Below are 57671 nucleotides of genomic sequence, written 5' to 3'. Positions count from 1 at the left end.
CGAGGATCAGCAGCTCCGGCCGGCCGGCCAGCGCACGGGCGATCAGGGTGCGCTGCTGCTGACCGCCGGAGAGGGTGGACACCGGGTCGGTGGCCCGGTCGGCGAGCCCGACCGCGCGCAGGGCCGCGTCGACGGCGGCCCGGTCGGCCGCGCCGGGCGGGCGCAGGATCCCCCGGCGGGCCAGTCGGCCGGACGCCACCACCTCGCGGACGGTGGCGGGCACGCCTCCGCCAGCGCCGAGGCGCTGCGGGACGTACCCGATGCGCTGCCACTGGCGGAACTGGCGCAACGGCCGGTCGAAGAGGGTGATCGAGCCGGCGGTGAGCGGCACCAGGCCGAGGATCGCGCGGATCAGCGTGGACTTGCCGGAGCCGTTGGCGCCGAGCACCGCGACCACCTCCCCGGCGGTCACGGTGAGCGAGACGTCCCGGAGCACCGGGCGGCCGTCGTAGCCGACCGCGCCGTGCTCGACGGTGATGACGGGGGTGCTCACGAGCAGCTCAACGCCGTCCGCAGGGTCTGCAGGTTGGTACGCATCACCGAAAGGTAGTCCGAGCCGCTGCCCGCGGCGAGTCCTTCGATCGGGTCGAGCACCGCGGTCTTCGCGCCGACCTGACCGGCGATGGTCTCGGCGACCTTCGGGCTGACCAGCGCCTCGAAGAAGATCGTGGTGGCGTGGTGCGCCTTCGCATCCTCGATGACCCGGGCGAGCCGCTGCGGCGAGGGCTCGACGTCCGGGCTCAGCCCGGTGATGCCGACCTGTTCGAGCCGGTAGCGGTCGGCCAGGTAGCCGAACGCGGTGTGGCTGGTCACGATCTCCCGCCGCTGGCAGGTCGCGAGGCCCTTAGTGAGCTCGCCGTCGAGGGCCGTCAGGTCGGCGCGCAGCGCCGTGGCCCGGGCGGTGTAGTCGACGGCGTGGTCCGCGTCGACCTCGCCGAGCCGCTGGGCGAGCTGGTCGCCGATGGCGGCGAGCCGGGTCGGGTCGAGCCAGACGTGCGGGTCCTTGGCGTGAGCGTGCTGCTCCTCGCCCTGCTCCTCCGCACCCTCGTGGTTGTGGCCGCCGGCGCTCGCGTCCAACAGCGGCTGCACGCCGGCCACGTCGAACACCCGGGCGTCGTCGTCCTGCGCGACCGTCTCGTCCACCGCGGGCTGGAAGCCCTTGAGGTAGACGATGAGCTCGGCCTCGGTGACCTGGCCGACCTGGCGAGGGCTCAGCTCCAGGTCGTGCGGCTCGGCGCCGGGCTTGGCCAGGTTGGTCACGTGGACCGCGTCACCGCCGACGCGCTCGGCGATGAACTGGAGTGGGTAGAACGCGGCGACCACGTCGACCCGTTGGGGATCGGCGCCGGCCGCGCCGCCGGTGGAGCAGCCGGCGACGGCGCCCAGGGCGAGCAGGGCGGTCGCGGCGGCCAGGACGCGGGACGTGGTGCGGTTGGTCATGTCCCCAACTGTCCGTGGTAACGACAATGATTGTCAAAAACGCATGCTTGCATGTCAGAGCAGCTTCGCGAGGCCCACCGTGACCAGCAGGGTCAGCATCAGCAGCCGGATCAGCCGGGTCTGCGGGGCCTGAACCGGCCAGGTGGTCGCCAACAGGGCGATCAGGGCGGCGGCGAGGGCCAGCGTCAGCAGCCCGCCGACCACCCCCGGCGTGAAGAACGCCACCAGCACCACCACCAGGGTGAGCAGGAACACCGACGTTGGGTTCGCCCCGGCCAACCGGGCCAGCAGAGGGCGCTGCGTACGCTGCATCCCACAGACTCTACGAGGAGGAACCCCCGGTGCTGGTGACCAACCGGTTCGTGGTCGACGTCGATGTCGCCGACGGCTTCGCCGAACGGGCGCACGCCGCCCTCACCGCGCTGGCCGCCTGCCCCGGCTACCTGCGCGGCCAACTGGTCCGAGCCCTGGACGACCCCCGGTACTGGTCACTCGTCACCGAGTGGGAGTCGGTCGGCACCTACCGGCGGGCGCTGGGCGCCTTCGAGGTCAAGGTGACCGCGGTGCCGTTGCTCGCCGAGTCGGTCGACGAGCCGTCCGCGTACGAGGCGCTGGCCAGCGCCGCGCCCGGGGGAGCCGTGGTGGTCGCCGAGAGTGATCGGGCTGCTGGTCCTTACCGCTGAGCCGCCGGGCACTACCCTGCTCCTATGACCGCACCCGCCCCGCCGCCCGGTCCCGGTGTGGCTCCGCCGTTCGCCGCGCCGCCCACCGAGGGCCGCCGGACCCGGCTCTGGATCGGCCTCGGCGTCGGCGCCCTCGCCGTGCTGCTCTGCTGTGGCGGAGGAGGCGCGGCCGTCGTCGGCCTGGCCGTGAGCGGCGTGCAGGCGGTACGCGAGCAGGGCCGCACGGTGACCGGCGACTACTACCAGGCGCTCGTCGAGCGAAACTACGGCCGGGCGTACGACCAGCTCTGCGACGACGCGCAGCGGCGCGAGTCCCGCCCCGAGTTCGAGCGGCGGGCGGCCGCCGAGCCGCAGGTCACCGCGTTCCGGGTGGGTGAGGTGGACACCACCAACCTGACCGTCGGAGTCGACGTGACCCTCGACGGCGGCGACCGGGAGCGACAGCAGGTCAGCCTGGGCCAGGACGGTCAGACCGGCGGCATGGAGGTGTGCGGGGTGAGCTGACCCGCCCCCGGTATTCTGCTGGGCTCGGGACGCCGGTGGTCGTACCGTTGTCCCGAACCGACCCGATCCATCCACATCTCGCCCCCGCCGACCGCCAGCCGGCGTAGGAGGAAACATGCCAGTCGACCGTATCGACGCCGTCGTCAGCCTCGCCAAGCGCCGAGGCTTCGTCTTCCCCTCCAGCGAGATCTACGGAGGCACCCGATCGGCGTGGGACTACGGTCCGCTCGGTGTGGAGCTGAAGGAGAACGTCCGCCGGCAGTGGTGGAAGACCATGGTCCAGCAGCGCGACGACGTCGTCGGCCTCGACTCCGCGGTGATCCTGGCCCGCAAGGTGTGGGAGGCGTCCGGCCACATCGCCGAGTTCGTCGACCCGCTCACCGAGTGCCAGTTCTGCCACAAGCGGTTCCGGGCCGACCACCTGGAGGAGGCGTACGAGGCCAAGCACGGCCACCCGCCGGCCTCGCTCGCGGAGATCAACTGCCCCAACTGCGGCAACAAGGGCACCTTCACCGAGCCGAAGATGTTCAACGGCCTGATGAAGACCTACCTCGGCCCGGTGGAGAGCGACGAAGGGCTGCACTACCTGCGCCCGGAGACCGCGCAGGGCATCTTCGTCAACTACAAGAACGTCGAGACGGTCGCCCGCAAGAAGCCGCCGTTCGGCATCGCGCAGACCGGCAAGTCGTTCCGCAACGAGATCACCCCGGGCAACTTCATCTTCCGGACCCGCGAGTTCGAGCAGATGGAGATGGAGTTCTTCGTCGAGCCGGGCACGGACGAAGAGTGGCACGAGTACTGGCTCCAGGAGCGCTGGAACTGGTATCTCGACCTGGGTCTGTCGGCGGACAACCTGCGCCTCTACGAGCACCCTGCCGAGAAGCTCTCGCACTACTCGAAGCGCACTGTCGACATCGAGTACCGCTTCCAGTTCGGCGGGACCGAGTTCGCCGAGCTGGAGGGTGTCGCCAACCGCACCGACTTCGACCTCTCCACGCACAGCAAGCACTCCGGCGTCGACCTGTCGTACTTCGACCAGACCAAGGGCGAGCGCTGGATGCCGTACGTCATCGAGCCGGCCGCCGGTCTGACCCGCGCGGTGCTCGCCTTCCTGCTGGAGGCGTACGACGAGGACGAGGCGCCGAACACCAAGGGCGGCGTCGACAAGCGCACGGTGATGCGGTTCGACCCGCGGCTGGCCCCGGTGAAGGTGGCGGTGCTGCCGCTGTCCCGCAACGAGGCGCTGTCGCCCAAGGCGAAGGACCTCGCCACGCTGCTGCGCAAGCGCTGGGTGGTGGAGTTCGACGACTCGCAGGCGATCGGCCGCCGCTACCGCCGGCAGGACGAGATCGGCACCCCGTTCTGCGTGACCGTCGACTTCGACACGCTGGACGACAACGCCGTGACGGTGCGCAACCGGGACACCATGGGCCAGGAGCGCGTCTCGCTGGACCAGGTCGAGCGTTACCTGATCGAGCGCCTCCCCGGCTGCTGAGACGGTGGGCACGGGGTCCCGGCCGACGCGGAAAGCGCCGGTCGGGGCCCCGTACACTTGTGCGGTGACCGCCTCGACCGTTCCCGCGCTGCGCCCGTTGGCCCTCGGGCCGTACCAGGTGTCGCCGCCGGTGGTGCTCGCGCCGATGGCCGGGATCACGAACGTCGGGTTCCGCCGGCTGTGCCGCGAGCAGGGCGGCGGCATCTACGTCTGCGAGATGATCACGACCCGTGCGCTGGTCGAGCGCAACCCGAAGACGCTCCGCATGATCGCGTTCGGCGACGACGAACAGCCGCGCAGCCTCCAGCTCTACGGCACCGACCCGGAGGTCACCGCCGCCGCCGTGCGGATCGTCGTCGAGCGCAACCTGGCCGACCACATCGACCTCAACTTCGGCTGCCCCGTACCCAAGGTCACCCGGCGCGGCGGCGGCGCGGCGCTCCCGTGGCGACGCCGGCTCTTCGCCCGCCTGGTGCGGGCCGCGGTGGACGCCGCCGCACCCTCCGGGGTGCCGGTCACCGTGAAGATGCGCAAGGGCATCGATGACGACCACCTGACGTACGTCGAAGCGGGGCTCGCCGCCCAGGACGCCGGCGTCGCCGCGGTGGCCCTGCACGGGCGGACGGCCGCCCAGCGCTACTCGGGCACCGCCGACTGGGACGCGATCGCCACCTTGAAGCAGGCCCTCGACGTGCCGGTCCTCGGCAACGGCGACATCTGGGAGGCCGACGACGCGCTGCGGATGGTCGCCCACACCGGGGTCGACGGCGTGGTGGTCGGCCGGGGCTGCCTCGGCCGGCCGTGGCTCTTCGCCGACCTGGAGGCCGCCTTCAACGGTCGGCCCGAACGGCGTCTGCCCACCCTCGGCGAGGTGGCGGTGACCATGCGCCGGCACGCCGAGCTGCTCGTCGACCAGTTCGTGGCCGGCGCCCGCAACCCCGCCCGGGGTGAGCGCGACGGCTGCACCGACTTCCGCAAGCACGTCGCCTGGTACCTGAAGGGCTTCCCCGTGGGCGGCGAGCTGCGCCGTTCGCTGGCGATGATCGAGAGCCTGGCCCAGCTCGACGACCTGCTCGGCAAGCTCGACCCGGCGGAGCCGTTTCCGGTGGCCGCACTGGGTCAGCCGCGCGGGCGTACCAACTCGCCGGGCAAGGTCTTTCTCCCGGACGGCTGGCTGGCCAGCCGGGACGACGACACCGTCCCCGAGGGCGCCGAGATGGACGACTCCGGCGGCTGACCCGCAACCGGCTGTGTGCGCCATGGCGCGCGGTAGCCGCGTCGGACCATGCGCCAGAGCCGCCGGTCGTGTGTGCCAACGCCCACGCCGACGCCGATGTGGCTCGGAGCGGCCAAGGGGCCGCCTCACCCGCCTCTTACCCGTCTCCGACCGCACCGCCGCAGCCTGAACGCACAGATCTTGGACAGTTTCCGTTAGCCGATAACGGAAACTGTCCAAGATCTGCTCATGTCTTGGGCAGGTGGGCTGAGGAACCGGGCCACTCGGCGCGGGGGCGGAGGCCCGCACCGGTAGGGATCGCTGACCCGGGGCATGCCGAAAGGGCCGGGCCCCGTGGTGGGGTCCGGCCCTTGTCGGTGGTGGTGCTGGGGTGGGGTCAGCTGGTGGCGTAGCCGCGGGTGGCGATCCAGTCGGCGAGGTGCTCGACGGTGATGTCGTAGGAGGCGGTGTTCGGGTCGGCGGAGTCGGCGATCCGTACGGTGGTGCCGTTGTCGCGGTAGCCCACGACGCTGATGTAGTGCCCGCCTTCGAACGAGTGGGTGTTGCCGTCGGTGTCGGTGCTGGTGCCGGCGATGTTGGCGACCACGGCGCGGCCGTTGTCGACGGTCTTGACGATGTCGGCGCGTAGCTGGTCGGTCTGCGTGGCGTCGGCGTCGGGCTTGCTGATCTCGACGCTGTGGTAGGCGTCGTTCTTACCGGTCTCCTTGTTGAGTACCGGGGTGATGTCGTTGATGCTGTTGGTGCCGGCCTCGGTGGTGCCCATCTCCTTGGCCATGGCGTCCACGCTGATGTTCTTGCCCTGCACGGACAGGGCGTTACGGGCGGCGGCGGGGCCGCAGTAGTAGAAGTTGGGCTGGGCTTCGTAGCGCACGCCCAGCTGACGCTCACCCGAGGGCTTGCGGTCGGCCTGGGTCTGCGACGCGGGCTTGGCCTCGGACGCGGCGTAGGCGGTGGTGACGGGGCCGGCGATGGCGCCGCCGGTGAAGGCGAGGCCAGCAGCGGTCAGAGCGGTCTTACGAATCAGATCGGTACGCATGATGGCGTGCTCCTCTGCATCGGGGGAAAACGCAACGACACACAAAAACCGGGGGGATGTGTGCCGAGCGGGAAAGTTCACGGCGGGACGTGGCCAGGCGGCCCGGCGGGGGGCCTGCACGGGGTTGTCCCGGAGGGTGGTGCAACGGTCCGGGGCAGCGAGTCATTCCGCATTCCGGACCACGCCGGCCGGTGGTGCTCGGCCGTGTAACCGCGGCGACCGCACGGGTGTTCCCGACGGGCCGCCACACGGGCCGGCCAATCGTGGTGCTCGGCCGTGCGGGGATGTAACGGCGGCGGCCGGGCGGGTGTTCCCGGCGGCTGCCGCGCCACCGAAGCCCGAGGCTCGCGGCGGCATGCCAGGTATAACGACCCCGCCGGGTCCCCGATTCCGCCACCAGGGTGGCACCGACCACGGGACGGCGATGCCGAATCCACCCCAAACCATCCATCGGAAACGGACATCCGCCACCACCCGGTGGTGATCGACTCGACTTCGGCGAAGTCGGGGTATCCGGGCGCGCGGGACACCCCGACATCACCGAACCCGAGTGGATCACCTCCAGGCGGCCCCACCGCCACCGGATGATCGTGCTCGATCCTGGAAACAGGGCCCTCGCCACGCGGGCGAGGCCACTACATCCAGGATCGAGCACGATCATGCGTGCACGGTGTCCGTCGGTGGGGCGGCACGCCGCTGACGGCGACCTCGCGGTGTGCCGCGCCTTCAGGGGGTTGTCGGGTCGTTCTGGGGTGCGCGGTGTTGCCGGGGGACCGTGGGCGTCGCCGGCCAGGGGATCTCGGGGGCGCGGTGGAAGGTGATCCCGGCGGTGGACCAGCGTGGCCCGTGCCCGGCCAGGCGCTCGCGGAATCCGGCCCAGTCGTGCGCGGCCCGGGGTGACCAGCCCAGCTCGGCGATGGCGGGCAACCGGGGAAACAGCATGAACTCGATGTCGGCGAGCGAGGTGACCGACTCGGTCCACAGCGGGGCCTCCACGCCCAGGACGGCCGCGGTGGGCACGCCGGCGACGTGCGTGCCCGGATCCCAGTCGTACGCCCGCCGTACGTCGATGAGGCCGGCCCAGTCGTGCCCGATCGGGGTGTCCGCGGCGTACTTCATGTCCAGGTAGGCGTGGTTGCCGGGGGAGAGGATCAGCCGAGCGCCCCGCCGGACCGCGTCGGCCGTGGTGGGATCGTCGGCGTCGGTGCCCCACCACTGCAGGACCCGCCCGTCGAGGTGTGCGGCCGGGGCGAGCTGGTGCCAGCCCACCACGGTTTTGCCGGTGTCGGCGACGATCCGCTGCGCCCTCTCCACGAAATCGGTGTAGACCGCACCCTTGACCTTGAACGCCTCGTCGCCGCCGATGTGCAGCCACGGCCCGGGGGTGAGGGCGGCCACCTCGCCGAGCACGTCGGCGATGAAGTCGTACGTCTGCTCGTCGGCCGGGTCGACGTAGCTGAAGCCGACCTCGGTGCCGGTGTACGGCGGCGGCGCGACCTTGTCCGGTGCGAGCTGGGGGTAGGCGACGAGCGCCGCGTTGGTGTGGCCGGGCAGGTCGATCTCCGGGACCAGCGTGACGTGCCGGGCGGCCGCGTGGGAGACGATCCGCCGGTAGTCCGCCCTGGTGTAGTGGCCGCCGGGGCCGCCGCCGACCTCGCTCGCCCCGCCGACGGTGGCGAGCTTCGGCCAGGAGTCGACGGCGATGCGCCACCCCTGGTCGTCGGTGAGGTGCAGGTGCAGGTGGTTGAGCTTGTAGCGGGCGAGGTGGTCGATCACCCGTAGGACGTCCTCGACGGCGAAGAAGTGTCGCGCCACGTCGAGCATCGCGCCCCGGTAGGGGAAGCGGGGGCGGTCCAGGATCGTGCCGCCGGGCAGCGACCAGCGCGTGGTCACCGGCGTCGGGTTCTCCACGGCGGCGGGGAGCAGCTGCCGGAGCGTCTGTACGCCGTAGAAGAGACCGGTTGGGGTGTCGGCGACGAGGCGTACCTCGGTGGTGGTCACGTCGAGCCGGTAGCCCTCCGCCCCGAGGTCGGTGGTCGGGCGCTCGACGGCGGGGGCCGGGCTGGCGGGCGTGGCGGCCAGGGTGAGCGTCAGCGGGCCGGTCGGCCCGACCGCACGGGTGTCGGCGACCGGCAGGAGGAACCCGGTTGCCGGTCGGAGCAGCTCGGCGAGGTGGTCCGCCACCGCGCGGGCGCCCGGGTGGGCGCTGACCCGGATGGCCGTGTCCCCGGTGAGCACGAAGGACGCGGTGGGATCCGGTTCGACCCGTTCCGGTGCCGGTACGACGCTGTCGAGGCGTACCGCAGGGGCGAGCAGGTCGTCGCCGGCCGCCCGCGCGGCGAGCACAGCCAGGTCGCCGGCCTCCGGCTGGTGCGCGGGCACTGCGGCCGAGTCGGCGACGGTGGCCGTCGGGGTCGGCTCGGGGGCGGGGGAGGAGAGCGGAAGGGATGACACGACGACGGCTCCGGAGGGGTTATTCGCGTCGGATATGGCAAAAGCGAGTTTCGACAGAACCAGTGCCGTCAAGAATACGAGGACCGGCGGAGATGCGTGATCGTGCGCGTGGAAGCGTTCCCAAAAACCGGTACGAACGCGGATAGTCGTGATGGCTGTGCCTATTGTCACCGAACGGTCCCAGGCCACCCGATCTTCGCTTAACCTTCGCCCTGAACCTTCGTTAAGTGTCAATCCGGCGCGCGTGGGAGGCTCTGGTGGCAGCGCAAGAGACCGACGAACACAAGTACGTCTACGACTTCTCCGAGGGCAACAAGGATCTCAAGGACCTGCTCGGCGGCAAGGGGGCCAACCTCGCCGAGATGACCAACCTCGGTCTGCCCGTCCCGCCCGGCTTCACCATCACGACCGAGGCCTGCCAGGCGTACCTCGCGACCGGGCGGGAGCCGGACGGCCTCGCCGGTCAGATCGAGGCGCACCTGGAGGCGCTGGAACGGGCGATGGGCAAGCGCCTCGGCGACCCGGGGGACCCGCTGCTGGTGTCCGTCCGCTCCGGGGCCAAGTTCTCCATGCCCGGCATGATGGAGACCGTCCTCAACGTCGGCCTCAACGACCAGAGCGTGGTCGGGCTCTCCGCGCAGGCGGGGGGCAACGACAGGTTCGCCTGGGACTCCTACCGCCGGCTGATCCAGATGTTCGGCAAGACCGTCTGCGAGGTGCCGGGCGAGGAGTTCGAGCACGCCCTCGACGAGGCCAAGAGCGCCAAGGGTACGCACAACGACCTGGACCTGGACGCGGACGACCTGCGCGGGCTGGTCGACGCGTACAAGAAGATCTTCGCCAAGCACACCGGCCGGGAGTTCCCGCAGCAGCCGCGGGAACAGCTCGACCTGGCCATCCGGGCGGTCTTCGAGTCGTGGAACGCCGAGCGCGCGGTGCTCTACCGCCGCCAGGAGCGCATCCCGGCCGATCTCGGCACCGCGGTCAACGTGGTGACCATGGTCTTCGGCAACCTCGGCCCCGACTCGGGCACCGGCGTCGCCTTCACCCGCGACCCGGGCAGCGGCGCGCAGGGCATCTACGGCGACTACCTGGCCAACGCGCAGGGCGAGGATGTGGTCGCCGGCATCCGCAACACCGTGCCGTTGCAGGAGTTGGAGCAGCTCGACAAGAAGTCCTACGACGAACTGCTCTCGTTCATGGCCCGGCTGGAGGAGCACTACCGGGATCTGTGCGACATCGAGTTCACCATCGAGCGCGGCAAGCTGTGGATGTTGCAGACCCGGGTCGGCAAGCGCACGGCCGCCGCCGCGTTCGTCATCGCCGGGCAGCTCATCGACGAGGGCCTGATCGACCTGGACGAGGCGCTGCACCGGGTCAACGGCGCACAGCTCGCCCAGCTGATGTTCCCCCGCTTCCAGCTTGACCACGAGTTCGAGGCGGTCGCCACGGGCATCGGCGCCTCACCGGGCGCGGCGTCCGGCACGGTGGTCTTCACCTCCGCGCGGGCCGTCGAGCTGGCCGCCGAGGGCAAGTCGGTGATCCTGGTCCGCCGGGAGACCAACCCGGACGACCTGAACGGCATGATCGCCGCCAAGGGCATTCTCACCTCGCGCGGCGGCAAGACCAGCCACGCCGCCGTGGTGGCCCGGGGAATGGGCAAGACCTGCGTCTCCGGCGCCGACGCGATCGACGTGAACGTGCCGGCGAAGCGCTTCACCGTGGCCGGGCGGACCGTCAACGAGGGCGACGTCGTCTCCATCGACGGCACCACCGGCAAGGTGTACCTCGGTGAGGTGCCGGTCATGCCGTCGGAGGTCGTGCAGTACTTCGAGGGCAGCCTCGACCCCGAGCACATCGACAACGCGCTCGTCCGGGCCGTACACCGGATCATGACGCACGCCGACGGCAGGCGGCGGCTGGCGGTCCGCACGAACGCCGACACCGGCGCGGACGCCGCCCGTGCCCGGCGCTTCGGCGCCGAGGGCATCGGGCTGTGCCGCACCGAGCACATGTTCCTCGGCGACCGGCGGGAGCTGGTCGAGCGGCTGATCCTGGCGCGCGCCGCGGACGAGCGGGAGGCCGCGCTGGAGGCGCTTCTGCCGTTGCAGCGGGCCGACTTCGTGCAGATCTTCCACGAGATGGACGGGCTGCCGGTCACCGTCCGGCTGATCGACCCGCCGCTGCACGAGTTCCTGCCGCCGTTGGAGCAGCTCGCCGTCAACGTCGCGGTCGCGCAGGAACGCGGCGAGGACGTGGCCAAGGAGGAGGCGTTGCTCGCCGCCGTCCGGCGGATGCACGAGGAGAACCCGATGCTCGGGCTGCGCGGCGTCCGCCTCGGCCTGGTCATCCCCGGCCTGTTCGCGATGCAGGTCCGGGCCATCGCGGAGGCGGCGGTGACCTGCGCCCGGGAGGGCCGGGTGGCCAAGCCGGAGATCATGGTGCCGCTCGTCGGAGCCGTGCAGGAGCTGGAGACGGTACGCGCCGAGGCCGAGAAGATCATCGCCGAGGTGGTCGGTGACAGCGGGGTCGAGGTGCTGATCGGCACCATGATCGAGGTGCCCCGGGCGGCGCTGACCGCCGGGCAGATCGCCGAGGCCGCGGAGTTCTTCTCCTTCGGCACCAACGACCTCACCCAGATGGCCTGGGGCTTCTCCCGGGACGACGTCGAGGGCGCGTTCTTCTGGCGCTACCTGGAACTGGGCATCTTCGGCATCTCGCCGTTCGAGTCGATCGACCGGGACGGGGTCGGCCGACTGATCCGGATCGCCGCCGAGGAGGGCCGGGCCGCCCGGCCCGGGCTGAAGCTCGGCATCTGCGGCGAGCACGGCGGGGACCCCGACTCGGTGCACTTCTTCCACGAGGTCGGTCTCGACTACGTGTCCTGCTCGCCGTTCCGGGTGCCGGTGGCCCGCCTGGAGGCCGGCCGGGCAGCCGTGGAGACCGACGGGTCGGACAGCCGCTGACGCGGACGCCGGCGGCGGCCCGGCCGACCGGGCCGCCGCCAGCGTGCCCAGATCGGCGGCGGACCGGGCCGTCGCTGGCGCGCCCAGATCGGCGGCGGGCCGGGCCGTCGTCGGCGCTCAGATCGGCGGGCGACGCCAGGTGGGTCGGGCCGAGCGGCGCAGCTGCGTCGGCAGGGTCGCCATCGGGGTACGCACGGCCAGCGGCGCGTGCGCGTCGGGCATCGCCGTGGCGCCGATCCCGCCGCCCCGGGTGTCCAGCACACGGCCGGCCCGGTGCGCCACCACCCGGGCCTCCTCGTGCAGCCCCTCCAGATCCTTCGCCGCCGACCCGGTGACCAGTGTCAGCAGGGCGCTGCGCCCGGCCGGGTAGGTGATCACGCAGCCGTCGGTGGTGCACACCACCGACTCGCGGAACTCGCCCCGCCGGACCGTGTCGGCGACCCGGTGACCGAGCCCGTAGCTGGCTGCGGCGAGCGCGGCGAGGTGGGTGGCGTCGGTGCTCGGCAGGTCGCTGGAGATGAGCAGCCCGTCGGTGCCGGCCAGCACGGCACCGGCGACCTCGGGCCGGCGTCGACGCAGCCCGAGCAGTTCCGTTCCCACCACCGTGTCTGCATCCACGAGCGTCTCCCTAGCGGTCGGCTCCGCGTCTCGGTCGGTTGGTCACTTTCCGCGCTGGGAACGCTACCGGTGGCCACTTCCGCCCGCGAGCCCGTAACCCAGGGCGATCGGTCCACAACTGGGGACCGATCGGCGGTTGCGCGCGCGCCGGTGCTGCGTCGAGGGCAGGCCGAGCGGCATCGGCGGGCGTAACCTTGGCTCGCTCACACGGCCGACTGTGTCCGCCGTCGACGGGAAAGGTGGTTGTATGACCAGCGTCTGGGAGAACCTGACCATCGATGCCCGCGATCCGGCCCGACTGGCCCGCTGGTGGGCCGAGGCGCTCGGATACCAGGTCGTCACCGAGAGACCGGACGAGGTGGAGATCCGCCAGTCCGCCGACCGCCTTCCCGGGCTGGTCTTCGTGCCGGTGACCGACGGCAAGGAGCGCAAGAACCGGTTGCATCTCGACCTCCGCCCGGCCGACCAGGAGGCCGAGGTCGAGCGTCTGGTCGACATGGGCGCCCGGCACGTCGACATCGGCCAGGGTGACGTCGACTGGACGGTCCTGTCCGACCCGGAGGGCAACGAGTTCTGCGTTCTGCGCCAAAAGTGAACCCCGCGGACGCCCGGCTGGTCCAGGAGCCGCCCAAGGACACCGGCCACCGCCGGTCGCCGTACGAGCGTGACCGGGCCCGGGTGCTGCACTCCGCGGCGTTTCGCCGGCTGGCCACCAAGACCCAGGTGCACACCGCCGGCACCGACGACTTCCTGCGGACCCGGCTGACCCACTCGCTGGAGGTGGCCCAGATCGCCCGGGAGATGGGCGCCCGGCTGGGGTGCGACCCGGACGTGGTGGACGTCGCCGGGCTCGCCCACGACCTCGGGCACCCGCCGTTCGGGCACAACGGCGAGGCGGCGCTGGACCTGCTCGCCGCGCCCTGCGGCGGCTTCGAGGGCAACGCGCAGACGCTGCGGGTGCTGACCCGGCTGGAGGCGAAGGTGCTCGCCCCGGACGGTTCGTCGGCCGGGCTGAACCTCACCCGGGCGTCGCTCGACGCGATCGGCAAGTACCCCTGGCCGCGCCGCGACGGGCAGCGCAAGTTCGGGGTGTACGCCGACGACGCGGCGGTCTTCGGCTGGATCCGGGCCGGTGCGCCCGGCGACCGGCGCTGCCTGGAGGCGCAGGTGATGGACTGGGCCGACGATGTCGCGTACTCGGTGCACGACGTGGAGGACGGCATCCACGGCGGGTACGTCGCGCTGCGCCCGCTGCTCGCGGACGCCGACGAGCGGGCCGCGCTCTGCGCCGACGTGGCCGCCGCCTACTCCGGGGAGTCTCCGGCCGACCTGGCCGAGGTGCTGGTCGAGCTGCTGGCTGACCCGCTGCTCGCCCCCCTCGTCGGCTACGACGGCAGCCACCGCGCCCAGGTCGCGCTGAAGGCCACCACGAGCGGCCTGACCGGTCGGTTCGTGTCGGCGGCGGTGGCGGCCACCGAGGAGCGGTACGGCCCCGGGCCGCACCGCCGCTACGCCGCCGATCTGGTGGTGCCGAGACGGGTCCGGGCCCAGTGCGCGCTGCTCAAGGGCATCGCCCTGCGCTACGTGATGCGGCGCACCGGCTTCCGGGGTCGCTACGAGCGGCAGCGGACGATGCTGGCCGAGTTGGCGGCGGCGCTGGTCGGACGGGCCCCGGACGGGCTCGACCCGGTGTTCGCCCCGCTGTGGCGGGCCGCGCCGGACGACGCCGCCCGGCTGCGCGTGGTGATCGACCAGATCGCCTCGCTCACCGACCCGGCGGCGATGAGCTGGCACACCCGTCTGGTCGGCGGCGGCGCACCGCCGGAGGCGACCACAGCAACTTAGGCTAACCTAAGTGCATGACGGAACGCCCAAGGAACGTCACCTCGGTCCAGGTGCTGCGCACCGAGCGACCCACCCCGCACCTGATCCGGCTCGTCCTCGGTGGGGACGAGCTGACCGGCCTGCCGGTGGGCGAGTTCACCGACCACTACATCAAGCTGGTCTTTCCGGCGCCCGGCGTCGCGTACCCGCAGCCGCTGGACCTCGCCGCGATCCGCCGGGACCTGCCCCGGGAGCAGTGGCCCCGGCTGCGCGCGTACACCGTGCGGCGGTGGGACCCGCTGGCCGGGGAGCTGACCGTGGACGTGGTGCACCACGGCGACGAGGGGCTGGCCGGCCCGTGGGCCGCGGCGCTGCGCCCGGGTGACCCGGTGCACTTCGTCGGCCCCGGCGGGGCGTACGCGCCGGACCCGGACGCGAACTGGCACCTCCTGGTCGGCGACGAGAGCGCCCTGCCGGCGATCGCCGCCGCCCTGGAACGGCTGCCGTTGGGCGCTCCGGCCCGGGTCCTCGTCGAGATCGCCGACCCGGCGGAGGAGCAGCAGTTGCTCAGCCCCGGTGCCGTGGAGCTGACCTGGCTGCACCGGGGTGACCGCCCGGTGGGCGACGCCCTGGTGGCGGCGGTGCGGGAGCTGGAGTTCCCGCCCGGTTCCGTGCACGCCTTCGTGCACGGCGAGGCGACGTTCGTCCGGGAGCTGCGCCGGCTGCTGCGCGGCGAGCGGGGCGTGCCCGCCGACCGTCTCTCCATCTCCGGCTACTGGCGGCGCGGCATGGACGACGAGGGCTGGCGCTCCACCAAGGCGGACTGGAACCGGCAGGTCGCCGCGGAGGAGCCGGCCGCGGCCTGAGCGTCAGGCGCCGACTGCCGGGTCCTCGTCGAGCTTGCCGAGGGCCCGGCTGAGCAGCACGGCGTACCCGACGATCGCCACCGCGAGCAGCAGCAGCATCAGCTTCGGTTCGTGCACCCAGGTGGTGACCACGCCGACCGAGACGATCCCGTACCCGGTGATCGCCAGCCGGCCCGCGCTCGGCCGGCACCACAACCAGGACAGGGCCAGCCCACACAACGTCCAGACGATCACGGAGGCGGCCAGCACCAGTCGCAGTTCGAGCGGCAGGTGGCGCACGTTGTCGTCGACCAGTCGGACCACCTGGCCGAGGGCCCAGCCCAGCAGCAACAACGCACCGCCGAGCGGAAAGTGCAGGTAGCCGTACGCCTGCCCGCCGCGTAATCGGCTCTGCAGCACCCGGGTGGTGACGAAGGCGGTGTACGCCCACCAGACGGCCGCCGGTATGAGGAAGGCCAGCCCGGCCGTCAGGATCATGTGCGGTGGGGGGTGATCCGGCACCGCGAAGAGCAGGTTGGCCATCGCGCTGCCCAACACGATGATCGTGAACTGGCCGATGCGTTCCGGCAGGTGCCGGTTGTCCACCGGCCAGTCGTTCAGCCAGCGTCGGCCGACCCAGGGGGTGGCCAGCTCGACGACCATCGCGATGATCCACAGCGTCGGGCGCGACCCGGTGGGGGCGACCAGCGAGGCCAGCCAGATGAGCCAGCCCGTCCCGAAGCCGAGCAGGTAGATCGTGGTCACCGTCCGGGCCATCGGGCTGGTCGGCCGGGCCCGCAGATACAGCAGGAGCAGCACACCCCGCACGACCAGGTATCCCACCGGAAGCAGCACGCTCTCCGGCACCTCGTCGACGCCGAGCGTCATCGCGCCGGCGCCGACCAGGGCGACCAGCACCAGCAGCCGGTGCGGCGCGTCGTCCGGGTCGAACCGGTTGTCGTAGAAGACCTGCCCCAGCCAGCACCACTGGACCACCAGAAACAGCCCGATCACGGCCAGCACGGCCGTCGGCGCCGGGGTCGGGTCGTCGCCGAGCCGACGTACGACGGCCGCCAGCGCGTACACGAAGATGAGGTCGAGGAAGAGTTCGAGCCAGGTGGCGTGCCGGTGGCCTGCCTCGTCCTGGGCGGGCGCCACGCCACGCAGCCCCAGCCGCCCGAGGATCCGGCCCCGCCGGCGAGCGCCGTCACCGCGTACCCTGCGCATCTGGTCATGGTCCCCGCGCGGTCCCGGCGGCCGGGCCGGAACGGGTGAGCCCGACGGCGGCCCCCGCCACACCGGTGTCCCCCGGCCGGCGTGTCCTCGGCCCGGCAGGGCAGGATGTACGCCGAGGGGGTGGCGCATGGCTGGGCGGATCCGGGACGAGGACATCGCACTGGTCCGGGAACGCACCTCGATCGGGGATGTGATCTCCGAGACGGTCACCCTGAAGTCCGCTGGCGGCGGCAACCTCAAGGGCCTGTGCCCGTTCCACGACGAGAAGAGCCCGTCGTTCAACGTCTCGCCGGCCCGCAACGTCTGGTACTGCTTCGGCTGCGGGGCCGGCGGCGACGCGATCAAGTTCCTGATGGACGCGGAGCACCTCAGCTTCGTCGAGTCGGTCGAGCGGCTGGCCGGGCGTGCCGGCATCCAGCTGCGCTACGTCGAGGACGACCGGAGCACCCCGCGTCCCCGCCCGCAGCAGGGCCAACGGCAGCGCCTGGTCGCCGCGCACGCCGCCGCGGTCGATTTCTACCGGGCGCAGCTCAGCACCGCCGGGGCGCGGCCGGCCCGGGAGTTCCTGGCCAAACGGGGCTTCGACCGGGCCGCCGCCGAGCGCTACGGGTGCGGGTTCGCGCCGGATGGCTGGGACCTGCTCACCAAGCACCTGCGCCAGCAGGGCTTCACCCATCAGGAGCTGGTCACCGCCGGGCTGTCCCGGGAGTCCCGCTCGGGCACGCTGATCGACAGGTTCCGACGCCGGCTGCTGTGGCCGATCCGGGACCTCGCCGGCGACGTGATCGGCTTCGGCGCGCGCAAGCTCTTCGACGACGACGACGGCCCGAAGTACCTGAACACCCCCGAGACGCCGATCTACAAGAAGTCGCACGTGCTCTACGGCATCGACCAGGCCAAGCGGGAGATCGCCAAGCAGGGCCGGGCGGTGATCGTCGAGGGTTACACCGACGTGATGGCCTGCCACCTGGCCGGGGTGACGACTGCGGTGGCGACCTGCGGCACCGCGTTCGGCGCGGACCACATCGGGGTGCTGCGCCGGCTCCTGCTGGACACCGACTCGGTGGCCGGCGAGATCATCTTCACCTTCGACGGGGACGCCGCCGGGCAGAAGGCGGCGCTGCGTGCCTTCTCCGACGACCAGCGCTTCGTGGGCCGGACCTTCATCGCGGTCAGCCCCGACAACATGGACCCGTGCGACCTGCGGTTGGCCAAGGGCGACCTGGCGGTTCGCGACCTGGTCGCTCGGCGCGAGCCCCTGGTCGACTTCGCGCTGCGCCACGAGATCAGCCGCTTCGACCTGGACACCGTCGACGGCCGGGTCGAGGCGATGCGCCGGGCCGCGCCGCTGGTCGCGCAGCTGAAAGACCGGGAAAAGCGCCCGGAGTACGTCCGCAAGCTCGCCATGGACCTCGGCATGGAGATCGAGCCGGTGCAGCGGGCGGTGCTCGCCGCCGCCAACACCCCGCCGCCCGGCGGCCGGGACGCCGCACCCGCCCCGCGATCCGCCCCGTCCCGCCCCGAACCGGCGGTGGACAGCCCACAGTCGATGGTCGAGCGCGAGGCGTTGAAGCTCGCCCTGCAACAGCCGGTGCTGGCCGGGCCGATGTTCGACGCGGTCGAGGCGACGGAATACCGCAACCCGGTGCACGTCGCCGTGCGGGCTGCTGTCGCGGCGGCCGGTGGGGCCGCGTCGGCGACCGGCGGCGCCGTCTGGATCGAGAAGGTCCGTGACGCCTGTGACGACCTGGCCTCGGCGGCGCTGGTCGGCGAGTTGGCCGTCGAGCCGCTGCGGATCGACGGTGAAGCGGACCCACGCTACGTGTCGATCACCATGGCCCGGGTGCAGTTCGGGTCGGTGACGGCCCGCATCCGCGACCTCAAGTCGCGCATCCAGCGGATCAACCCGGTCACCAACAAGGACGAGTACTTCGCCGCCTTCGGCGAACTGCTGTCGCTGGAGCAGCATGCCCGGGCGTTGCGCGAGCAGGCCGCGGGAGGGCTCTAGATGGGACTGTTCAGCCGCAAGCCGAAGCTGCCGCCGGCCGACCGGCCACCGTTGGCCGCCGACGAGCGGGTGCTCGCCTGGTCGGCGGCGGGCAACGGCGAGGGCGACGGGGTCGTCGTGGCCAGCAACCTCGGGCTGTGGCTGCCCGGCCGGGGGCACCGCATCGGCTGGCACGACGTGCTCAAGGCGGTCTGGTCCGGTCGGGAGCTGACCGTCACGCCCGCCGAGACGGTCGTCGAGCGCGACGGCTACACCGTGGTCGCCGACGGGCCGGCTGAGACGTACCTGCTGCTCGACCCGGGTGAGCTGCCGCACCAGGTGCGGGCACGGGTGACGCGCTCCGTCGCGTACACCGAACACCAGCCGGTGCCCGGCGGCGCGGCCCGGGTCGCGGCCCGGCGGGTGGCCGGCGTGGACGGTCTGACCTGGACGGTCCGTCTCGATCCCGGCACACCGGCGGACGACGCGGCCCTGCTCGCCGAGACCGACCGGCTGGTCGCCGCGGCCCGCGCCGCCACCGCGCCGGCCGACGGCTGACCGGCCGTCACTTCGCGCCGAGGTCGTTCAGCGCCTTCTCGGCGCCGCGGTGCAGCGGCACCGGCAGGGTCCTGCGGGCCTTCTCCAGCGAGATCCCCTTGGCCGCCGGGTTGGCCTGGGCCAGGACGTCGCGCTTGTCGAACACCGTCCGGGTGATCGCGCAGGCGACGTTGGCGTCCAGATCCGCGCGGACCAGCAGCACGTTGGGTACGACGATGGTCGGGGTGTCGGTCGCCGTCCGGTACACGTCCCGACCGATCGTGCCGGCCTGGTAGCCGGGGCTCAGCGCGGTCAGCTTCGGCAGCAGGGCCGCGATGTCGACGAACCGCACGGTGTCGCCGGCGGTGGTGAACAGGTCGGTCAGGCCGCCGGTGGGCAGACCGCCGGACCAGAAGAAGCCGTCGATGCTGCCGTCCTTCATTCCCTCGACCGTCTTGGTCAGGTCGAGCCGCTGGGCCCGAACGTCCTTGGCCGGGTCGAGTCCGGCGGCCTCCAGCAGCCGGTTCGCCATCACCTCGGTGCCGGACTTCGGGGAGCCCGTGGAGATCCGCTTGCCGCGCATGCCGGCCACCGAGGTGATTCCCGAGTCCTTACGGACCACCACCTGGGTGTAGTTGTCGTAGAGGCGGGCCAACGCCTGCACCGGCTGCGGCGCGGAGAAGCTGCCCTTGCCCTCGACCGCGTTGACCGCCGTGTCGAACAGCGAGAACGCCACGTCGTACTGGCCGCCGACCAACTGCTCGACGTTCTGGACCGAGGCGCCGGTCTCGGCGGCGGTGCCGGTGAGCTTGCCGCCGGTCGACCCGGACAACTGCCCGGCCAGGGCGTTGCCGATCGGGTAGTAGACGCCTGTCGCGTTACCGGTGGCGATGCCGACCCGGGTCTCCCGGGCCACCTCGCAGGTGACCGCGCTGGACGTGTCGTCCTCGGCGGCGCTGCCCTGCTGGCCACCGCAGCCCGCGGTCGTGACGAGGGCGAGCACGCTCAGGCCCGCCGCGAGTCGTACGTCGATTCGTCGCACAGTTTCTCCTCTGTTGGTGTTCGCGGTCGGCCCGTGGATCCGCGTCGGACGAGCACTCCCGCTGCGGCGATGGCGGCCAGCGCCACGCCGACCGCGACCGGCACGGGTTCGAGCCAGAGCAGGGTGACGCCGGCGATGGCGCCGAGCACGCGTTCCGGGGCGCCGGCGGGACCCACGCCGGGCAGCCAGCCACCGGCGGCGACGGCCAGCACGGACACGCTGAGCGCCGTCACCACGGCGGCGAAGGCGATCCGCAGGACGCCGCCGATGCCCAGCAGACCGAGGCCGGCCGGCGTGATCACGAACGCGATCGGGATCAGGTAGGCCGGCAGGGCGTAGCGCAGGGTCTGCCACATGGTCGGCACCAACCGGCCGCCGGTGACGGCGGCGGCGGCCACTGCCGCGAGCGCGGTGGGCGGGGACACCTCGGACAGGACCGCGAAGTAGAAGACGAACATCGCCGCGGCGGGCGCTGTCACACCCAGGTCGAGCAGGGCCGGGCCGACGATCACCCAACCGATCACGAACGAGGCGGTGACCGGCACGGCCAGGCCCAGCAGGCTCAGTGCGACGGCAGCGAGCAGCGCGGTGAGCGCCAGCACGACAGTCGGGTTGGAGGTGGCCGCCTTGGCCCCGCCGACCAGCAGCGCCGCCGCCTGCGGCCCGAGGCCGGTCTTGGTGGTGGTCGCCGTGATGATGCCGGCGGCGGCGCAGACGGCGGTCACGGCGAGCGCGCCGCGCACCCCGGTGACGAGCGCGGTCATCAGCCGGGGTGGCGTGAGCCGGTGCGTACGGTCCAGGAAGGAGAGCGCGGCGGCCAGGAGGGTGGCGAAGACGACCGCCCTCGTCGCGGACATGCCGACGGCGAGGAACACGACGATGGCGATCAGCGAGGCGAAGTGGTAGCCGAACCGGGCCAGCAGGCGCCACGGAGAGCCGACGTCGATCACCACCGGGCGTACGCCGGAGCGGCGGGCGTCGATCTCCACGGAGAGCAGGATGCCGAGGTAGTAGAGCACGGTCGGCACGGTTGCCCAGCTCAGCACCTGCAGGTACGAGACGCCCAGATACTCGGCGATGATGAACGCCGCCGCGCCCAGGGTGGGCGGGGAGAGAATCGCGCCCACACCGGCGGCGGCCAGCATTCCGCCCGCGCGCTCGGCCGGGTAGCCGGCACGGCGCAGCAGCGGCCAGGTGACCGCCCCGATGCTCACCGTCGTGGCGGCCCCGGACCCGGAGACGGTGCCGAGCAGGAAGCCGGAGGCCACCGCCGTACGCCCGGCGGCGGTGCGCGAGCGGCGGAACGCCGCCGCCGACAGTTCGACGAAGAACCGCCCCGCCCCGGACAGTTCCAGAACCGCGCCGTAGATGGTGAACAGCACGATGTACGAGGCCGCCACGTCCAGCGGGGTGCCGTAGAAGCCGCTGTCGGAGTTGTAGAACGCGTCGACCAGTTGGCTGAAGTCGAGCCCGGCGTGGGCTACCGGCCAGGACTGCGGCAGCAACCCGCCGTAGTAGCCGTAGCCGAGGAACAGCAGGCAGACCGCGGGCAGGATCCACCCGGTGGTGCGCCGGCAGGCTTCGAGCAGCAGGAGCAGCAGGATGGTGCCCAGCACCAGATCCGGGGGTGCCAGCAGACCCTGCCGGTCGAGGAAGGCGTTGTAACCGCCGCCACCCGTACCCAGGGGGATCGGTAGGACGGGGTAGAGGCAGGCGGCCACCGCCAGGACGGCCAGTGCCCAGTCCACGGCGGTGGGCCGCGCCAGAGCGCTGCCGTCGCTGTCGCTGTCGCTTCTGCGCCGCCGCCAGGCCGGCATTCGCAGGCCCGCCGGGTGGACCAGGAAGACCGGCGGCAGCATGCCCGCCAGGAAGATGATCAAATAGTATTTGCTGCCCTGCGCCAGAGGGCGGAAGACCTGCCACAGGGCGAGAAGGCCGACCGCCAGCGCCGCTGCGGTGAAGAGTAGGCCGGCCGGCCCGGACAGCACCCGGCCCGGCTTCTCGTCCTCGAACTGGGCGGCCAGCTCCCGGGTGGCGCGCTCGTCAACGGCCCGAGCATCATCGCCGAGCCGCTCGGCCGAATCGGTGCCTTCGGGCGTGCTGGTGTCGGCTGAGCTGGCGTGGGGCGCTCTGGGGCGAGGTGGCGACCCGTTCTCGGCCGGGCCGGGCTCACTGACGGGAGAGTTGGCTGGTCGTGAGGGTGGCGACGAACCGTCGGGCGAACGGATGGGCGACACAATCGGACGATACACGTCGATTGGCTGGCGGGTGGGGCAGCGAAGAGTGTTCGTGTCTCCTCGGGGTGTTCACGGCCCGTGCCGCGGCCTTTCGCATGCCGGATCTGCACGCTGGGCCCGAATTTCCGTGGAAAGCTGTCGGATCCGGCCGCTAGGGTCGGGCGGTGACTTCGGGGCGACCACTGATTCAGGCTCGTGGGCTGGTGAAGCGGTTCGGTGACTTCACCGCCGTCGACGGCATCGACGTCGAGGTGCGCTCGGGTGAGGCGTTCGGTTTCCTCGGGCCCAACGGCGCCGGCAAGTCCTCCACCATGCGAATGGTCGGCTGCATCTCCCCGCCGAGCGGCGGTGAGCTGCGCATCCTCGACCTGGATCCGGTCCGCGACGGGCCGGCGATCCGGGCCCGGCTCGGCGTGTGCCCGCAGATGGACAATCTCGACCCGGAGCTGAGCGTCCGGGAAAACCTCACGGTGTACGCCCGCTACTTCGGCATCTCGCGCCGGGTCGCCCGGGAACGGGCCGCCGAGCTGCTCGACTTCGTCCAGCTCACCGAGCGGGCCGACAGCAAGGTCGAGCCGCTCTCCGGTGGGATGAAGCGCCGGTTGACCATCGCCCGCGCCCTGGTCAACGACCCGGAGATCGTGCTGCTCGACGAGCCGACCACCGGGCTCGACCCGCAGGCGCGGCACCTGGTGTGGGAGCGACTGTTCCGGCTCAAGCAGCAGGGCGTGACGCTGGTGCTCACCACGCACTACATGGATGAGGCCGAGCAGCTCTGCGACCGGCTGGTGGTGATGGACGGCGGGCGGATCGTCGCCGAGGGCTCACCCCGGGCGCTGATCGAGGAGCACTCCACCCGCGAGGTGGTCGAGCTGCGCTTCGCGGCCGAGTCGCAGGAGCCGTTCGCCGGCAAGCTCGACGGTGTGGGGGAGCGGGTCGAGGTGCTGCCCGACCGGGTCCTGCTCTACGTGCCCGACGGCGACGCGGCGGTCGCCGAGGTCGGCGCGCTGGGGCTCAACCCGGCCAACGTCCTGGTGCGGCGCAGCGGCCTGGAGGACGTCTTCCTGCACCTGACCGGCCGCACCCTGGTCGACTGAGCCCGTGCCGCCGCTCGCTTCGCAGATCTTGGACAGTTTCCGTTAGCTGTTAACGGAAACTGTCCAAGATCTGCTCTAGGTGTCGTTCATCGGGCTCTTGCCCAGGTGAGGAAGCGGTCGCGTAGTTGGTCGGTGCCGGGGAGGTCTCCGGTCGCCTCGTCGAGCAGCGTCGCGAGGTAGATGAGCAGGCCGGTCCGGTTCTCGCGGTACTCGCCGAGCAGTGCCAGGCGAGCCGGGGAGCAGGGCCACGCGGCACCGCAGACCCGGCAGCGCCACGACGGTCGCGCCGCCACGTGCGAGCGGTAGCGGGGCATCGGAGCCTCCCTTTCTCGTGGACCGGCGTGCTCGATGGATGGGAGCGCCCCGGATCGGGGGTCACGGGGCGCCCCCGGCCTGGTTCCGCCCGCCGTCCGATCCCGTGAGCGGTCCCGCTGCGTGACAGTCTGCTGAGGACGCGACTACCGTGGGAGGTTCCGCGCGCCGACGACCAGCGCGTACGGTGATCGGCCCGGCACGGTACGAGGATGTACGGAGGGTGTCCGTGGAGAGTTCGTCCATGCTGGAGCATTTCGCGGAGGAGCTACGGCTGGCCCGGGCAGCCAGTGGCATGTCCCAGGCGACGCTGGCGGAGGCGCTGAGCTACTCCGGGGCACTGGTCGCCAAGGTGGAGACCTCCGAGCGCCGGCCGAGTCTGGACTTCGCGCGCCGGTGCGACGCCGTGTTCACTGCCGACGGGCGCTTCGAGCGCATCCAGCGGCGGATCAGCCGCGAGGCCGTGGTGCCGTGGTTCCGTGACTGGGCGGGCATCGAGCAGGAGACCACCGCACTGCGCTCGTTCGAGCCGCTCTACCTGCCGGGCTTGTTGCAGACCGAGGGCTACGCCCGCGCCATCCTGGCCGGTGCCGGGCTCTTCGCGGCGGATGAGGTCGAGCAGCAGGTGACAGCCCGGCTCGACCGGCAGGCCGTGCTCACCCGGGACCGGCCACCGCTGCTGAGTGTGGTCGTCGACGAGTACGCGCTGCGCCGCAGCGTCGGCGAGCCGGAGGTGATGAGCGAGCAGTTGCGGCACCTGGCGAAGCTCGGCTCGGCCCTGCCCCGGGTCAGAATCCAAGTAGTGCCGCTGTCCGCCGGTGCTTACGCTGGGCTCGATGGCCCCTTCGTGATCGCCACCACCGCGACCGGTGAAGATGTGGTCTACCTGGACGGGCAGCGCCACGGGCAGGTCATCGACCGCGCCGAGTACGTGCGGCAGATGGTCGAGGTGTGGGAGTCGATCCGGGGTGAGGCACTATCGCAGCAGCAGTCCCTCGAACTGATCGTGGAAATGGCGGAGACATGGAGCTGACCGGCGCCCGGTGGCGCAAGAGCAGTCGCAGCAACGGCAGCGGCGGCAACTGTGTGGAGGTTGCGGAGAATCTGTCGGGGGTGGTGGCCGTTCGTGACTCGAAGGATCCGGCTGGCCCGGTGCTCGTCTTCGAGCCCGAGGCGTGGCGCGCGTTCGTCGGGCTCGGTGCCGGTGTCCGGTAGGTCCCCGGCCCGGTAAATCCCTCGGCGGTCGCGCGGTCCGACCGCCTGGGCCTGCCCAGTCCCAAGGTCAACTCGGCTTCCTGAAAACCGGGGTGTCCGCGGGACCGGGATACCCCGGTTTCCAGGAACCCGAGTTGATCTGCCATGAGGCACTACCGCAGCAGCAGTCATCCGACGGGAGCGCAGGAAGTGGCGGAGACATGGAGCTGACCGGCGCCCGGTGGCGCAAGAGCACCCGCAGCGGCCCGGATGGCGGTAACTGCGTGGAGGTGGCCGACAACCTTCCGGGGCTGGTGGCCGTTCGTGACTCGAAGGATCCGGCTGGCCCGGTGCTCGTCTTCACGCCCGACGCGTGGGGCACGTTCGTCGGGTCCGACGCTGTCCGGGCGATGTGATCGACTCCGGATCGGCGATACGGCGGTGTCCGGGCGACGGGATGGCGCCACATCGCCGATCTGTAGTGGATCATCGCGCCGGCAGGCCGCCGGCAGGCCGTGGGCGTGGCGCGCGACCCGGCGGAAACCCGGGCGACACGTCGACGGGGTCGCCGTAGGGTGACCGGCGGCCTGTCGTACCCCGGGGGTAGGAAGGTCGGGGACGGGGGGTGGTCATGGTGAGTGTGGCGCAGCGGACGCGGTTGCCCTGGGTGCCGGCGTACGCGGTGTTCGAGCACTACCTGGTGAATCTTCGTCGCACCTGGCGGGCGGGGGTGTTCTCGTCGTTCCTGCTGCCGGTGCTGACCGTGCTCGGCTTCGGGCTGGGCGTCGGCGCGTACATCGACCAGGGCGTCGACGGGGTGCGCTACCTCGACTGGCTGGTCCCCGGGCTGATCGCCTCGACGGCGCTCCAGGTGACCGTGGGCGACTCGACGTGGCCGGTGTTCAGCAACTTCCAGTGGGTCAAGATCTACTTCGCGCAGACGGCGTCGCCGCTACGGGTGGGCGACATCCTGGCCGGGCACCTGGCCTTCGTGCTGTTCCGGGTGCTCACGACGATCGCGGCCTTCCTGCTGGTCACCGGGTTGTTCGGGGCGTTGCGGTCGCCGTGGGCGGTGGCCACCCTGCCGGTGGTGGCGCTGCTCGGGCTGGCCGGGGCCACGCCGACGTTCGCGTACGCCGCGATGGTGTCCAGCGACAGTTGGCTGGCGATGCTGTTCCGGTTCGCGGTCATCCCGATGACGCTGTTCGCCGGCGTGTTCTTCCCGGTCGAGTCGTTGCCGGAGGCGCTGCGCTGGCTGGCGTACGCGACTCCGCTGTGGCACGCCGTCGACCTCTGTCGTGCGGCGACGCTCGGTGTCGCCCCGCAGTGGTCGATCGGCGGGCACCTGCTCTACCTGGCTGCGTGGGCGGCCGTCGGTTGGCTGCTGGCGCTGCGCGCCTTCCGCCGCAAGCTCGTCGTCTAGGGAGATCTCGTGGTCACGCTGGTCCTGCCCCGGCTGGTCGACGTCTCCGCCGCGTCCCGGCGGTCGGGGTCGGTCATCGAGCGCAATCTCGCCGCGCTGAAGTCGGTCTACTGGCTGCTGCTGCTCTCCGGCTTCGTGGAGCCGCTGCTCTACCTGCTCTCCATCGGCGTGGGCGTCGGGTCGCTGGTCGGTGACCTGCCGCTGCCCGACGGGCGGCTGGTGTCGTACGCCGCGTTCGTCGCTCCGGCGATGCTGGCCGCCTCCGCGATGACCGGGGCGCTTGCCGAGACCACATTCAACTTCTTCGGCAAGATGAAGTACATGAAGCTGTACGACGGGATGATCGCCACCCCCGTACGGCCGTTCGAGATCGCCCTCGGTGAGCTGAGTTGGGCGATGTTGCGAGGCAGCGCCTACTCGGCCGCGTTCCTCGGGGTGATGGTCGCGTTGGATCTGACCAGCGTCGTCCACGCGCTCACCGCGCTGCCCGCCGCGGTGCTGGTCGGGTTCGCGTTCGGGGCGCTCGGCATGGCGATCTCCACCTTCATGCGCAGCTGGCAGGATTTCGACCTGGTGGCGTCCGCGCAGTTCACCCTGTTCCTCTTCTCCGGCACCTTCGTGCCGGCGCAGGCGTACCCGACCCTGCTGCACTGGCTGGTCGAGGTCACCCCGCTGTACCGGGCCGTGCACCTGATCCGTGGCGTCGCGCTGGGCACCGGGGGTTGGCTCTGGCTGCTCGACGTGCTCTACCTGCTGGCGATGCTGGCGGTCGGCCTGCTGGTGGCGTCGCGCCGGATGGGCAGGTTGCTCTACCCGTAGGGGTTATCAGCCGCTGTTCGCGGGGCATGTCCTGGGGGCGACACCGCCGACGAAGAGGAGGGGCGATGGCCTCCGACGAGACGTCCGCCCACCGTGAGCGCAGCGGGCCGGTCGGGCCCGACGCTGGGCCGGACAGCCCCACCGATCTGCCCGGCAGCGGCTGGAAGGCTGCGCTGCGCCGCACGGTCACCGAGTTCCAGGACGACAGCCTGACCGACTGGGCGGCGGCGCTGACCTACTACGGGGTGCTGTCCATCTTCCCGGGCGTGCTGGTGCTGATCTCCATCCTCGGCCTGCTGGGCACCAGCGCCACCGAGGGCGTCAAGGAAACGGTCAACCAGGCGGTGCCCAACGAGAGCATCCAGAAGATCATCGAGGATGCGATCAACCAGGCGCGGGACAGCGGAGGCCTGGCCAGCGTCGCGGCGATCATCGGTCTGCTGGCGGCGTTCTGGTCCGCGTCGGGCTACGTCGCCGCGTTCATGCGCGCCTCGAACACGATCTACGACGTGCCGGAGGGCCGGCCGATCTGGAAGACGCTGCCGATCCGGGTCGGCGTGACGGCGGTGATCGGCGTGCTCCTGCTGGCCTGCGCGGTGATCGTGGTCTTCACCGGCCGGCTCGCCGAGGTGGTCGGGGACGTGGTCGGCCTCGGCTCGACGGCCGTCACGGTCTGGGACGTCGCCAAGTGGCCGGTGCTGCTGCTCCTGGTCAGCCTGATGTTCGCGATCCTCTACTGGGCCTCGCCGAACGCCCGGCACGGCGGGTTCCGCTGGGTCAGCCCGGGTGGGGTGCTCGCCGTGGTGATCTGGCTGGTGATCTCCGGTCTCTTCGCCTTCTACGTGAGCAACTTCGGCTCGTACAACAAGACGTACGGTGCGCTGGCCGGCGTGATCATCTTTTTGGTCTGGCTCTGGCTGAGCAACATCGCGATCCTGTTGGGCGCCGAGTTCGACGCGGAGTTGGAGCGCGGCCGGGCCATCTCGGCCGGCCACGCCGTCGACGACGAGCCGTACCTCGAACTGCGCGACGACCGCAAGCTCAGGAAGAAGCGGAATTCGGCTGCCAAGCGCTGACCTGATCGCACAGCGGCCGCTCCCGCAGCCGCAGCGCCCCGACCTGGTTCTGCACCTGCTTGCGGGCGGCCCACGGCCCGGCATCGTCCCAGCACGCCTCGACCAGATGTGTGACGTCCATCACCGCCCGGGGGGCGGGAGCGCGAGGCGCTCCCGCCCCCCGGTTCGTTTCCGCAGGCCCTTTTCTTGATCCACTATTAGCTTTTGCTCTTACGGACAAAAGTTGCCACCGGAACGGTCGAAGCTCTGGACAGGCGGTGCGGAACGCTCCTACTGTGTCGGACACAACACCTCGGCGTTGCGTCGATGTGAACGAGTTCGATGAAGAGGTGAACTCCCCGGTGCGGACCGTCGAGCCCCTGCACGTCCGACTGTTGCGGTTGCTCCGCGACGAGGGAGCCGTGTCCCGCGCCGAGCTGGGCGACCGCCTCCAGATGCCCCGCCCGCGCCTGTTGGCCGAGCTGGACCGGCTGGTCGCCCTGGGTTACGTCGCCGAGGCCGGGCTCGCCGCCTCCCGGGGCGGGCGTCGCTCCACCCTGGTCGAGCTGAACCCGAAACTGCGCTTCGCGGCCGTCGACCTGGGCGCCAGCTCGATGGACGTCGAGGTCGTCAACGGTCGGCTCGAACCGGTGGCCCACTACGCCGAGCCGGCCGACATCCGCAATGGACCGAAAGTGACCCTGCAACGGGTCAACGAGCTGCTGCACAAGGCCCGGGTCGACGGCGCGTACGAGCGGTTGGACGCGGTCGGCATCGGGGTGCCCGGCCCGGTCAGCTTCCGCGACGGTGTCCCGGTCTCGCCGCCGATCATGCCGGGCTGGGATCGGTTTCCGGTCCGCGAGCTGCTCAGCCGGGAGCACGGCTGCCCGGCGGTGGTCGACAACGACGTCAACATCATGGCGATCGGTGAGCGGCACGGCGGGGTCGCCCACTCGGTGGACGACTTCCTCTTCGTGAAGATCGGCACCGGTATCGGCTGCGGCATCTACCTGACCGGCGACGTCTACCGCGGCACCGACGGCTGCGCCGGGGACATCGGCCACATCCAGGTCGACTCGCACGGGCCGATGTGCTCGTGCGGGAACGTCGGATGTCTGGAGGCGCTGTTCAGTGGTGCCGCGCTGGCCAAGGAGGCGACCGCCGCCGCCCGCAGCGGGGCGTCGCCGGCACTGGCCGAGCGGCTGGGCCTGCGCGGCGTGGTGACCGCTCTGGACGTCGCCGAGGGCGCGGTCGAGGGCGACGTGACCTGTATCCAGCTGATCCGCGACGGCGGGCGACGGGTCGGCGGAGTCCTCGCCGGTCTGGTGAGCTTCACCAACCCGTCGATGATCGTGATCGGCGGTGGGCTGGCCCAACTCGGGCACATCCTGCTCGCCGAGATCCGCAGCGTGGTCTACCGCCGGTCGCTGCCGCTGGCCACCGGCAACCTGCCCGTCGTGCTGTCCGAGCTGGGTGGTCGGGCCGGCGTCGCCGGCGCGGCCGTGCTCGCCAGCGACGTCGCCTTCGGGGAAGCATCATGAGCGAGGAGGAGACCGTGGCCCTGTCCGACGAGACCGCCACCACCGGGTCGGCCGACGCCGACGCGCCGCTGGTCGAAGCTCCGCCCGACACCGTCGCGGGCGAGGTGGTCCTGCGCCTCACCGACGTGGTCAAGACCTTCCCCGGCGTACGCGCCCTTGACGGTGTGCAGCTCGAGGTACGCGCCGGAGAGGTGCACTGCCTGCTGGGGCAGAACGGCGCCGGCAAGTCCACCCTCATCAAGGTGCTGGCCGGAGTGCACCAACCGGATTCCGGGCTCGTCCAGTGGCGCGGCGAACCGGTCACCTTCGCCAACCCGCAGGCCGCCATGAAGGCCGGCATCGCCACCATCTACCAGGAACTCGACCTCGTCGAAGACCTCTCGGTCGCGGAGAACGCGTTCCTCGGGCACGAGTACCGCAGCCTCGGCTTCGTCCGGCGCGGCCGGATGGCCCGGCACACCCGGCAGATCCTCAGCCGGCTGGGTCACGGCGAGATCCCGCCCGGGCGGATGGTCCGCTCCCTGCCGGCGGCCGGCAAGCAGATCGTCAGCATGGCCCGGGCGCTGTCGCACGAGGCGCGACTGATCATCATGGACGAGCCGAGCGCGGTGCTGGCGCACGACGAGGTCGGCAACCTGTTCCGGATCATCCGCGAGCTGGCCGCGCAGGGCATCGCCGTCATCTACATCTCCCACCGTCTGGAGGAGATCCGCGAGATCGGCGACCGGGTCACCGTACTCAAGGACGGCCGGACCACGGCGGCGAACCTGCCGGCACGCGACACCCCGACCCGCGACCTGGTCAGCCGGATGACCGGCCGGACCATCGAGTACGTCTTCCCGGACCGGCCGGCCGACGACACCGCCGGCGCCGACCTGCTCCAGGTGGACGGGTTGACCCGCACCGGCGAGTTCGCCGACGTCTCGCTGAACGTGCGGGCCGGGGAGATCGTCGGCATCGCCGGCCTGGTCGGCTCCGGCCGGTCCGAGCTGCTGGAGACGATCTACGGCGCCCGGCTGGCGGAGGCTGGCACGGTGCGGATGGACGGCAAGGTGCTGCGCCCCGGCGTCGGTGCGGCGGTGCGGGCCGGCATGGGCATGGCCCCGGAGGAACGCAAGAGCCAGGCGCTGCTGCTCGGCGAGCCGATTTACCGCAACGTCACACTCGCCACCTTCGGCCGGTACGCGCGGCTCGGCTTCACCAACGCGGCGGCGGAACGCGCCGAGGCGGACCGGATCGCCGAGACCCTGGAACTGCGGCCCCGGGACGTCGACCGGCCGGTACGCACCCTGTCCGGCGGCAACCAGCAGAAGGTGGTGGTCGGCCGATGGTTGCTCGGCGGCACCAAGCTGCTGCTCCTCGACGAGCCGACCCGGGGCGTGGACGTGGGCGCCCGGGCCGAGCTGTACCAGGTCATCCGATCACTGGCCGCGCAGGGCGTCGGCGTGCTGCTGGTCTCCAGCGAGGTACCCGAGGTGCTGGGCCTCGCCGACCGGGTGCTGGTGATGCGGGAGGGCCGGGTCGTCCGCGAAGCCGCGGCCGGCGAACTCGACGAGAACACTGTGCTTGACCTCGTGATGGCGGGGTCCTTGATGGAAGGCGCACCGGCATGAGCGACGCGACTCCCACACCCACCGCGACACCGGAACGCCCACAGCTTCCGGCGCAGTCGCCGCCGGTGGACCCCGCGGAGACGGCGGTGACCAGCGACAAGGCCGCATCCACCGGCAAGCTCTCCTGGTGGCGGGGCGACGGCGGCGACGGCGCGAAGCGCAACCTCGGTCTGATCGGCGTGCTGGCCGCGCTCATCGTGGTCGGTGCGGTCACCAAGCCCGAGCTGTACGGCGACCCCACCTGGGTCTGGAACAACGTGCTGGCGATCCTCCAGCTCGCCTCGGTCGTCGGCGTGGTCACGGTCGGCATGACCTTCGTGATCATCGGCGGTGGCATCGACCTGTCGGTCGGAGCGATCGTCGCGCTGGCCGGGGTCTGGTGCACCACGGTGGCCACCCAGAGCTACGGCGCCGGCGGCATGATCTTCGCGGCCCTCGTGGTCGGCATCTGCGTCGGCCTGGTCAACGGCGTCCTCATCTCGTACGGCAGGTTGGTGCCCTTCATCGCGACCCTCGCGATGCTGGTGGCCGCGCGCGGCCTGGCGGCGTCGATCTCCAACAAGCAGACGCAGGTGTCGAGCAGCACGTTCATCAACGACATCGCGGCCCGCAAGGTGATCGGCATCCCGATCCTCGTCTACATCCTCGGCGCGGTGGTGGTGGCCGGGTGGGTCCTGCTCAACCGGACGACCTTCGGCCGGCGGACGGTCGCCGTGGGCGGTAACCCGGAGGCGGCCCGGCTGGCCGGCATCAACGTGCGCCGGCACACCATGCTGCTCTACGCGCTCTCCGGTCTGTGCTGCGGCATCGCCGCCATCATGCTCACCTCGCAGGCCACCTCGGCGCAGGCGGCGATGGCCAACCTGTACGAGCTGGACGCGATCGCCGCGGCGATCATCGGCGGGACGCTGCTGAGCGGGGGGCGCGGCACGATCGTCGGCTCGCTGCTGGGCGTCATCATCTTCGCCACGATCACGAACCTCTTCGCCATCAACGGCCTCTCCATCGAGGCGCAGAACATGGTCAAGGGCGGCATCATCGTCGCCGCCGTCTTGATCCAGCAGTTCCAGTTCAAGTCCGTCACTCGGCTCCTCGCGCGGAACAGGGTCACCACCGCAACCTGACGCACCGCACCGTTGTCCAGGCGACGTCGAGATCTTCGACAGTGGCCGGGCCTCGCACACCCTCATCCCTAAAAAACGCTCCCAGGAGGTCGTTCATGACCCAGCACAGTCGCGACCTGTCGCGCCGCCGGTTGCTCTTCGGTGGAGCCGCGGTCGGCGCCGCCACCCTCTTGACCGCCTGCACCAGCAACGAGACACCGGCCGCCAGCACCCAGACCAAGGCCGCCGGCAACGCCGAGGGCAACAACGCCCCGGGCAAGAAGGTCGTCATCGGCTTCTCCGCCCCGGCGGCCGACCACGGCTGGATGGGCGCCATCCACGCCAACGCCAAGGCCCAGGCCGCGGCGTACTCGGACGTGGAGTTCAAGGAGGTCGACGGCGGGTCGAACTCGGAGGCCCAGCGCTCCACGCTCGGCACCCTGATCGCCCAGAAGCCGGACATCATCGTCGTGCTGCCGCACGACGGCAAGGAGGTCAACGCCGTTGCCCTCCAGGCCATGCAGGCCGGCATCCCGATCGTCAACCTCGACCGGGCGTTCCCCGACGCGCTGGCCTCCCGGCTGGTGATCAAGGGTGACAACTACGGCATGGGCGTCTCGGCCGGGCACTTCATCGGCAAGCAGCTCAAGGACAAGGGCGTCACCAACCCGGTCATCGGTGAGATCGCCGGTCTGGAGATCCCGCTGACCGTCGAGCGCAGCGAGGGCTTCAAGGCGGCCCTGGCGACGTACGGGTTCAAGGTCACCAACCGTCGTTCGGCCGAGTTCACCCCGGACAGCGGCCAGCGCGAGGCGGCCCAGCTCCTCCAGGCGTTGCCGAAGATCGACGCAATCTGGAACCACGACGACGACCAGGGCATCGGTGTGCTCGCGGCCATCAAGCAGGCCAACCGGTCGGAGTTCTTCATGGTTGGCGGTGCCGGCTCCAAGCTCGCGATCGACGCGATCAAGGCCGATAACTCGGTGCTGAAGGCGACGGTGACCTACAACCCGTCGATGGCGTCCTCGGCGATCTCGCTGGCGCGGCTCATCGCGCAGGGTCGGGGCCTGGGCGACCTGACGGAGCTGCAGGTGCCCAAGGAAATGACCCTCGCCTCCGAGACGATCACCAAGGAGAACGCGAGCAGCTACGACAAGCTCGGGTTCTGACATACCGGGGGGAGACCCACCTTGTCCACGACAGACAGAGAACTGCGGATCGGCATGGTCGGTTACGCGTTCATGGGCGCCGCGCACTCGCAGGCGTGGCGCACCGTGAACCGCGTGTACGACCTGCCGGCACGGGCCAGAATGGCGCTGATCTGCGGCCGCGACACACCGAAGGTGGCCGAGGCCGCCGACCGGCTCGGCTGGGACGCGTACACGACGGACTGGCGTGACGTGATCAACTCCGCCGACATCGACGTGGTCGATATCTGCACACCCGGCGACAGTCACGCCGAGATCGCCCTCGCCGCACTGGCCGCCGGCAAGCACGTCCTGTGCGAGAAGCCGCTGGCCAACACAGTGGCGGAGGCATGGGCGATGACCGCCGCGGCGGACACCGCCCGCGCCGCCGGGGTGCGATCGATGTGCGGGTTCAACTACCGCCGGGTCCCCGCGGTCACGATGATGCGCCAGATGGTCGCCGACGGACGACTCGGGGTGATCCGGCACGTCCGAGCGACGTACCTGCAGGACTGGATCGTGGACCCGCAGTTCCCGCTGGTCTGGCGGTTGCAGAAGGACAGGGCGGGCTCCGGCGCGCTCGGTGACATCGGTGCGCACATCATCGACCTGACGCAGTTCGTCGTCGGTCAGCGAATCACCGGCGTCAGCGCGATCACCGAGACGTTCGTGAAGGAGCGGCCGTTGCCGGCCGGGTCGAGCGGGTTGGCGGCCACGGTGGACGGCAGCGGATCGGTGGACGGCAACGGCTCGGCCACCGGGCCGGTCACCGTCGACGACGCCGCGATCTTCGTGGCCCGGCTCGACGGCGGCGCCCTGGCGACGTACGAGGCGAGCCGTTTCGCCACGGGCCGCAAGAACGCCCTCCGAGTCGAGATCAACGGCTCGCTGGGCAGCGTGGTCTTCGACCTGGAGCGCCTCAACGAGTTGGAGTTCTACGACGCCACCCGGCCTACCCTGGAACAGGGCTTCAGCCGGATCCTGGTGACCGAGAGCGACCACCCGTACATGTCGGCGTGGTGGCCGCCCGGCCACATCATCGGCTACGAGCACTCCTTCACCCATCAGATGCGCGATCTCATCGAGGCGATCGCCACCGGCACCGACCCGGCGCCCTCCTTCGCCGACGCGTTGCAGGTCCAGCTCGTGCTGGACGCGGTGACCCGTTCGGCGGACGTCGGTTCCTCCTGGACCGACGTGGAACCGGCGCTGACCGCGGTGGCCGTCTGACCCCCTGACCATCCGCGACGGCGGTGTTCGCGCCGCCGTCGCCCGACCGGCTTTCCGGAGCCGACCGGCGAGGGACCGACCGCGGTTTGCGCCCCGCGGTCGGGACGAGGTCGGCTCCGGAGAGTGTGCAGCCGGGCCGCGTGGCCCGGTGGCGCACGAGCAGGACGGTCGTCCGGTGCGACCGGACCGGGATTCCCCGGCCGCACCGGAGGACCGCCACCACCTGAGACGTCCGGTCGGGGCACGCCAACGCCCCGGCCGGCCGGATGCGGGGGAGGCAGGGTCGAGACGCCGACCGACCCTGCCTGCCAGCCCCGTCTGCCCGCACCCGTACCGGAAACCGGTCCGTCGTCGTCGCCGCCGACGCCGACGCCGGATCCGGTGTCGTTCCGGTACGGGTCGGGCGGGCGGGGCCCATCCGCCAAGGCCGTAGCTTTTCGAAAAATATTCTGATATTCCTATATTTAAGTACACCGACGGTTCCTCCTGGACGGGAAGGAGCACCATGCGAACGGGTGTCTGGCTGGTAGGAGCACGCGGTTCGGTCGCGACCACCAGCATCGTCGGAGGGCTCGCGCTGCGGGCCGGCCTGGCCGGGCCGACCGGCTGCGTCACCGAGTTGCCGGATCTGCGCGGTCCCGCCCTCCCGTCCTTCGCGGACCTGGTCTTCGGTGGGCACGATGTGGCCACCACCCCGTTGAGCAAGCGCGCGGAGGCCCTCGCCGACACCGGTGTGATACCCGGTCGGCTGGTCGCCGCGCTCCCCGACGAGCTGGCCGCCGTCGAGCAGGAACTGCGTCCGGCCCCGCTCGGCGGCACCCAGGCCGACCGGGTCGCGACCGTCGTGGGTGACCTCACCTCCTTCCGTGCGCGCAACCGGCTGGACCGCGTGGTCGTGGTCAACGTCTCGGCCACCGAACCCGCACCTCGACCGCACCCCGGGCACGCCGACCCGGCCGCGCTGCGTGCCGCGCTCGCCGGCCCGGACGAGGTGCTGCCGCCCAGCTCCCTGTACGCGTACGCGGCGCTGCTGGCCGACTGCCCGTACGTCGACTTCACCCCGTCCACCGGGCTGCGGCTGCCGGCGCTGGCCGCGCTGGCCGAAGAGCGGCGCCTGCCGTACGCCGGGCACGACGGCAAGACCGGTGAGACCCTGGTCAAGTCGGTGCTCGCGCCGATGTTCGCGATGCGCAACCTCGCCGTGCGCTCCTGGTCCGGGATGAACCTGCTCGGCGGCGGCGACGGCGCCACCCTCGCCGACCCGGCCGCCAACGCGGCCAAGGTGCAGAGCAAGCAGCGCGTGCTCGGCGAGACGCTGGGCTACGTCCCGCAGGGCAACACCCGCATCGAGTACGTCGAGGAGCTGGGCGACTTCAAGACCGCCTGGGATCTGATCACGTTCGCCGGCTTCCTCGGCACCGGGATGCGGATGGAGTTCACCTGGCACGGCTGCGACTCCGCGCTGGCCGCGCCGCTGGTGCTCGACCTGGCCCGGCTCACCGCCGCCGCGCACGCCGCCGGGCACGTGGGGCCGTTGGCCGACCTGGGCTTCTTCTTCAAGGACCCGCTCGGCTCGCCCACCCACTCGCTGGCCGAGCAGTGGGCCCGGCTGACCGACTTCACCCAGCGGTTGCACGCCGGCCTGGACGGTGGCCATGACCACGCTGGCTGACGTGGCCGAGCTGGTCCGGGCGCCGGCCGCGCTCTCGGTCCCCGGGGACGTCGTCGCCGGCGCGGCGGCGGCCGGCGCGTTGAGCCCGCGTACCCCCGCCCTCGCCGGCGCGTCGGTGCTGCTCTACTGGGCCGGCATGGCCGCCAACGACTGGGCCGACCGGGAGTTGGACGCCGTCGAACGCCCCGAGCGGCCGATCCCCAGCGGCCGGGTCACCCCGGCCGCCGCGCTGGGCCTCGCGGCCGGCCTCACCGCCGCCGGCGTGGGCCTGGCCGCCGCCGTGGGCGGTCGCCGCGCCGCCGCGCTCGCGGTGCCGCTGGCCGCCAGCATCTGGGGGTACGACCTGCTGGCCAAGAACACCGCCGCCGGCCCCGCCGTGATGGCCGCCTGCCGAGGGCTGGACGTGCTGCTGGGCGCATCCGGCGGCCACCTGTGGCGGGCGCTCCCCTCGGCGGCGACCGTGGCGGCCCACACCTGGACGGTCACCACCCTGTCCCGGCGCGAGGTCACCGGCACGGACGCGGCCCTGCCGATGCGGACCCTGGCCGGCACCGCCCTGGTCGCCGCCAGTGCCGCCATCGCCGTCCCCGGCGCCCGTCGCGCTGCCGTCCCTGGCACCCGTCGCGCTGCCGTCCCTGGCGTCCGTGGCGCTGCCGTCCCTGGCGTCCGTGGCGCTGCCGTCCCCGCCGTCCGTGGCGCTGCCGCCCCCGGCGCCGGGGCTGCCGAAGCTGCCGGGGCCGACGGGCGGGCCGTCGTGGGCGGGGGCCGGGCCCGGTCGGCCGGGTTCGCCGTCGCGCTGCCCGCGCTGCTGGCCGGGTGGTACGCCGCCCGTTACGGCGCGGCCCAGGCCCAGGTCGTCCGGGATCCCTCGGCCGGGAAGGTCCGCGCGGCGGTCGGCGCGGGGATCACCGGCCTGCCCGCCCTGCAGGGAGCGCTCACCGCACGCGGCGGCGCCGGCCTGCTCGGGCTGGCCGTCGCGGCGGCGGCGCCGCTGGGCCGTCGGCTGGCCCGGAAGGTCTCCCCGACATGACCGTGCCCCGGCCCCGACCCGCGCAGTCCGGAACCGCTCGGCCCGAAAGCGCTCGGCCCGGAACCGCTCGGCCTCGACCCGCGCCGTCCGGCAACGGGACATTCGTGCCGCCGAGCGGCGACGCGACGACGCTGCGCCTCGGGTACGGCACCAACGGCTTCGCCAACCACCGGCTCGACGACGCGCTCGCCGTCCTCGCCGACCTCGGCTACGACGGCGTGGCGCTCACCCTGGACCACGACCACCTGGACCCGTTCGCACCCGGGCTCACACGCCGGATCGCCGCGGTCGCCCGGCGGCTGGACGCGCTCGGTCTGGGGGTGATGATCGAGACCGGGGCCCGCTACCTGCTCGACCCGTGGCACAAGCACGCACCGACGCTGCTGCACGACGACCCCACCCGGCGGATCGAGTTCCTTCGCCGGGCGGTGCGGATCGGCGCTGACCTGGGGGCGGAGGCGGTGTCGTTCTGGGCCGGTGTGCGGCCCGAGACGGTGTCACCGCAGTGCGCCTGGGACCGGCTGGTCGCCGGCTGCGCCAGCGTGATCGACGCCGCCGACAGCGCGGGCGTCACCCTCGGCTTCGAGCCGGAGCCGGGCATGCTTGTCGAGAGCATCACCGACTGGCGTCGACTGCACGCGGCGCTCGACGCGCCGGCCCGCTTCGGCATCACCCTCGACATCGGCCACTGCCGGTGCCTGGAGCCGTGGCCGGTGCCGCAGTGTGTCGCCGAGGTGGCCGACCACCTGGTCAACGTGCAGATCGACGACATGCGCCGGGGCGTGCACGAGCACCTGGAGTTCGGCACCGGTGAGATCGACTTCCCGCCGGTGCTGGCGGCCCTGGCCGAGGCCGGCTACCGCGGGCTGGTCGCCGTCGAGTTGCCCCGCGACTCGCACGCCGCACCGGACGTGGCCGCCCGGTCCATTGATTTCCTGCGCGCGGCGGCCACCTCAACAATCGGTGACCGCCGGCGACAGAAGGTACCCGCCGACGCCCTTTGCTCTGCTTCAACGGACGCAACAGATCGGGACACCAACCGTCGCGTGGAGTGAAGCAGAGCAAAGGACGCGCTCGGGCACCCGCGGAGCGGCGCAGCAGCACAAGGGGAGGAGACGGGATGACACCGGATTCACTACGGGCCGCGCTGCGGGGCGTACCCGATCCCGATTGGCTGGACGAGGCGCTGCGCCAGGTCGCGGCCGAGCCCACCGCGATCGCCCGGCTCTTTCCCGCGGTCGGCCGGCGTTGCGGTCGGGCCGCGTTGTCCGACGCCGCCGGCTGGACCGCCGACGACGCGGCCCGGGTGCTGCTGCTCACCGCCCTGCCGGGCGAGCACGCCTCGTACGCCGAGAGCCTCTACCAGCACGGTGACGCGGCCGAGCGGCGGGCCGTGCTGCGGGCCCTGCCGCTGCTGCCGATCGGCGCCGCCGGGGTGCCGCTGCTGCACGACGCGATCCGGACCAACGACACCCGGCTGATCGCCGCCGCCCTCGGCCCGTACGCCCGGCACCTCGACCCGGCCGCCTGGCGGCAGGCGGTGCTCAAGTGCGTGTTCAGCGGCGTGCCGTTGGCCGTGGTCGCCGACCTGGAGACCCGCGCCGACGGGGAGTTGGCCGGGATGCTGGCCGCGCTCACCGCCGAGCGGCACGCCGCCGGCCGGGAGATGCCCGCCGACGCCACCGACCTGCTCGACCGGCTCACCGCCGCACTGCCCCGGGAGGCGTGAATGCGCATCTTCGACCCCCACATCCACATGACCTCACGCACCACCGACGACTACGAACGGATGGCCGCCGCCGGGGTCCGCGCGGTGGTGGAGCCGGCGTTCTGGCTGGGCCAGCCGCGCACCAGTGCCGCCTCGTTCATCGACTACTTCGACTCGCTCATCGGCTGGGAGCCCTTCCGGGCCGGGCAGTTCGGGGTGCGGCACCACGCCACGATCGCGCTCAACCCCAAGGAGGCCAACGACCCGCGCTGCCGCCCGGTGCTCGACCTGCTGCCCCGCTACCTGGAGAAGGACGCGGTCGTGGCGGTCGGCGAGATCGGGTACGACTCGATGACGCCGGAGGAGGACGAGGCCTTCGCGGCGCAGCTCGCCCTCGCCGTGGCGTACGACCTGCCGGCGCTGGTGCACACCCCGCACCGGGACAAGGCGCGCGGCTGCGAGCGCACCCTCGCCGTGGTCGCCGAATCCGGCATCGACGCGGGTCGCGTGGTCGTCGACCACCTCAACGAGGTGACCGTCAAGCTCGTCCGGGACAGCGGCTGCTGGCTGGGTTTCTCCATCTACCCGGACACGAAGATGACGCCGCAGCGGATGGTCGATCTGCTGCGCGAGTACGGCACGGAGCGGATGCTGGTCAACTCGGCCGCCGACTGGGGTCGCTCCGATCCGCTGCTGACCCGGGCCACCGCGGAGGCCATGCTGCTCGCCGGGTTCAGCGACGACGACGTCGACCGGGTGCTGTGGCGCAACCCGGTGGAGTTCTACGGCCAGTCCGGTCGGCTCGACCTGAGCGACCTCGACGTCACCGCCGTGGACCCGCAGACCGGCAACTCGATCCTGCGCGGCGGCAGCTGATGCGGCTGCGACATGCCGGCGGCGACACCGTCCATCTCGGCTACTGCACCAACGTGCACCCCGCCGAGGACCTCGCCGGCATCCTCGGTCAACTGGACACCTACGCCGTACCGGTGCGGGAAGCGCTCGGCAGCGACCTGCTCGGCCTCGGCCTGTGGCTGGCCGCCCCGGTCGCCGCCGAGCTGGCCGCCGACCCGGCGCTGCGTCTGCGGCTGCGCGCCGAGCTGGACGCGCGCGGGCTGGAGGTGGTCACCCTCAACGGCTTCCCGTACGCGGCCTTCCAGGCGCCGGTGGTCAAGCAGGACGTGTACCACCCGGACTGGACCACCGAGCAGCGGCTGACGTACACAGTGGATCTGGCCCGGGTGCTCGCCGACCTGCTGCCCGACGACGCCGCCCGGGGCTCGATCTCCACCCTGCCGCTGGCCTGGCGGCGGCCCTGGGACACCGAGCGGGCCGACGCCGCCCGACGCCGGCTGGACCAGCTCGCAGCCGGCCTCGCCGCGGTGCAGCGCGACACCGGCCGCGAGGTGCGGGTCGCCTTCGAGCCGGAGCCCGGCTGTGTGGTGGAGAGCACCGGGCAGGCAGCCACGCTGCTGGACGGCATCGACACCGACCGGTTGGGCGTCTGCCTCGACCTGGCCCACCTGGCGTGCGCCTGGGAGGAGCCGGCCGAGGCGTTGGAACGACTGCGGGCGGCCGGACTGCCCGTGGTGAAGGTGCAGGTCTCCGCCGCCGTCGAGGCGGCCGACCCGGCCGGCGGCGCGGACGCGCTGCGCCGCTGGGTGGAGCCGCGCTTCCTGCACCAGACCCGGAGCGCCGGCTGCGCCGGTCTGGCCGACCCAGCCGATGCGGCGTACGCGGCCGACGACCTGGACGAGGCGTTGGACCGGGAGCTGCCCGGCCCGTGGCGGGTGCACTACCACGTGCCGCTGCACGCCCCACCGGAGGAACCGCTCGGCTCGACCCTGCCCGTCCTGCGCGCCGCCCTGAGAGCGCTCTACAGCGGGCCGACCGCCGGGTGCGACCACCTCGACGTCGAGACGTACACCTGGGGGGTTCTGCCGGCCGCGCGGCGGCCGGGCACCGACGCGGAGCTGGCCGCCGGCATCGCCGCCGAGCTGGCCTTCGCCCGAGACGAACTGGTCGGCCTCGGGCTGACCCCGGAACACACCGTGACCGCGGGAGTGACGCGATGAGCCGACGACTGGTGGTACTCGACGTGGTGGGGCTGACCCCCCGCCTGCTGGCGCACATGCCTCGGCTGCGCGGCGTCGCCGACGGCGGCTTCCGGGCCGAGCTGGGCACCGTGCTGCCCGCGGTGACCTGCTCGGTGCAGTCCACCTTCCTGACCGGCGAGCAGCCCAGCGGGCACGGCATCGTCGGCAACGGGTGGTACTTCCGGGAGCTGGGCGAGGTGTTGCTGTGGCGGCAGCACAACGCGCTGGTCGGCGGGGACAAGCTCTGGCAGGCGGCCCGTCGGGCCGAACCGGGCTACACCGTGGCCAACGTCTGCTGGTGGTACGCCATGGGCGCGGACGTCAACTGGACCGTCACGCCGCGACCGGTGTACTACGCCGACGGCCGCAAGGAGCCGGACTGCTACACCGACCCGCCGGAGCTGCACGACGCGCTCACCGGGCGGCTGGGCACCTTCCCGCTGTTCACCTACTGGGGGCCGACCGCCGGGCTGCCGTCGTCGCGGTGGATCTGCCAGGCCGCCGAGCAGATCCTGGCCGACGTGTCACCCGACCTGACCCTGGTCTACGTCCCCCACCTGGACTACGACCTGCAACGCTTCGGCCCCTCGTCGGCCCAGGCCGCCGCCGCGGCGGCCGAGCTGGACGCGGTGCTCGGCCCGCTGCTGGACGCCGCACGGGCCCGCGACGCGACAGTGGTGGTGCTCTCCGAGTACGGCATCACCGACGTGTCCCGGCCGGTGGACGTCAACCGGCTGCTGCGTGCCGAGGGGCTGCTGCGGGTGCACACCCAGGCCGGCATGGAGTACCTCGACCCGTGGACGTCGAAAGCGTTCGCGGTCGCCGACCACCAGGTCGCGCACGTCTACGTCAAGGACCCGGCCGACGTGCCGGCGGTGGCGAAGCTCTGCGCCGGGCTACCCGGGGTGGCCGAGGTGCTCGACGCCGAGGGCAAGGCCGCGCACGGGCTGGACCACCCGCGCGCCGGCGAGCTGGTGCTGGTGGCCGAGCCGGACTCCTGGTTCACCTACTACTACTGGCTCGACGACGCCCGCGCGCCGGACTTCGCCCGGCTGGTCGAGATCCACCGCAAGCCGGGGTACGACCCCGCCGAGCTGTTCTTCGACCCGGCCAACCCCGGTGCCGCGAAGGCGCGCGCAGGCGTGGCGCTGGCCCGCAAGAAGCTCGGCATGCGCTACCTGATGAGCGCCGTCGGCCTGGACGCCGGCGCCCAGGCGGTACGCGGCTCACACGGGCGGCTGCCCAGCGACCCGGCGGACGCCCCGGTGCTGCTCTGCTCCGACCCGTCCGCTGCCCGGGACCGGGTCGCGGCCACCGAGGTGAAGGCGCTGCTGCTGGAGTTGGCCGGGTTGGCCAACGGCGACGGTGGCCGGACCGGGGTGGGATCGTGACGTCCACCGTCGCCCCGACGGACGCGAGCAGGCTGCGGGAGCGCTTCGACGCGGAGTTGGCCGCCTTCCTCGACCGGCAGGGCCCGGACTGGCCCGACGGAGCGCCGCGCGGGGTGTTCACCGCGCTGCAACGGTTCGTGCTGGCCGGCGGAAAGCGGCTGCGTCCGCTGTTCTGCTACTGGGGCTGGCGGGCTGCCGGGGCTGCCGACGGCCGCCCGATCGTGGTGGCCGCGGCGGCGCTGGAGCTGTTCCACGCGTTCGCGCTGATCCACGACGACATCCTGGACGGCAGCGACCGCCGCCGGGGCGAACCGTCGGTGCACCGCCTCTTCGCCGACCTGCACGCCCGCTCGTCGTGGCGCGGCGACCCCGAGGCGTACGGGCGCAACACCGCCCTGCTCTGCGGGGACCTCTGCGCCGCCTGGTCGGATCAGATGTTCCACGAGTGCGGGCTGGACACCGAGCAGGTGCACCGGGGCTACGCCGTGTTCGCGCTGATGCGTACCGAGGTGATCGCGGGGGAGTACCTCGACCTGGTCTCCGGGGTGGGTGACGGCTCGGTGGCCAGCGCGCTCACCGTGATACGGATGAAGGCTGCCCGGTACACGGTCACCCGACCGTTGCAGATCGGCGCGGCGCTGGCCGGGGCGGGGCCGGAGCTGATCGCGGCTCTCGGCGAGTTCGGTGATCCGTTGGGTGACGCGTTCCAGCTCCGCGACGACGTGTTGGGCGTCTTCGGTGATCCGGCGGTCACCGGCAAGTCGATCCTGGACGACCTGCGCGAGGGCAAGCCCACGGTGATGATGGCGCTGGCCCGCAGCGCCGCCGACCGGTCGCAGACCCTGCGGCTGCGTGAGCTGTTCGGCAACCCGAAGTTGGACGCGGACGGCGCGGTCGAGCTGCGCGAGATCATCGAGGCCACCGGCGCCCGGGACCGGATCGAACAGATGATCAGGATCCGCAAGGAAGCGGCGACGGGAGCGCTGGCGGCGATCCCGCTCCCGGATTCGGTACGGGCGGCGTTGGTGGGGTTGGCCAGTCAGGTGACCGGTCGGCAGTCGTGACGTGTCGGCGTCGCGTGCCGCCCCTCGTCGGGTGCGGCACGCGACGCCCCTTCTGGGGTCCCAACCCGGCAACTTTCGATCAAATCGACGAAAGTTGATGCTGGATCGTCGGAAGGTATGGACACATCGACATGCGCGACTTAGTGTCGGGGCCAACACGACATTGTTTCGTCGAGGTGAACCGGCGGCGCGGTAACCCATCGACCCCACCACCGCTACGGCATCCGGCGCGACGGCGCGCGCCCGGCCTGGCTTCATTCGTCAGGAAGGGACAGCACAGATGTCCAACAAGGACGCACCCCCTCGTCGATCCCGACGATGGCTCTCCACCGGATCGGCCCTGCTCCTCGTGGCCGCGGCCGGCACGGTCACGCTCGCGGCCAGCCCGACACCGGCCCAGGCGCACACGATCAACGCCACCGACTTCCAGCAGGTCGAACTCGCCCGGGGCGTGTCCGACATGGGTGAGCCGATGTCGTTGGCCGTGCTGCCGGACCGTTCGGTCCTGCACACCGCCCGCAACGGCACGCTGCGCCGCACCGACGCGAACGGCACCACGTCGGTGATCGGCACCCTGTCGGTCTACAACCACGACGAAGAGGGGTTGCAGGGCGTCGGCGTCGACCCGAACTTCGCCAGCAACCGGCAGATCTTCCTCTACTACGCGCCGCCGCTGTCCACCCCCGCCGGCGACGCGCCCGCGACCGGCACCGACTTCTCGGCCTGGCAGGGAGTGAACCGCCTCTCCCGGTTCACCCTCAACGCCGACTTCACGATCAACCAGGCCAGCAAGGTCGACGTGCTCGACGTACCGGCCGATCGCGGCCTGTGCTGCCACGTCGGCGGGGACATCGACTTCGACGCCGCCGGCAACCTCTACCTGTCCACCGGCGACGACACCAACCCGTTCGACTCCGCCGGCTACTCGCCCATCGACGAGCGGACCAACCGCAACCCGGGGTACGACGCGCAGCGCAGCGCCGGCAACACCAACGACCTGCGTGGCAAGATCCTGCGGATCAAGGTGAACGCGAACGGGACGTACTCCATCCCGTCGGGCAACCTGTTCGCGCCCGGCACGGCCAAGACCCGGCCGGAGATCTACGCGATGGGGTTCCGCAACCCCTTCCGGATCAGCGTGGACAAGGGCACCGGGGTCGTCTACGTCGGTGACTACGGGCCGGACGCCGGCTCCACCAGCTCCACCCGCGGGCCGTCGGGCCAGGTCGAGTTCAACCGGGTCGCCGCGCCGGGCAACTTCGGCTGGCCGTACTGCACCGGCACCAACACCACCACCGAGACGTACAACGAGTGGGACTTCGCCACCAACGCCAGCGGAGCGAAGTACAACTGCGCCGGCGGGCCGACCAACAACTCGTACCGCAACACCGGCCTGACCACCCTGCCGCCGGCCCAGCCGGCGTGGATCCGGTACGCCGGCGACGCCGGCACCCCGACCGAGTTCGGCGGCGGCTCCGAGTCGCCGATGGCCGGCCCGGTCTACCGCTACAACGCCTCGTCGACCTCCACCACGAAGTTCCCGCAGTCGTTCGACGGCCAGTTCTTCGCCACCGAGTTCGGCCGGGGCTGGATCAAGCCCATCCACGTCAACTCCGACGGCTCCCGGGGCACCATCGACGCCTTTCCCTGGGTCGGCAAGCAGGTGATGGACTCGGCCTTCGGCCCGGACGGCTCGTACTACGTGCTCGACTACGGCACCGGCTACTTCAACGGTGACGCCAACTCGGCGCTCTACCGCTTCGACTACGTCGGCGGCGGCAACCGGGCGCCCAGCGCCGCGGCGAGCGCGAACAAGACCTCCGGGGCGGCCCCGCTGACCGTGGTGTTCTCCTCGGCCGGCTCGTCCGACCCCGAGGGCGGGGCGTTGACCTACTCGTGGAACTTCGGCGACGGCACCACCTCCACGACGGCGAACCCGACGAAGACGTACAGCACGAACGGCACCTACACCGCCACGCTGACCGTACGGGACCCGCAGGGCGCCACCGGCAGCGCCAGCGTGCAGATCAGCGTCGGCAACACCGCGCCCACGGTGACCATCAACAACCCCGGCAACGGGCAGTTGTTCAGCTTCGGTGACACCGTGCCGTACAGCATCACGGTGACCGACCCGGAGGACGGCACGATCGACTGCACGAAGGTCAAGATGACCTACGTGCTCGGGCACGACCAGCACGGGCACCAGATCACCTCGAAGACCGGCTGCTCCGGCTCGATCACCATCCCGGTCGACGGTGAGCACGACGACGCGGCGAACATCTTCGCCATCTTCGACGCCGAGTACACCGACGCCGGTGGGCTGACCACGCACACCCAGCACACGCTGCCGCCGCGCCACCGCCAGGCCGAGTTCTTCGGCAGCTCGTCCGGGATCAACGTGTTCAGCAAGACCCCGGCCGAGGGCGGCAAGACCGTCGGCGACATCAACAACGGCGACTGGATCGCGTTCCAGCCGTACCGGCTCGGCAACGTCACCTCGTTCACCGCCCGGGTCTCCTCGGCGGGCGCCGGCGGCACCCTCCAGGTGCGGGCCGGCTCGGCCACCGGCACGGTGCTCGGCTCCGCGACCGTCCCGGTGACCGGCGGCTGGGAAACCTTCACCACTGTCACGGGGGCGATCACCAACCCGCCGACCGGCACCACCACGCTCTACCTGACCTTCGCGGGTACGGGCACCGGCGCGCTCTACGACCTGGACGCGTTCACCTTCACCACCGGCTCGGCCCCCACCGGCGGGACCGGTCCGATCAAGGGTCTGGGCGGCAAGTGCCTGGACGTGCGCAACGCCGCCACCGCCGACGGCACGCAGATCCAGATCTATACCTGTAACGCCAGTGCGGCCCAGACCTGGGCGGTCACGCCGAACTCCACAATCAAGTCGTTGGGCAAGTGCCTGGACGTCTCCGGTGCCGGCACCGCCGACGGCACCAAGATCCAGCTCTACACCTGCAACGGCACCGGGGCGCAGAACTGGGCCGGGCAGGCCGACGGCACGCTCCGCAACGTGGCGTCCGGGAAGTGCCTGGACGTCTCCGGAAGCAACTCCGCGGACAGCACCGTGGTGAACCTCTGGACCTGCACCGCCGCCGCGAACCAAAAGTGGACCCTGCCCTGAGCTGAGCGGAGGGGCTCCCACCGCACGGGAGCCCCTCCCCACCGTCCCGAAGGAGAGCGACCATGCGCAGACTCCTGCGAACCGTCCTCGGCGCGACCACCGCCGTCCTCGCCGTCATCGCCTGCACCACCCCGGCCAGCGCCGCCGACGCCCCGTACGACGTGCTGGTGTTCTCCAAGACCGCCGGCTTCCGCCACGACGCGATCCCGGTCGGCATCCAGACCATCCGTGACCTGGGCGCCGCCAACAACTTCACCGTGACCGCCACCGAGGACGCCGCCGCGTTCACCACCGCCAACCTGGCCCAGTACGAGGCGGTCGTCTTCCTCAACACCACCGGCGACGTGCTCAACGCCACCCAGCAGACCGCCTTCGAGTCGTACATCGGGTCCGGCCGCGGGTACGTGGGTGTGCACGCCGCCGCCGACACCGAGTACGACTGGCCGTTCTACGGCAACCTGGTCGGCGCGTGGTTCGCCTCGCACCCCGCCATCCAGCAGGCCAACGTCAAGGTGGAGGACCGGGGTAACGCGGCCACCGAGCACCTGCCGCAGACCTGGACCCGCACCGACGAGTGGTACAACTACCGCACCAACGCCCGGTCCACCGCACACGTGCTGGCCACGCTCGACGAATCGTCGTACTCCGGGGGCGGCATGGGCGCCGACCACCCGCACTCCTGGTGCAAGAGCTACAGCGGCGGCCGGTCCTTCTACACCGGCGGCGGGCACACCCAGGCGTCGTACGCCGAGCCGGCGTTCCGGGCCCACCTGCTCGGCGGCATCCGGTACGCGGCCGGCCGGAGCAAGGCCGACTGCCGGCCCGAGACCGGCTACACCCCGCTCTACAACGGCTCCACGACCGGCTGGTCGCAGGCCGGTCCGGGCAACTTCACCAACTCCGACGCGACCCTCACCTCAGTGGGCGGCATGGGCCTGTACTGGTACAGCGCCAAGCAGTTCACCAACTACTCGCTGAAGCTGGACTGGAAGCTGGCCGGCGACGACAACTCGGGCGTGTTCATCGGCTTCCCGCCGTCGAGCGACCCGTGGTCGGCGGTGGACAACGGCTACGAGATCCAGATCGACGCCACCGACGCGGCCGACCGCACCACCGGCTCGGTCTACACCTTCAAGTCAGCAGACCTCGCGGCCCGCGACGCGGCGCTCAACGCGCCGGGGGAGTGGAACACCTACGAGCTGCTGGTCGAGGGCGAGCGGCTGCAGATCTTCCTCAACGGGGTGAAGATCAACGACTTCACCAACACCAATCCGGTACGGTCGCTGGCCGGCCACATCGGCATCCAGAACCACGGCACCGGTGACGACGCCTCGTTCCGCAACATCCGGATCAAGGAGCTGGGCACCACGCCTCCCCCGAGCGGGAACACCACCATCCAGGCCGAGTCGTTCAGCTCGGCCAACGGGGTCTCCGCGTTCACCAAGGCGGGTGCCAACGGTGGTCAGACCGTCGGCTACATCGACCCGGGTGACTGGGCCGCGTACAACGGCGTGGACCTGACCGGCATCACCTCGTTCACCTCCCGGGTCGTCTCCGGCGGCGCGGGCGGCACCATCCAGGTCCGCACCGGCTCGGCCACCGGTCCGGTGCTCGGCACGGTCACGGTGCCCAACACCGGCAGTTGGACGACGTTCGCCAACGTCACCACGACGCTGTCCAACGTCCCGTCCGGCACCCAGAACCTCTACCTCACGTTTGGCGGTAGCGGCACCGGGCTCTTCGACGTGGACGACTTCACCCTGGTCAAGGGGACCGGCGGCAGCACCGGGGTCGGCCCGGTCAAGGGCCTCGCCGGCAAGTGCCTGGACGTGCGCAGCGGCGCCACGGCCGACGGCACCCAGATCCAGATCTACACCTGCAACGGCAGTACGGCGCAGACCTGGACCGTGACGCCGAACTCGACGATCAAGGCGCTCGGCAAGTGCCTCGACGTGTCCGGCAGCGGCACCGCCGACGGCACCAAGATCCAGCTCTGGACCTGCAACGGCACCGGCGCGCAGAACTGGGCGGCCCAGTCCGACGGCAGCCTGCGCAACACGTCCTCGGCCAAGTGCCTGGACGTCTCCGGCAACAACTCGGCGGACAGCACCATCGTCCACCTCTGGACCTGCAACGGCGCGGCCAACCAGAAGTGGACCCTGCCCTGACCTGCCGAACGCGCCGAGCCCACCGGGCTCACTGAACGCGCAGGCGCCGCCGGTCACGGCCGGCGGCGCCTGCGAGTCACCTGCTCCCGACGCCACCCGCTCCCGACGCCACCCGCTCCTGGTGGCAACCGCAGCGTCGGCGAACGCGCTCCGCCTCACCGGGCGCGTCCTTGCCGAGGCCAATGTCACCGAAGAGGGGTATACCTGTGAGTCATATTTATGACTCACAGGTATACCCCTCTCGACAATCCATCGCGGAGCGGCCGGAGCGGCCGGAGCGGCCGGAGCGGCCGGAGCGGCCGGAGCGGCCGGGGTGGTCGGAGCGGCCGGAGCGGCCGGAGCCGCTGGGCGGGTTGCCTGGACGCCGGAGGCCTACTCTCAGCCGGCTGCCGTACCTTGACCAGCATGGGGCGTTTCGCGCGATGGCGCCGAGTGGTGCGGTCGCAGGGAGACCGCCTCCGCGGCGCGCTGCACCGGGCCGAGGAGCCCGACCCGTTGACCGGGCCGGCTCCCAGCCTGAACCGTCTCGACGCGCTGGCAGAGGAGTTCGCCGCAGGCCAGCCCGTGCGTTGGAGCCTCGGCGGGGCACCCCGGCCGCTGCCCGGCGCGGTCGACGTGGCGGCGTACCGGATCATCGAGGAGTCGCTGGCCGACGCGCGTCGACACGCCCCCGGCGCGGCGGTGGCGGTCCGGCTGCGCTACGACGCCGAGGGCGTCACCATCGAGGTACGCGACGACGGCGCCGATGCCGCGACGCCGGGCGGGGAGACCCGGGGCGCCGGGCGGGGGCTGGCCGCGGTGCGCGGGCGCACCGAGCGGGTCGGTGGCACCTTCTCCGCCGGCCCGAATCCCGGCGGCGGGTTCACCGTCCGGGCGGTCCTGCCCGCGCCCGAAGAAGCGGCCGAGTGACGATCCGGGGCTTTCGCGATGGGGCCCAACGGAAATAGGGTGGAGGTGGCGACCGTGACGGTGGCCGGTGACCCGGTGGGAGGCGCAACCCGCCGGGCTCAGGTGCGCTCGGCATCCACCGGTGTTCCGCCTCGGTGCCACGTACCGGTCTGACCGGTCACCCTCGCCCCGGTCCGCACAACGGAATCCCCATCACATCAGGGGAGAAGGACAATGGCGCGACCCATCACGCTCTTCACCGGCCAGTGGGCCGACCTTCCGTTCGAGGAGGTCTGCCGGCTCGCCTCCGAGTGGGGCTACGACGGTCTGGAGATCGCCTGCTGGGGCGACCACTTCGAGGTCGACAAGGCGCTCGCCGACGACTCGTACGTCGACCGCAAGCGGGAGACGCTCGCGAAGCACAACCTCGAGGTCTTCACGATCTCCAACCACCTCGTCGGTCAGGCGGTCTGCGACCATCCGATCGACGAGCGGCACCAGGACATCCTGCCCGCCCGGATCTGGGGCGACGGGGAGCCCGAGGGGGTCCGCCAGCGGGCCGCCGAGGAGATCAAGGACACCGCGCGGGCCGCGGCGAAGCTCGGGGTGAAGACCGTCGTCGGTTTCACCGGGTCGTCGATCTGGCACACCCTGGCGATGTTCCCGCCGGTGCCGCCGTCGATGATCGAGCGCGGCTACCAGGACTTCGCCGATCGGTGGAACCCGATCCTCGACGTGTTCGACGAGGTCGGGGTGCGGTTCGCGCACGAGGTGCACCCCAGCGAGATCGCGTACGACTACTGGACGACCAAGCGGACGCTGGAGGCGATCGGCAACCGGCCCGCGTTCGGGCTGAACTGGGACCCGTCGCACTTCGTCTGGCAGGAGCTGGACCCGGTGAACTTCATCTTCGACTTCGCCGACCGGATCTACCACGTGGACTGCAAGGACGCGAAGGTGCGTACCGGCGATGGCCGGCGCGGCCGGCTCGCCTCGCACCTGCCCTGGGCCGACCTGCGTCGCGGCTGGGACTTCGTCTCCACCGGGCACGGCGACGTGCCCTGGGAGGACTGCTTCCGGGCGTTGAACGCGATCGGCTACACCGGCCCGATCTCCGTCGAGTGGGAGGACGCCGGGATGGATCGCCTGGTCGGCGCCCCGGAGGCACTGCAGTTCGTCCGCCGGCTCGCCTTCGACGCCCCGAGCGCCGCCTTCGACGCGGCGTTCAGCAGCAAGGACTGACCACAGCTCGGAGCAGATTGCCGTTCGGACAGACCACGGGCCGGTCGCCGTCAGGCGACCGGCCCGTCTACGTGCGGATGGGTCAGAGCGTGCTGCCGTTGGTGCCCGAGCCGGACGGCTTGGTGCGGGGGGTGGTGGCCGACGGCGACCCGGAGGTCGTGCCGACCGTGCTGCTGCCCGTCGAGCCGGAGCCCGCCTTGGCGCCCACCGTGGCGGGCGTGCCGGCGAACGCGTCGTCGGCGGCGGTCAGCTCCTGCTTGCCGGTGCTGCCGTTGCCCAGCTTCTCGCCCAGCTTGGACTGGCCGAGCTTGTCCTTGCCCTCGCTGTAGAGCCGGTTGGCCTGGGCCTGCGCGACCCCGGCCGCCTCCTGGACGGTCGGGTGGTCGAGCACCTTGCGGCCCCGAACCACGAGCTCTTCGTACTTCTCCCGGCCGGCACGGGCGCCCAGGACGAATCCCGCAGCCAGCCCGCCAAGAAACATGATCTTTCCGCGCATGGCGGCTCCTTCCGTACCTGACGCGCCGTCGCCCCCGCCGGGTTGCCCCGTCGGGCGCGACAAATTCGCGCCTGCGTCCTCTGTCCGCAGCTAACTACCCATCCTGCTCCCCGCTCAAGCCTGCTTGTGCCGGGATGGCGATTTGCCCCGATTGCGATCAGGCCGTGGCGCTGACCTGCGAATCTGGATCAAGGCGGCTGCGGGTGCAACCCACTGGACCACCACCGGGGGATGTCCTGTACTCTTGTCCCGTCGCAGGGCACCGGCGAGATCCGGTTCCAGGCGGTGCACGATCCCCTGTAGCTCAATTGGCAGAGCAGCCGGCTGTTAACCGGCAGGTTATTGGTTCGAGTCCAATCGGGGGAGCTTCTCCACCAACGCCCGTCGGCAGTACGCCGACGGGCGTTTCTGCTGTCCCCACGTCCCGCGCCCCAGGGCTCCTGCCCGTGCGATCGTGGCAGCAACTTCGGGGATGTTGCTGCCTCCCGCGTGCCGGAGGCAGCAACATCCCCGTTGTTGTGACGATCTTGGCGGCGCGGGGCGCGGGGCGCGGGGCGCGGGGCGCGGGGCGCGGGGCGCGGGGCGCGGGGCGCGGGGCGCGGGGCGCGGGGCGCGGGGCGCGGGGCGCGAGGCGCGGGGCGGAATGGGAGGTTTGGGCCGCTTGCGGCTCGCGTGCCCGGCAGGATGGTCGATGTCGACTTAGACTCCCGCTGCGTCGATTGATGCGTCGATTCTTGGGGTGAGCGCAATGTCCGGACGAGGCGGCTTCGGCCGGGCCACACTTGTCGCGGTGGCGGTCGTACTGGCCTGGCTGGTGATCGGCGGTGTGGCCGGCCCGTACGCCGGGCGTCTCAGTGAGGTCGCCACCAACGACAACGCCGCCTTCCTGCCCACCGACGCCGAGGCGACCCGCGCCCAGGATCTCGCCGGCGGCTTCGTCGACCGGCAGACCGTGCCGGCGCTGGTCGTCTACGAGCGGTCGGCGGGGATCACCGACGCGGACCGGCAGCGGGTGAGCGCCGACGCTGCCCGCTTCGCCCAGGTGCCCGGCGTGGTCAACCCGCTGCCCCCGCCGATTCCCAGCGAGGACGGCCAGGCACTCCAGGTCGTCGTGCCGGTGGACGACGCCGAGGGCGAGGAGATCGGCTCGGTCGTCGAACAGTTGCGCGACATCGCCGGCGGCGACCGGGACGGGCTCACCGTGGACGTGGCCGGCCCGGCCGGCCTGCTCGCCGACCTGATCGAGGTCTTCTCCGCCATCGACGGGCCACTGCTGCTCGTCACGCTCGTGGTGGTGCTGATCATCCTGCTGATCGTCTACCGCAGCCCGGTCCTGTGGATCTTTCCGCTGCTGGCCGCCGGAATGTCGTACGCGCTGGCCTCGGTCTTCGTCTACCTGCTCGCCGACGCCGACATCGTCAAGCTCAACGGCCAGGCACAGGGCATCCTCACCGTGCTGGTCTTCGGCGCCGGCACCGACTACGCGCTGCTGATGATCGCCCGCTACCGCGAGGAGCTGCACCGGCACGACCGCCCGTGGGACGCGATGCGCACCGCGTGGAGGGGCGCCGCGCCGGCCATCATCGCGTCCGGTGGCACGGTCATCGTCAGCCTGCTCTGCCTGCTGCTGTCCAGCCTCAACTCCAACCGGGCGCTCGGCCCGGTCGCCACCATCGGCATCGCCGCCACCCTGCTGGTGATGCTCACCTTCCTGCCGGCGTTGCTGGTGCTGGGCGGCCGGTGGGCGTTCTGGCCCCGACGTCCCCGAGCCGACCAGGCCGACCCGCGGGCCGAGCACGGCATCTGGAGTCGCATCGCCGGTTTCGTGGCCCGGCACGCCCGACCGATCTGGCTGAGCACCGCCGTCGTCCTGGCTCTTCTCACGCTCGGCCTGACCCAGCTCGGCGCCACCACCCTCGGTCAGTCCGACCTGTTCACCCAGCGCACCGACTCGGTGGACGGCCAGGACGTGATCGCCCGGCACTACCCGGCCGGCACCGGCAGCCCGGCAACCATCTTCACCACTGCGCAGAGCGCACGGCAGGTGGCGCAGGTGGCCCAGGGCGTACGCGGCGTCGCCGACGTCCGTCCGCTCTCCAGCGCCCCGCAGACCGGCCCGCCCGAGGAGAACGCCGCACCGAAGGTCGTCGACGGGCGGGTGCAGTTGGAGGCGACGCTCGCCGACCCGCCCGACAGCGACGGCGCCGAGCAGACCATCCGCGACCTGCGGGTGGCCGTACACCAGGTGCCCGGCGCGGACGCCGTGGTGGGCGGCTTCACCGCGATCAACGTGGACACCTCGGACGCCGCGAAGCGCGACCAGAACGTCATCATCCCGGTGGTGCTGGTGGTCATCGCGGTCATCCTGGCCCTGCTGCTGCGGGCCCTCCTCGCTCCGGTGCTGCTCATCGGCACGGTGCTGCTCAGCTTCGCGGCGACCCTCGGTCTCTGCGCGCTGCTGTTCCGGCACGTCTTCGACTTCCCCGGCGTGGACTCGTCGTTCCCGCTGTTCGCGTTCGTCTTCCTGGTCGCCCTCGGGATCGACTACAACATCTTCCTGATGAGCCGGGTCCGCGAGGAGTCGGTCAAGCGGGGCACCCGCGCCGGTGTGCTCGCCGGCCTCGCCGTCACCGGCGGGGTGATCACCTCCGCCGGCATCGTGCTCGCCGCGACCTTCTCCGCCCTGGCCGTCCTGCCGCTGGTGGTGCTCGTCGAGCTGGGTACCGCCGTCGCGATCGGGGTACTGATCGACACGATCATCGTCCGGTCGCTGCTGGTGCCCGCGCTCGCGTACGACATCGGGCCGAAGATCTGGTGGCCGGGCCGCTTGTCCCGGGCGAACGGCGAGCGGGAGGCGCGCGATGCTGGCTGAGACCGACGTGGTCGTCGTCGGCGGGGGCCTGGCCGGCCTCGCCGCCGCCCGCCGGCTGCACCGCGCCGGCGTGCCCTGGCGGCTGCTGGAGGCCGGCGGCCGGCTCGGCGGCCGGGTCGCCACCGACGTCGTCGACGGCTACCTGATCGACCGCGGTTTCCAGGTGCTCAACACGGCCTACCCGCGGCTCGGCACGCTGCTCGACACCGACCGGCTCAACCTCGGCTATTTCACGTCCGGGGTGCTGGTGCGCCGGGGCGACGACCTGCTACGGCTGGTCAACCCGCTGCGCGAACCGGCCGGCGGGCCGCGTACCGCGCTGGCCGGCGTGGGCTCGCTGCTCGACCGGCTGCGCTTCGCCGCGCTCGCCACCGGCTGCGCCACGCTGCCGGTGTCCCGGCTGCTCTCCGCGCCGGAGACCAGCGCCGAGACGGCGCTGCGCCGCGCCGGTCTCTCCGACGCGATCATCGAGGAGCTGCTGCGGCCGTTCCTGTCCGGCGTGTTCATCGACCGGGAGCTGGCCACCTCCAGCCACGTGCTCGCGATGGTGCTGCGCTCGTTCGCCCGGGGCCGGATCGGTCTGCCCGCCGAGGGGATGGCCGCGCTGCCCCGGGCCATCGCCGACCCGCTCCCCGCCGACCTGCTCGACCGGGACGCCCCGGTCGCGCAGGTCGCGCCCGGCCGGGTCCGCACCCAGGCCGGCGACATCCGCTGCCGAGCCGTCGTGGTCGCCGTCGACCCGCCCGCCGCGGCCGCGCTGCTGCCGGCCCTGGCGACGGTACGCATGCACAGCTACACCACGTACTACCACAGCGCGCCCGAGCCGCCGCTCGCCGAGCCGATCCTGCTCGTCGACGGTGACCGGCGGGAGATCGTCGCGAACACGGTGGTGCTCAGCAACGCCGCCAGCACGTACGCGCCCGCCGGACGACACCTCGTGGCCACGTCGGTGGTGGGTCCGACGGCCCCGCCCGAGTCGACCATCCGGGCCGAGTTGACCCGGCTGTACGGTCGATCCACCGCCGACTGGACCCACCTCACCACAGTGGTCGTACCGGACGCGCTGCCCGCCGCGCCGCCGCCGCAGGGGCGGCTGCGCAAGCCCGTGTCGATGGGGGAGGGGCTGTTCGTGGCCGGTGACCACCGCGACAGTCCATCGATCCAGGGTGCTCTCGCCAGCGGCTGGCGTGCCGCCGGGGCGGTGCTGAAGGAGTTGCGCGCCGGCTGAGCCCGCCTCCGCTGAGGAGCCCGCCGCTTGGCGAGCGTGGTTAGCCTGCTGCTGACCTACGTCCTGGTCGCCGCCGGCACAGGAATGGCTCTGGAGCGTCGTCGTGGCGGGCTGACTGCTCACTGTTATCCTCGCGTTGCCCATCGTGCTGCTGTGGCGACGGCGGCGGGGATGAGGCGGGGCCACACCGGTGCTGGCCCGTGATCCACCGATCGGGATAAGATCCGCGCGGTGTCGGGGCGGTAGCTCAGCCGGTTAGAGCAGGGGACTCATAATCCCTCGGTCGCGGGTTCGAGTCCCGCCCGCCCCACCGACCGCACCATTGTGCGAACCGGTGGTACTCCTGAAGTGCCCCCGTCCGTTTCGGGCGGGGGCATTGTCGTGTCTGTGGGAATCTTGAACACGGGTACGACTCCCTGGTCGGTGAGTTGGACTTCGGCGATGAGGGCTTCGATGGCGGCTTTGCGTTCGGTGGCGGTGCCGCTGGTCATGATGGCGCTGAGGTGGTCGCGGATGCGGGCGACGGTGCCGGGCGGCGGGGGCTCGGGCTGCGATGTCAGGCCGGCGTCGAGTTCGGTGTGCCGGGTCTGGAGTTGGGCGAGTCGTTGGCGGAGGTCGCGGATGCGGGGTCCGGCGGTGGCGTCGTCCATGGTGCCGTTCTCGAACGCGGTGTGGTAGCGCTCGATCGCGTTCTCGGTGCTGGTGATCTGGTGGGCGGTGGCGGTGAGTTCGGCCCGTCGGTCGTCGCTGGTGGTGTCGTGTTGGGCGTGGGCGCGTTGGATCATGGCGGCGAGGACGGGTTCGGCGGTGGTGTAGAAGTCGAGTAGGGCTTTGAGGATCATGTGGTCGAGGTCGTCGGCGGGGAGTCGGGGGGCGGTGCAGGTGGCGTGTTTGCCGTAGCGGGTGCGGGTGAAGCAGGTGTAGTACCGGTAACGGCGGGTCCGACCGTTGGCGGACGTGCCGATGTAGCGCTGTCCGCATTGGGGACATGTGAGTAGGCCGGTGAGGTAGTAGTCCGAGTCGGACATGGCCCGCTGGGTTTGGACGTCGCCGCGGGCGTTGGCGATGTCTTGGGCGCGGCGGAACGTGTTTCGGTCGATGAGCGGTTCGTGGGCGTCGGGGACGTAGACGTCGCGGTAGGCGATGTCCCCGAGGTAGGCGGGGTTGTCCAGGATCCGGTTGATGGTGTGTCCGGACCACTTCTTGCCGGTGCGGTTGGGGACACCGCGCTCGTTCGCTGGCGATGGCACGGGTGCCGAGTCGGTCGCGGGTGTAGAGGCGGAAGATGTCCCGCAGGATCGGTGCCTCGTCAGGGTGCGGCACCAAGCGTTGGGTGTTCTTGTCGACGAGGTAGCCGTAGGGGCGGGTGCCGCCGGCCCATTGGCCTTTGCTGGCTTTCGCGGTCATGCCACTTTTCACCCGGTCGATGATCATGTTGCGTTCGAATTCGGCGAACACGGCGAGGAATTGCAGCATCATGCGGCCGATGGCGCCGCCGGTGTCGACGGGTTCGGTGGCGGAGGTGAATCGGACGTTGGCGGCGTCGAGGGTGGCGGCGAGGTCGACGAATTGGGCGAGGCTGCGACTGATTCGGTCTACTCGGTAGACGAGGAGGACGTCGTACATGCCGGCTTTCGCCGCGTCGAGTGCTTTCTTGAGGCCGGGGCGTTCGGTGGTGGCGCCGGAGGCGTCGTCTTCGAATTCGCAGACGATGACCCAGTCGGGGTGGCTTTCGACGTACTTGTGTAGGGCGGTGCGTTGGGCGAGCAGGCTGAAGGGCTGGTGTTCGTCGTCGGTGGAGCGTCGGATGTAGACGCACACCCGGCACGGGCCGGTCGGCGTGTCGGGTTGGGTGCTCGTGGGGGCGCGTCGGCCGCGTCGCTTCGGTGCTCTGGTGGGGGTGTGCTTGCCTGTCAAGGTGGTTCCTCCGTGCGTGGTTGGGGTGGGTCGGCCGGTGGGCGGCCC

Annotated in this window: 47 protein-coding genes, 2 tRNA genes and 3 pseudogenes (1 of these 52 running past the window's edge); 39 read left to right on the top strand and 13 right to left on the bottom strand. The window is 71.6% G+C overall.

What is annotated here, in order from left to right; genetic code table 11:
• The 3 genes in view from ABZU46_RS03060 to ABZU46_RS03050 are tightly spaced (at most 54 nt apart) and all read right to left on the bottom strand, a layout consistent with a single transcriptional unit that may run on beyond the window.
• Nucleotides 1-493, bottom strand: partial view of a metal ABC transporter ATP-binding protein gene (locus ABZU46_RS03060; protein ID WP_354854657.1) — the 5' portion only. Its footprint begins 269 nt before the window's first position; 493 of the gene's 762 nt are visible here — the first part of the coding sequence; the start codon lies at nucleotides 491-493; the stop codon falls past the left edge of the window.
• The gene (locus ABZU46_RS03055) at nucleotides 490-1440 is read right to left on the bottom strand and encodes a metal ABC transporter substrate-binding protein (RefSeq protein ID WP_354854655.1); all 951 of its coding nucleotides are present in this window, start codon (nucleotides 1438-1440) and stop codon (nucleotides 490-492) included. Before ABZU46_RS03055 ends, ABZU46_RS03060 begins: the two co-directional genes overlap by 4 nt.
• Before the next feature lie 54 nt (nucleotides 1441-1494).
• On the bottom strand, nucleotides 1495-1752 hold the full coding sequence (locus ABZU46_RS03050; RefSeq protein ID WP_354854653.1) for a hypothetical protein: 258 nt from the start codon (nucleotides 1750-1752) through the stop codon (nucleotides 1495-1497).
• Between the two features lie 29 nt (nucleotides 1753-1781).
• Here ABZU46_RS03050 and ABZU46_RS03045 point away from each other — a divergent pair, with 29 nt between their 5' ends.
• The 4 genes from ABZU46_RS03045 (at nucleotide 1782) to dusB (ending at nucleotide 5359) form a co-directional block, all read left to right on the top strand.
• Nucleotides 1782-2123: an antibiotic biosynthesis monooxygenase gene (locus ABZU46_RS03045; RefSeq protein WP_354854652.1), complete on the top strand. Its 342-nt coding sequence runs from the start codon at nucleotides 1782-1784 to the stop codon at nucleotides 2121-2123.
• 24 nt (nucleotides 2124-2147) lie between these two features.
• Entirely contained in the window at nucleotides 2148-2627 is a 480-nt protein-coding gene (locus tag ABZU46_RS03040; protein ID WP_354854650.1) for a hypothetical protein, read from the top strand.
• Between the two features lie 115 nt (nucleotides 2628-2742).
• Complete coding sequence (locus ABZU46_RS03035; protein WP_354854648.1) at nucleotides 2743-4122, top strand: glycine--tRNA ligase; 1380 nt, start codon at nucleotides 2743-2745, stop codon at nucleotides 4120-4122.
• 64 nt (nucleotides 4123-4186) lie between these two features.
• Nucleotides 4187-5359: a tRNA dihydrouridine synthase DusB gene (gene dusB, locus ABZU46_RS03030; RefSeq protein ID WP_354854646.1), complete on the top strand. Its 1173-nt coding sequence runs from the start codon at nucleotides 4187-4189 to the stop codon at nucleotides 5357-5359.
• Nucleotides 5360-5735: 376 nt separating this feature from the next.
• Here dusB and ABZU46_RS03025 read toward each other — a convergent pair whose 3' ends face one another.
• Together ABZU46_RS03025 and ABZU46_RS03020 are read right to left on the bottom strand one after the other, a co-directional pair.
• Nucleotides 5736-6395 carry a C39 family peptidase gene (locus ABZU46_RS03025; protein WP_354854644.1) on the bottom strand — a complete coding sequence of 220 codons (660 nt, stop codon included), beginning with the start codon at nucleotides 6393-6395 and terminating at the stop codon, nucleotides 5736-5738.
• A gap of 726 nt (nucleotides 6396-7121) precedes the next feature.
• Complete coding sequence (locus ABZU46_RS03020; RefSeq protein WP_354854643.1) at nucleotides 7122-8849, bottom strand: beta-N-acetylhexosaminidase; 1728 nt, start codon at nucleotides 8847-8849, stop codon at nucleotides 7122-7124.
• Nucleotides 8850-9106: 257 nt separating this feature from the next.
• On the opposite strand from ABZU46_RS03020, the gene ppdK reads away from it, so the two are divergent.
• On the top strand, nucleotides 9107-11815 hold the full coding sequence (gene ppdK / locus ABZU46_RS03015; RefSeq protein WP_354854641.1) for a pyruvate, phosphate dikinase: 2709 nt from the start codon (nucleotides 9107-9109) through the stop codon (nucleotides 11813-11815).
• Nucleotides 11816-11932: 117 nt separating this feature from the next.
• Here the strand turns inward: ppdK and ABZU46_RS03010 are convergent, their stop codons facing one another.
• The gene (locus ABZU46_RS03010; protein ID WP_354854639.1) at nucleotides 11933-12433 is read right to left on the bottom strand and encodes a roadblock/LC7 domain-containing protein; all 501 of its coding nucleotides are present in this window, start codon (nucleotides 12431-12433) and stop codon (nucleotides 11933-11935) included.
• 247 nt (nucleotides 12434-12680) lie between these two features.
• On the opposite strand from ABZU46_RS03010, the gene ABZU46_RS03005 reads away from it, so the two are divergent.
• The 3 genes from ABZU46_RS03005 to ABZU46_RS02995 are packed head-to-tail and all read left to right on the top strand — an operon-like array spanning nucleotide 12681 to nucleotide 15123.
• On the top strand, nucleotides 12681-13028 hold the full coding sequence (locus tag ABZU46_RS03005) for a VOC family protein (RefSeq protein ID WP_354854637.1): 348 nt from the start codon (nucleotides 12681-12683) through the stop codon (nucleotides 13026-13028).
• The gene (locus ABZU46_RS03000) at nucleotides 13025-14278 is read left to right on the top strand and encodes a deoxyguanosinetriphosphate triphosphohydrolase (RefSeq protein ID WP_354854635.1); all 1254 of its coding nucleotides are present in this window, start codon (nucleotides 13025-13027) and stop codon (nucleotides 14276-14278) included. Before ABZU46_RS03005 ends, ABZU46_RS03000 begins: the two co-directional genes overlap by 4 nt.
• A 14-nt stretch (nucleotides 14279-14292) precedes the next feature.
• Nucleotides 14293-15123 (top strand): siderophore-interacting protein, encoded by an 831-nt coding sequence (locus tag ABZU46_RS02995; RefSeq protein WP_354854633.1) that lies wholly within the window; start codon nucleotides 14293-14295, stop codon nucleotides 15121-15123.
• Nucleotides 15124-15126: 3 nt separating this feature from the next.
• On the opposite strand, the gene ABZU46_RS02990 is transcribed toward ABZU46_RS02995, so the two are convergent.
• Entirely contained in the window at nucleotides 15127-16329 is a 1203-nt protein-coding gene (locus ABZU46_RS02990) for a low temperature requirement protein A (RefSeq protein WP_354854631.1), read from the bottom strand.
• 114 nt (nucleotides 16330-16443) lie between these two features.
• Between ABZU46_RS02990 and dnaG the strand changes: the two are divergent.
• Together dnaG and ABZU46_RS02980 are read left to right on the top strand one after the other, a co-directional pair.
• Nucleotides 16444-18346, top strand: a pseudogene (gene dnaG / locus ABZU46_RS02985) (DNA primase).
• Entirely contained in the window at nucleotides 18347-18883 is a 537-nt protein-coding gene (locus tag ABZU46_RS02980; RefSeq protein ID WP_354854629.1) for a hypothetical protein, read from the top strand.
• Nucleotides 18884-18890: 7 nt separating this feature from the next.
• Here the strand turns inward: ABZU46_RS02980 and ABZU46_RS02975 are convergent, their stop codons facing one another.
• Together ABZU46_RS02975 and ABZU46_RS02970 are read right to left on the bottom strand one after the other, a co-directional pair.
• A complete protein-coding gene (locus tag ABZU46_RS02975) occupies nucleotides 18891-19904 on the bottom strand; it encodes a TAXI family TRAP transporter solute-binding subunit (RefSeq protein WP_354854627.1) in 1014 nt (337 codons plus the stop codon).
• On the bottom strand, nucleotides 19868-22141 hold the full coding sequence (locus tag ABZU46_RS02970; RefSeq protein ID WP_354854625.1) for a TRAP transporter fused permease subunit: 2274 nt from the start codon (nucleotides 22139-22141) through the stop codon (nucleotides 19868-19870). Before ABZU46_RS02970 ends, ABZU46_RS02975 begins: the two co-directional genes overlap by 37 nt.
• A gap of 164 nt (nucleotides 22142-22305) precedes the next feature.
• Here ABZU46_RS02970 and ABZU46_RS02965 point away from each other — a divergent pair, with 164 nt between their 5' ends.
• Nucleotides 22306-23238, top strand: a complete 933-nt coding sequence (locus ABZU46_RS02965; RefSeq protein WP_354854623.1) for an ABC transporter ATP-binding protein — start codon at nucleotides 22306-22308, stop codon at nucleotides 23236-23238.
• 86 nt (nucleotides 23239-23324) lie between these two features.
• On the opposite strand, the gene ABZU46_RS02960 is transcribed toward ABZU46_RS02965, so the two are convergent.
• Nucleotides 23325-23552: a flavin reductase gene (locus ABZU46_RS02960; RefSeq protein ID WP_354854621.1), complete on the bottom strand. Its 228-nt coding sequence runs from the start codon at nucleotides 23550-23552 to the stop codon at nucleotides 23325-23327.
• 227 nt (nucleotides 23553-23779) lie between these two features.
• Between ABZU46_RS02960 and ABZU46_RS02955 the strand changes: the two genes are divergently transcribed.
• The 23 genes from ABZU46_RS02955 to ABZU46_RS02845 all read left to right on the top strand — a co-directional run bounded on the left by ABZU46_RS02955 (nucleotide 23780) and on the right by ABZU46_RS02845 (nucleotide 51110).
• Nucleotides 23780-24583: a helix-turn-helix transcriptional regulator gene (locus ABZU46_RS02955; RefSeq protein ID WP_354854620.1), complete on the top strand. Its 804-nt coding sequence runs from the start codon at nucleotides 23780-23782 to the stop codon at nucleotides 24581-24583.
• Complete coding sequence (locus ABZU46_RS02950; protein ID WP_354854618.1) at nucleotides 24574-24765, top strand: DUF397 domain-containing protein; 192 nt, start codon at nucleotides 24574-24576, stop codon at nucleotides 24763-24765. Before ABZU46_RS02955 ends, ABZU46_RS02950 begins: the two co-directional genes overlap by 10 nt.
• 200 nt (nucleotides 24766-24965) lie before the next feature.
• On the top strand, nucleotides 24966-25160 hold the full coding sequence (locus ABZU46_RS02945) for a DUF397 domain-containing protein (protein ID WP_354854616.1): 195 nt from the start codon (nucleotides 24966-24968) through the stop codon (nucleotides 25158-25160).
• Between the two features lie 215 nt (nucleotides 25161-25375).
• Nucleotides 25376-26167, top strand: a complete 792-nt coding sequence (locus tag ABZU46_RS02940; protein WP_354854807.1) for an ABC transporter permease — start codon at nucleotides 25376-25378, stop codon at nucleotides 26165-26167.
• Nucleotides 26168-26176: 9 nt separating this feature from the next.
• The gene (locus tag ABZU46_RS02935) at nucleotides 26177-26986 is read left to right on the top strand and encodes an ABC transporter permease (protein WP_354854614.1); all 810 of its coding nucleotides are present in this window, start codon (nucleotides 26177-26179) and stop codon (nucleotides 26984-26986) included.
• A gap of 65 nt (nucleotides 26987-27051) precedes the next feature.
• Nucleotides 27052-28062 carry a YihY/virulence factor BrkB family protein gene (locus ABZU46_RS02930; RefSeq protein ID WP_354854612.1) on the top strand — a complete coding sequence of 337 codons (1011 nt, stop codon included), beginning with the start codon at nucleotides 27052-27054 and terminating at the stop codon, nucleotides 28060-28062.
• 341 nt (nucleotides 28063-28403) lie between these two features.
• The gene (locus tag ABZU46_RS02925; protein WP_354854610.1) at nucleotides 28404-29582 is read left to right on the top strand and encodes an ROK family protein; all 1179 of its coding nucleotides are present in this window, start codon (nucleotides 28404-28406) and stop codon (nucleotides 29580-29582) included.
• Complete coding sequence (locus ABZU46_RS02920; protein WP_354854608.1) at nucleotides 29579-31195, top strand: sugar ABC transporter ATP-binding protein; 1617 nt, start codon at nucleotides 29579-29581, stop codon at nucleotides 31193-31195. The genes ABZU46_RS02925 and ABZU46_RS02920 overlap by 4 nt, the downstream gene beginning before the upstream one ends.
• The gene (locus ABZU46_RS02915) at nucleotides 31192-32319 is read left to right on the top strand and encodes an ABC transporter permease (RefSeq protein ID WP_354854606.1); all 1128 of its coding nucleotides are present in this window, start codon (nucleotides 31192-31194) and stop codon (nucleotides 32317-32319) included. Before ABZU46_RS02920 ends, ABZU46_RS02915 begins: the two co-directional genes overlap by 4 nt.
• Nucleotides 32320-32414: 95 nt before the next feature.
• The gene (locus ABZU46_RS02910; protein WP_354854604.1) at nucleotides 32415-33467 is read left to right on the top strand and encodes a substrate-binding domain-containing protein; all 1053 of its coding nucleotides are present in this window, start codon (nucleotides 32415-32417) and stop codon (nucleotides 33465-33467) included.
• Between the two features lie 21 nt (nucleotides 33468-33488).
• Nucleotides 33489-34715, top strand: coding sequence for a Gfo/Idh/MocA family oxidoreductase (locus ABZU46_RS02905; RefSeq protein ID WP_354854602.1), 1227 nt, complete (start codon nucleotides 33489-33491; stop codon nucleotides 34713-34715).
• Between the two features lie 505 nt (nucleotides 34716-35220).
• Entirely contained in the window at nucleotides 35221-36387 is a 1167-nt protein-coding gene (locus ABZU46_RS02900) for an inositol-3-phosphate synthase (RefSeq protein ID WP_354854600.1), read from the top strand.
• The gene (locus ABZU46_RS02895; protein WP_354854599.1) at nucleotides 36371-37417 is read left to right on the top strand and encodes an SCO3242 family prenyltransferase; all 1047 of its coding nucleotides are present in this window, start codon (nucleotides 36371-36373) and stop codon (nucleotides 37415-37417) included. Before ABZU46_RS02900 ends, ABZU46_RS02895 begins: the two co-directional genes overlap by 17 nt.
• Before the next feature lie 104 nt (nucleotides 37418-37521).
• A complete protein-coding gene (locus tag ABZU46_RS02890) occupies nucleotides 37522-38472 on the top strand; it encodes a sugar phosphate isomerase/epimerase family protein (protein WP_354854598.1) in 951 nt (316 codons plus the stop codon).
• A gap of 65 nt (nucleotides 38473-38537) precedes the next feature.
• Nucleotides 38538-39146: an EboA domain-containing protein gene (locus ABZU46_RS02885; protein WP_354854596.1), complete on the top strand. Its 609-nt coding sequence runs from the start codon at nucleotides 38538-38540 to the stop codon at nucleotides 39144-39146.
• Nucleotides 39147-40001, top strand: a complete 855-nt coding sequence (locus ABZU46_RS02880; RefSeq protein ID WP_354854594.1) for a TatD family hydrolase — start codon at nucleotides 39147-39149, stop codon at nucleotides 39999-40001.
• Nucleotides 40001-41200: a metabolite traffic protein EboE gene (gene eboE, locus ABZU46_RS02875; RefSeq protein WP_354854592.1), complete on the top strand. Its 1200-nt coding sequence runs from the start codon at nucleotides 40001-40003 to the stop codon at nucleotides 41198-41200. The genes ABZU46_RS02880 and eboE overlap by 1 nt, the downstream gene beginning before the upstream one ends.
• Nucleotides 41197-42612 carry a nucleotide pyrophosphatase/phosphodiesterase family protein gene (locus ABZU46_RS02870; protein WP_354854590.1) on the top strand — a complete coding sequence of 472 codons (1416 nt, stop codon included), beginning with the start codon at nucleotides 41197-41199 and terminating at the stop codon, nucleotides 42610-42612. Before eboE ends, ABZU46_RS02870 begins: the two co-directional genes overlap by 4 nt.
• On the top strand, nucleotides 42609-43676 hold the full coding sequence (locus tag ABZU46_RS02865) for a polyprenyl synthetase family protein (RefSeq protein WP_354854588.1): 1068 nt from the start codon (nucleotides 42609-42611) through the stop codon (nucleotides 43674-43676). The genes ABZU46_RS02870 and ABZU46_RS02865 overlap by 4 nt, the downstream gene beginning before the upstream one ends.
• A gap of 280 nt (nucleotides 43677-43956) precedes the next feature.
• A complete protein-coding gene (locus ABZU46_RS02860; RefSeq protein WP_354854586.1) occupies nucleotides 43957-46812 on the top strand; it encodes a PQQ-dependent sugar dehydrogenase in 2856 nt (951 codons plus the stop codon).
• A gap of 62 nt (nucleotides 46813-46874) precedes the next feature.
• Entirely contained in the window at nucleotides 46875-48980 is a 2106-nt protein-coding gene (locus tag ABZU46_RS02855; RefSeq protein WP_354854584.1) for a ThuA domain-containing protein, read from the top strand.
• 405 nt (nucleotides 48981-49385) lie between these two features.
• Nucleotides 49386-49889, top strand: coding sequence for an ATP-binding protein (locus ABZU46_RS02850; protein ID WP_354854582.1), 504 nt, complete (start codon nucleotides 49386-49388; stop codon nucleotides 49887-49889).
• A 213-nt stretch (nucleotides 49890-50102) separates the two neighbouring features.
• On the top strand, nucleotides 50103-51110 hold the full coding sequence (locus tag ABZU46_RS02845; RefSeq protein ID WP_354854580.1) for a sugar phosphate isomerase/epimerase family protein: 1008 nt from the start codon (nucleotides 50103-50105) through the stop codon (nucleotides 51108-51110).
• 82 nt (nucleotides 51111-51192) lie between these two features.
• Here the strand turns inward: ABZU46_RS02845 and ABZU46_RS02840 are convergent, their stop codons facing one another.
• Nucleotides 51193-51606: a hypothetical protein gene (locus ABZU46_RS02840; RefSeq protein ID WP_354854578.1), complete on the bottom strand. Its 414-nt coding sequence runs from the start codon at nucleotides 51604-51606 to the stop codon at nucleotides 51193-51195.
• A 293-nt stretch (nucleotides 51607-51899) separates the two neighbouring features.
• Here ABZU46_RS02840 and ABZU46_RS02835 point away from each other — a divergent pair.
• The 5 genes from ABZU46_RS02835 to ABZU46_RS02815 all read left to right on the top strand — a co-directional run bounded on the left by ABZU46_RS02835 (nucleotide 51900) and on the right by ABZU46_RS02815 (nucleotide 56533).
• Nucleotides 51900-51972 (top strand) — tRNA-Asn (locus ABZU46_RS02835).
• A gap of 382 nt (nucleotides 51973-52354) precedes the next feature.
• A complete protein-coding gene (locus ABZU46_RS02830) occupies nucleotides 52355-54478 on the top strand; it encodes an MMPL family transporter (protein ID WP_354854576.1) in 2124 nt (707 codons plus the stop codon).
• Nucleotides 54468-55706, top strand: coding sequence for an FAD-dependent oxidoreductase (locus tag ABZU46_RS02825; protein ID WP_354854574.1), 1239 nt, complete (start codon nucleotides 54468-54470; stop codon nucleotides 55704-55706). Before ABZU46_RS02830 ends, ABZU46_RS02825 begins: the two co-directional genes overlap by 11 nt.
• A 236-nt stretch (nucleotides 55707-55942) precedes the next feature.
• Nucleotides 55943-56016, top strand: a tRNA-Ile gene (locus ABZU46_RS02820).
• Nucleotides 56017-56134: 118 nt separating this feature from the next.
• Nucleotides 56135-56533, top strand: coding sequence for a hypothetical protein (locus ABZU46_RS02815; RefSeq protein WP_354854572.1), 399 nt, complete (start codon nucleotides 56135-56137; stop codon nucleotides 56531-56533).
• A gap of 57 nt (nucleotides 56534-56590) precedes the next feature.
• Here ABZU46_RS02815 and ABZU46_RS02810 read toward each other — a convergent pair.
• A pseudogene (locus tag ABZU46_RS02810) lies at nucleotides 56591-56956 on the bottom strand (recombinase family protein); the annotation flags it as partial.
• A gap of 187 nt (nucleotides 56957-57143) precedes the next feature.
• Nucleotides 57144-57527, bottom strand: a pseudogene (locus ABZU46_RS02805) (recombinase family protein); the annotation flags it as partial.
• Nucleotides 57528-57671 lie beyond the last annotated feature (144 nt).

Origin of the sequence: Micromonospora sp. NPDC005197 (genome assembly GCF_040608295.1) — a bacterium.
GTDB lineage: Bacteria > Actinomycetota > Actinomycetes > Mycobacteriales > Micromonosporaceae > Micromonospora.
This window is presented reverse-complemented; position numbering and strand designations above follow the sequence as displayed.

Coding starts and splice junctions, on each gene's coding strand:
- ABZU46_RS02850 (WP_354854582.1), top strand. CDS start 49,386: ATGGGGCGTTTCGCGCGATGGCGCCGAGTGGTGCGGTCGCAGGGAGAC.
- ABZU46_RS02855 (WP_354854584.1), top strand. CDS start 46,875: ATGCGCAGACTCCTGCGAACCGTCCTCGGCGCGACCACCGCCGTCCTC.
- ABZU46_RS02945 (WP_354854616.1), top strand. CDS start 24,966: ATGGAGCTGACCGGCGCCCGGTGGCGCAAGAGCACCCGCAGCGGCCCG.
- ABZU46_RS03040 (WP_354854650.1), top strand. CDS start 2,148: ATGACCGCACCCGCCCCGCCGCCCGGTCCCGGTGTGGCTCCGCCGTTC.
- eboE (WP_354854592.1), top strand. CDS start 40,001: ATGCGGCTGCGACATGCCGGCGGCGACACCGTCCATCTCGGCTACTGC.
- ABZU46_RS02910 (WP_354854604.1), top strand. CDS start 32,415: ATGACCCAGCACAGTCGCGACCTGTCGCGCCGCCGGTTGCTCTTCGGT.
- ABZU46_RS03025 (WP_354854644.1), bottom strand. CDS start 6,395: ATGCGTACCGATCTGATTCGTAAGACCGCTCTGACCGCTGCTGGCCTC.
- ABZU46_RS02825 (WP_354854574.1), top strand. CDS start 54,468: ATGCTGGCTGAGACCGACGTGGTCGTCGTCGGCGGGGGCCTGGCCGGC.
- ABZU46_RS02920 (WP_354854608.1), top strand. CDS start 29,579: ATGAGCGAGGAGGAGACCGTGGCCCTGTCCGACGAGACCGCCACCACC.
- ABZU46_RS02995 (WP_354854633.1), top strand. CDS start 14,293: ATGACGGAACGCCCAAGGAACGTCACCTCGGTCCAGGTGCTGCGCACC.
- ABZU46_RS02880 (WP_354854594.1), top strand. CDS start 39,147: ATGCGCATCTTCGACCCCCACATCCACATGACCTCACGCACCACCGAC.
- ABZU46_RS02830 (WP_354854576.1), top strand. CDS start 52,355: ATGTCCGGACGAGGCGGCTTCGGCCGGGCCACACTTGTCGCGGTGGCG.
- ABZU46_RS02870 (WP_354854590.1), top strand. CDS start 41,197: ATGAGCCGACGACTGGTGGTACTCGACGTGGTGGGGCTGACCCCCCGC.
- ABZU46_RS03050 (WP_354854653.1), bottom strand. CDS start 1,752: ATGCAGCGTACGCAGCGCCCTCTGCTGGCCCGGTTGGCCGGGGCGAAC.
- ABZU46_RS02860 (WP_354854586.1), top strand. CDS start 43,957: ATGTCCAACAAGGACGCACCCCCTCGTCGATCCCGACGATGGCTCTCC.
- ABZU46_RS03055 (WP_354854655.1), bottom strand. CDS start 1,440: ATGACCAACCGCACCACGTCCCGCGTCCTGGCCGCCGCGACCGCCCTG.
- ABZU46_RS02915 (WP_354854606.1), top strand. CDS start 31,192: ATGAGCGACGCGACTCCCACACCCACCGCGACACCGGAACGCCCACAG.
- ABZU46_RS02940 (WP_354854807.1), top strand. CDS start 25,376: ATGGTGAGTGTGGCGCAGCGGACGCGGTTGCCCTGGGTGCCGGCGTAC.
- ABZU46_RS02950 (WP_354854618.1), top strand. CDS start 24,574: ATGGAGCTGACCGGCGCCCGGTGGCGCAAGAGCAGTCGCAGCAACGGC.
- ABZU46_RS02845 (WP_354854580.1), top strand. CDS start 50,103: ATGGCGCGACCCATCACGCTCTTCACCGGCCAGTGGGCCGACCTTCCG.
- ABZU46_RS02980 (WP_354854629.1), top strand. CDS start 18,347: ATGGGACTGTTCAGCCGCAAGCCGAAGCTGCCGCCGGCCGACCGGCCA.
- ABZU46_RS03035 (WP_354854648.1), top strand. CDS start 2,743: ATGCCAGTCGACCGTATCGACGCCGTCGTCAGCCTCGCCAAGCGCCGA.
- ABZU46_RS02885 (WP_354854596.1), top strand. CDS start 38,538: ATGACACCGGATTCACTACGGGCCGCGCTGCGGGGCGTACCCGATCCC.
- ABZU46_RS02990 (WP_354854631.1), bottom strand. CDS start 16,329: ATGCGCAGGGTACGCGGTGACGGCGCTCGCCGGCGGGGCCGGATCCTC.
- ABZU46_RS02895 (WP_354854599.1), top strand. CDS start 36,371: ATGACCACGCTGGCTGACGTGGCCGAGCTGGTCCGGGCGCCGGCCGCG.
- ABZU46_RS02960 (WP_354854621.1), bottom strand. CDS start 23,552: ATGCCCCGCTACCGCTCGCACGTGGCGGCGCGACCGTCGTGGCGCTGC.
- ABZU46_RS02900 (WP_354854600.1), top strand. CDS start 35,221: ATGCGAACGGGTGTCTGGCTGGTAGGAGCACGCGGTTCGGTCGCGACC.
- ABZU46_RS03005 (WP_354854637.1), top strand. CDS start 12,681: ATGACCAGCGTCTGGGAGAACCTGACCATCGATGCCCGCGATCCGGCC.
- ABZU46_RS02840 (WP_354854578.1), bottom strand. CDS start 51,606: ATGCGCGGAAAGATCATGTTTCTTGGCGGGCTGGCTGCGGGATTCGTC.
- ABZU46_RS02930 (WP_354854612.1), top strand. CDS start 27,052: ATGGCCTCCGACGAGACGTCCGCCCACCGTGAGCGCAGCGGGCCGGTC.